The organism is Embleya sp. NPDC020886, from assembly GCF_044333915.1.
In the GTDB taxonomy this organism is placed as follows: Bacteria; Actinomycetota; Actinomycetes; order Streptomycetales; family Streptomycetaceae; genus Embleya.
In genome coordinates, this window is record NZ_JBIRRX010000010.1 from 57672 (window position 1) to 115342 (window position 57671).

A 57671-nucleotide genomic window follows, 5' to 3' on the forward strand; every position below is an offset into this window, starting at 1 on the left:
CTTCGAGCGGATCCGGGACGAGATCCGCGAGGGTCGCACGTTGCGACCCGCCGTGGAGAAGGCGTGGCCCCGGGCCCGGCGCACCATCCTGGTGTCCGACGCGGTGTCGTTCCTGGCCGCCGCGGTGCTCTACGTCGTCTCGGTCGGCAAGGTCCAGGGCTTCGCGTTCACCCTCGGCCTGACCACGCTGCTCGACGTCGTGGTGGTGTTCCTGTTCACCAAGCCGCTCATGACGATCCTCGCCAAGCGCAAGTTCTTCGCGGACGGCCACAAGTGGTCCGGCCTCGATCCCGAAGCGCTCGGTGCCAATCAGCGCCAGTCGTATCGCAGCCGTCGCCCGCGTGGGCGCGCTGCCGGCGTCAAGGAGGCGTGATGAGTCGCTTCGGTGACCTCAAGACCATCGGTGTCCGGCTGCACCACGGCGACGTCTCGTTCGACTTCGTCGGCCGCAAGAAGTTGTGGTACTCGATCTCCGCGCTGATCCTGCTGCTCGCGGTCGGCGGTCTGCTCGGCCGCGGGCTGCACCAGGGCATCGAGTTCAAGGGCGGCTCGGTCTACACGATCGAGCACACCTCGGCCTCGCAGAACGACGCCCGCGAGGCGGTGGCGCCGTTCACCGACGGCACCGACGCCATAGTGCAGAAGGTCGGCGGCGACGGCCTGCGGATCCAGATCGCCGAGTCGGACGCGGACAAGACCAAGCAGGTCGCGGCGGCCATCGCCAAGGACCTCAAGGTCGCGCCGGACAAGGTCAACACGCAGGTGGTCGGTCCGAGCTGGGGCAAGGAGATCTCCAAGAAGGCCCTGCAGGGCCTGGTGATCTTCATGATCCTGGTGGTGATCTACCTCACCTTCGCCTTCGAGTGGCGGATGGCCGTGGCGGCGCTGGTCGCGCTGATCCACGACATCGTGATCACCATCGGTGTGTACGCGCTGGTGGGCTTCGAGGTGACGCCGGGCACGGTGATCGGTCTGCTGACGATTCTCGGTTACTCCCTGTACGACACCGTCGTGGTGTTCGACACGGTCAAGGAGAACGCCAAGAACATCACCAAGCAGACCAAGCTCACCTACAGCGAGGCGGCCAACGCGGGTCTGAACCAGACCCTGGTGCGCTCCATCAACACCACGGTGGTCGCGCTGCTGCCGGTGGCGTCGCTGCTGTTCGTCGGTGGCGGTCTGCTCGGCGCGGGCATGCTCAAGGACATCGCGCTGTCGCTGTTCGTGGGTCTGGCCGCCGGTGCGTTCTCGTCGATCTTCATCGCCACGCCGATCCTGGCCGACCTCAAGGAGCGGTCGCCGGAGATGCGGCAACTCGCGAAGAAGGTGGCCCAGCGTCGGGCGTCCGAGGCGAAGGCGGCCAAGGCCGGCGAAGCCTCCGGGATTCCCGCGGACGAGGCCGAGGGCCACCCGGACGTGGACGAGACGGCCGAACCGGGCGAGGACGAGACCGTACCCGCGCAGGGCGGTGCGCCGCGGGCGGGCGCCTCGCGCGGTCGGGCGCGGACCCGTCCCGGCGGCAAGAGGAAGCGCTGATGGCCGACGAGGAACTGCGCAAGCTCCTGGAGAGCCGGATCCGGGACGTGCCGGACTGGCCGCAGCCGGGCGTGGTGTTCAAGGACATCTCGCTGCTGCTGGCCGATCCGGTCGCGTTCGCGGCCCTGGTCGACGCGCTGGCCGAGCGCTGCCGGGACCGGGTGGACAAGGTGGTCGGGATCGAGGCCCGAGGCTTCATCCTGGCCGCCCCGGTGGCCTACCGCGCCCAGGCGGGATTCGTTCCGGTCCGCAAGGCGGGCAAGCTGCCGTGCGCGACCCACGCGCAGTCCTACGACCTGGAGTACGGTTCGGCCACCCTGGAGGTGCACCAGGACGCGTTCGAGCCCGGTGACCGGGTGCTCGTGATCGACGACGTGCTCGCCACCGGCGGGACCGTCGAGGCCACGATCGACCTGATCGGGCGGTCCGGCGCGCAGGTGGTGGGGGTCGAGGTGCTCCTCGAACTCGGCTTCCTGGGCGGCCGGGCGCGGCTCGCGCCGGTGTTGCCGGAAGGCACGCTGGAGTCGTTCATCGTCGTTTGACACGCCGCCGAAGGCGTGTCGTCGAAGGCCGGAGGCACCCCGGGTGGGGAGCCTTCGGCCTTCGGCGTCGCGGTGGCTGCCGTTCCGGATGGCCGAGTCGTGAGGGCGTGGGTCAGTACGATGGAAGTTCCGTCATCTGTGGGAGGAGTTCCCTTGCCGGACGAGGTCGCGCCCGTCGCGTCGTCCTCGGGGGATGCCGTCGAACACGCGGCTCCCTCGGACGACGCCACACGTGCCACACCGGGCCCCTCGGGCCATCCTCCGGTGGGCGCCGGAGGAGCCGACGAGGCCGCCGGCCGGGCCCGGCCCGACGCGGCGCCCGCGACGCCTGCGCTGCCACCGGGTGAGGGCGGCGGGCAGGCGCCCGCCGAACGGTCGGCCGCGGCCGACGCGGGCCCGGCCGGATCGGGCTCGGCCGGATCGGGCTCGGGCGAACCACCGGACGCCGCGGCGGACCACCCCGAAGCGGGCGGATCGCGCGCGGACCGGGCACCGGCCGAGGACAGCGCCGACGGTCCCCGGGGCAGCGACGGCCACAGCGGACCCGCCGCTGGCGCGGCCGGGCCCGAGGCCAGGGGGCCCAGACCGGCGGCCAAGGCGGCACCGAGCCCCGCCGGCGCCTCGCGCGGCACCGGTACCGAGCGCTCGCGCTCGTTGCGGGTGGACGGCCCCAGCCGGGTCCGGGCCCGGCTGGCCAGGCTGGGCGTGCAGCGCAACAGCGTGTACAACCCGGTTCTGGAGCCGCTGCTGCGGGTGGTCCGGGTCAACGACCCCAAGGCCGACCTGCGCCAGATCGAGCGGGCGTACACCACCGCCGAGCGCTGGCACCGCGGCCAGCGGCGCAAGAGCGGCGACCCGTACATCACCCACCCGCTCGCGGTGGCCAGCATCCTGGCCGAACTGGGGATGGACCCGCCGACGCTGATGGCGGGGCTGCTGCACGACACCGTCGAGGACACCGACTACGGGCTGGACGCGCTGCGCCGCGATTTCGGCGACACCGTGGCGATGCTCGTGGACGGCGTGACCAAGCTGGACAAGGTCAAGTTCGGCGAGGCGGCACAGGCCGAGACCGTGCGCAAGATGGTCATCGCGATGGCCAAGGACCCCCGGGTCCTGGTGATCAAGCTCGCCGACCGGCTGCACAACATGCGCACGATGCGCTACCTCAAGCGGGAGAAGCAGGAGCGCAAGGCCCGCGAGACGCTGGAGATCTACGCCCCGCTGGCGCACCGGCTGGGGATGAACACGATCAAGTGGGAGCTGGAGGACCTGGCGTTCGCCATCCTCTACCCCAAGATGTACGACGAGATCGTGCGCCTGGTCGCCGAGCGGGCACCCAAGCGGGACGAATACCTGGCCCTGGTCACCGATCAGGTGCAGGGCGATCTGCGCTCGGCGCGGATCAAGGCCACGGTCACCGGGCGGCCCAAGCACTACTACTCGGTCTACCAGAAGATGATCGTGCGCGGTCGCGAGTTCACCGAGATCTACGACCTGGTGGGCATCCGGGTCCTGGTCGACTCGGTCCGGGACTGCTACGCGGCGCTGGGCACCATCCACGCGCGCTGGAACCCGGTGCCGGGGCGGTTCAAGGACTACATCGCGATGCCCAAGTTCAACATGTACCAGTCCCTGCACACGACGGTGATCGGCCCCGAGGGCAAGCCGGTCGAGTTGCAGATCCGCACCTTCGACATGCACCGCCGGGCCGAGTACGGCATCGCCGCGCACTGGAAGTACAAGGCCGAGGCGGTCGGCGCCAAGGGTGCGGCGAAGACGGACGCCAAGCCCGCGCGCAAGGGCGAGAACCCGGCCAACGACATGGCCTGGCTGCGCCAGCTCCTGGACTGGCAGCGGGAGACCGAGGATCCGGGCGAGTTCCTGGAATCGTTGCGCTTCGACCTCTCCAGCCAGGAGGTCTTCGTCTTCACGCCCAAGGGCGACGTGATAGCGCTGCCGGCCGGCTCGACCCCGGTCGACTTCGCCTACGCGGTGCACACCGAGGTCGGCCACCGCACGATCGGGGCCCGGGTCAACGGGCGGCTGGTCCCGCTGGAGAGCCGGCTGGACAACGGCGACCTGGTCGAGGTGTTCACCTCCAAGAGCGAGACCGCGGCGCCGAGCCACGACTGGCTCGGCTTCGTGAAATCGCCCAGGGCGCGCAACAAGATCCGCCAGTGGTTCTCCAAGGAGCGCCGCGAGGAGGCGATCGAACAGGGCAAGGAGGGCCTGACCCGGGCCATGCGCAAGCAGGGCCTGCCGTTGCAGCGGTTGATGTCCGGCGGCGGGGACACCCTGGTCACTCTCGCGCACGAGCTGCGCTACCCGGACATCTCGTCGTTGTACGCGGCGATCGGGGAGGGGCACGTCTCGGCGCAGACGATCGTGCAGCGCCTGGTCGAGTCGCTCGGCGGCGAGGAGGGCGCGTCGGAGGATCTGGCCGAGGCCACCCGGCCGACCACGACCCGCCGTCGGCCGCGTTCGACCGGGAACCCCGGGGTCGTGGTCAAGGGCGTCGACGACATCTGGGTCAAGCTGTCCCGCTGCTGCACGCCGGTGCCGGGTGATCCGATCATCGGCTTCGTCACCCGGGGCAACGGCGTCTCGGTGCACCGGCAGGACTGCGGCAACGTCGAGTCGTTGTCCCAGCAGTCCGAACGCATCGTCGACGTCGAGTGGGCGCCGACGGCGTCCTCGGTGTTCCTGGTCGCGATAGAGGTGCAGGCGCTGGATCGTTCGCGGCTGTTGTCGGACATCACCCGGGTGTTGTCCGACCAGCACGTGAACATCCTGTCCGCGTCGGTGGCCACCACCCGGGATCGGGTCGCGGTGAGCCGGTTCACCTTCGAGATGGGCGACCCCAAGCACCTGGGGCACGTGCTCAAGGCGGTGCGCGGGGTCGAGGGCGTGTTCGACGCGTATCGGGTGACCAGCGGGCGGCAGCAGTAGGGCCGGTTCGGCAGGGGTGGGGCTCGGCTCGTGCGAGCCCTTGCGTGGCCGCACACGCGCGCCTTCCCACACGCGCGCGAGGCGGCGTCGGGAGGGATCCCGGCGCCGCCTCGGGCGTGGTCGGCTCAGCCGCGCGGGCCGCGCCAGACGGTCATCGAGATCTTCCAGTACTGGCTGGGGCCCGAGGTGGACGGGATCTCGTTGATCCGGACGGTGCCCACCAGGCCGTTGGTGGTGTCCTTGGTGCAGATCACCGAGCCCACCTTGAGGTAGGTGAACGGCAGTTGGTTGTCGTTCGCGTATCGGGTCTCGCCCAGGCAGGTCCGGAAGTCGCTGGGCTGCCCCGGGTCGAGCAGCACCATCTCCTTGCCCTGGATGTAGTTGCCGTCGGCGTAGAAGTACAGGACGCCGTCGTTCAGCGTGCAACTGCCCTTCCACGTGGTGCTGAAGCCCAGGCCGATGCAGTAGCCGTTGGGTACGTCCAACTGCCGCTCGAACAACACGCCGCCCTCGGCCACGCCGCCGGCGGTGGCGATCGCGGTGGCGCTCTCGCCGGGGCGGGCCGCGATCGACGGCGCGCCGGTGCCGGTGGGGTCGGTGGTCGGGGCGCCGGTGCGTTTGGCGCTCGGGGTGGCCGTCGGGGCGGGTACGCCGCCGACAGGGGCGTTCGGGGACTGGGTCTGGGGCTGGGACTGGGTCTGTGAATCGGCCTTTGCCGCAGGGGACTTGTCGTCCTTGTCCTTGTCGCGCAGGCCGAGCGCCAGGCCGCCGCCGGCGGCGGCCAGGACCAGTACGGTGACCGCCGCGATCAGCGCGCGGCGCTTGCGCCGGCGGCCCACCGCCGGGTCCTTGGGCGCCCTGGGCGGTTGTTCGTTGACCCGGCGGGTGACCTCGGCGACCAGGGTCGGCGGCAACCAGCCCTCGCCGATCTGCAACCGGGTGCCCTCGGAGGCGACCCGGCACAGCTCGATCACCTCCTGCGGGGTCGGGCGGCGGTCCGGGTCCTTGTCCAGGCAGCGACGCACGACCGGCAACAACTGCGCGGGTACGGCCGACAATTCGGGTTCCTGGTGGACCACGCGGTAGAGCACCGAGCTGTCCGTGCCCTCGCCGAACGCGGACATTCCGGTGGCCGCGTAGGTGGCCAGCGAGCCGAGCGCGAACACGTCGGTGGCGGGCTTGGAGGGCAACCCCCGGGCCTGCTCGGGGGCCATGAACGCGGGGGTCCCGATGCTCATCCCGGTCCGGGTGAGCGGTGTGGCGTCGGCGGCGCGGGCGATGCCGAAGTCGATCACGCGCGGGCCGTCGGCGGCCAGGATCACGTTGGACGGCTTGAGGTCGCGGTGGATCACGCCGGCCTGGTGCACCGACTGGAGCGCCTCGGCGACGCCGGCCAGCAGGACCAGGACGGTCTCCGCGGGCAGCGGACCGTGCCGGTAGACGGCCTCGTACAGGGAGGGGCCCGGCACGTAGGCGGTGGCCAACCACGGCTGCGCGGCGTCCGCGTCGGTGTCGATCACGGGGGCGGTGTACAGGCCCTGGACGCGCTGGGCGGCGGCCACCTCCTGGCGGAAGCGGCGGCGGAACTCCGGGTCGTCGGCGAACTCGCCGCGGATCACCTTGATCGCGACGGGGCGACCGCCGGGCGTGTAGGAGAGGTACACCCGACCCATGCCGCCCGAGCCGAGCCGGGCCCGGAGCAGGTAGCCGCCGACGGAGCGCGGGTCGTCACCTTCCAGGGGTGCGAGCACGGCTCGGTCGGGGCCGTCCCAGGAGGGTGGGACGGGGGCGGGGGTGGGGGCGGCTTCGTGGGCTTCGCTCGCCTCGTGGGCGGCGGCCGGGGGGCGTTGGCCGGGGGGCCGCTCCACGACGGGCGGTTGCACGGCGGCGGCCTGTGCGTGGGCGGGCAGGTTGGGGTTGGGGCGGGTGGGCTCGGTGTGGGGATCGGGGTGGGCGGGTTGGTGGGTGGGGGCGCCGGCGGTCTCGTCGGGCGCCGACGCGGGTGGGGGTGTGGGTGCGGTCGCTGCGGCCGGGGTGGGGCGGGTGGGCTCGGCGGGGGGCTCGGGCTGGGCGGGCTGGTGGATGGGGGCGATGGTGGTTTCGTCCGAGGCGGGTGCGGGTGCGGGTGCGGACGGCGGTGGGGTGGGCTCAGTGGGGTCGGGGGAAGTGGGGGGCTCGGCGGGGGACTTGTTCGGGAGGGCGTCGGTGATCGGGGCGACGGTGGTTTCGTCGGAGGCGGAGGCGGACGCGGGGGTGTGCGTGGCCGGCGGTGTTGTGGTGGCCGCTCCGGCGGCCGGTGGTGCCGGTGGGGCGGTCGGCGTGGCCGGCGATGCGGGCGTCGGGTCGGCGGTCGTGTCGGGGGTGGGGGCTGCGGCCGGCTCGGTGGGCGCGGCGGCGGGCTTGGCCGGGGCCGCCGGGGCGGCCGGGATCGTCTCGGCCGGCGGCGTGCCGTGGGTCGGCGGGGCCTGGGTCGGCGGCGGCGGTGTGGCAGGCGGGGGCGGCGTCGCGGGTGCGGCCGGGTAGGCCGGGGGCGGCGGGGTGTTCGGGGCGGGCGGGCGGCCGATCGACGGGGCGGCGCTCGGCCGAGGCGGCGGCGGGGGAGTGGCGGGCGCGGCGGGGGCGACGGGGGCGGGCTCGGGAGCCGGGCCGGCCAGGTGGGCCGCGGCCACCTCGCGCCACTTGGCCTCCCAGCCGGCGGGGGTCGCGCCACAGGCCGCGACGATCGCCATGGTGACGCCGAGCGAGGGCAACATCGCCCCGGACAACGCCGCCGTCAGGACCGTCTCGTCGACGCCCGCGCGCCGGGCCAGTTCGGCCGCCGGCACCTCACCCGCCGTGTCCCGGATCGCTCTCAGTGCGGTGGCGAATTCGATCAGCGGATCTGGCTGAGACATGGGTGCTCCCCCGTACCTGTTTCCTGAACCCGTGGTGATTGCGGGTCACATGATGATGGATCACCTGGCTCGAAAGCACCTCGGCGACAAAACCGGAAGCAACCCGTAGCCATCGCCGGCCGGCCCCGACTGCCGGGGCACCGAACCCGGTTGCACCCGAGCAGGCTCGCGAACACCGACGCCGAAACCACGCCGCCCGGCGTCCGCCTCGGCGCCTCGGGCCGAACGTGCCGGAACTGTACGCCCCGGCGGGCTCGTTCCGAATGCCGACGAACCGGGAGCCCGCCGGCCGGGGCGGTGCAGCGACCCACGACGCCGGGCGGCCACACCGGTGCCTCCGTCTGCGTCGCCCGTCGGGCCGGCATCACAATCCGGCCCACCGGCACCCGCTCCCCGGCGAGCCGGAATCGTTGACCGTAGTTTCCTTACGTCATATAGTTACTGCATGTTGAGTGTCGTGGGACTGCGCAAGCGATACGGCGAGGTCGTCGCGTTGGACGGGTTCGAACTCGACGTGGGAGTGGGCGAGATCGTCGGGCTGGTGGGGCACAACGGGGCCGGGAAGACGACGTTCGCGCGCGCCGTGGCGGCGCTTTTCCGGCCGGATGCGGGGGAGATCCGCATCGACGGTCGGCAGGTCACCCATCGACGGCGTCTGCCACACGAACTCGGTCTCGCCCCACAGGAGTTGGCGCTGTTCCCGACCACCGCGCGGGAGAATCTGCGCTATGCGGGCCGGCTGTACGGCCTCGGCCGGCGGCTGCTCGCCGAGCGGATCGAGGAGGTCGCCGAGGCGCTCGGGCTGACCGAGCTGCTGCCCCGGCCGGTCGAGGAACTCTCCGGCGGTCAGCAGCGGCGACTGCACGCCGCCGCCGCGATGTTGCACCGGCCCCGGGTGTTGCTCCTGGACGAACCGACCGTGGGTGCCGATCCGGTCACCCGCGAACTGCTCCTGCGCGCCGTGCGGGCGATGGCCGAACAGGGCGCCGCGGTCGTCTACACCACCCACTACCTGCCCGAACTCGACGTTCTCGACGCGACGTTGGCGGTCGCCGACCACGGTCGGGTGATCGCCCGGGGTGCGCGGGCCGAGTTGCTGGCCGCGCTGCCCGGCCGGGTCACCCTGACCTTTGCCGACGGTGCCGGACTGCGCTTCCCGGGCGACCTGCGCGAGCAGGACACCAGGGCCGACGGCGACGACGTGGTGATCACCGCGATCGACCCGGCCGCCGCCGCCGCGCGGCTGCTCGCGGCCAATCCGGAGCACGCGGCGCGGTTGCGCTCGATCGCGCTGGACGCGCCGTCCCTCGACGACCTCTATCGGGAGTTGTTGACCCGCAATGGCGCTTGAACTCGCCGGTGTCCGCCGGTTCGCGGCGGTCGCCCGCCACCAGTGCGTCCTGATGGCCGGCGACCCCGGCCCGCTGATCGCGTTCACCGTCATCCCGATGGTCCTGGTCAGCGTGATCCGGCCGATGATGGTTCTGCTGGCCGCGGTGCGGCCCGACGACGGGACCGACGGCACCGCCCAGGCCACCGCCGGGATGGCGGTGATGTTCTCGCTGTTCGTGCTCAAGTTGGTCGGCGCCGGCTTGCTCGACGAACGCACCACGTGGCACACCTGGGACCGGGTCCGGGCCAGTCCGGCCCGGCTGGGCGAGATCCTGCTCGGCAAGGCCGCACCGATGTTCGCCTTCCTGCTGGTCCAGCAACTGCTCCTGTTCGGCTTCTCGGCCGGCGTATTCGGGCTGCGACCGGCCCGGGGGTGGTGGCCGGTCCTGCTGGTGAGCGTGGCGTGGCCGCTGTGTGTGCTGGCGCTGGGGACCGGCGCGTCCACCCTGGTCCGTACCTCCGCCCAGTTGAGCGCCGTCGGGGACATCTCCGCCGTGGTCACCACCATCATGGCCGGCGCGCTGGTGCCGTCGGCGATGTTGCCCGGGTGGATGCGGCACCTGGGTCCGTGCACCCCCGGCTACTGGGCGATGAGCGCCTATCGTTCGGCGCTCACCGGGCGGGCCCCGCACGGTCTCGTCGTCTCGCTCGCGGTGCTGGCCGGGTTCGCCCTGGCCGGACTGGCGGCCGGGGCCCGGGCCGGTCGGCGGGCGTCGCGCTGATCCCACACCACAAGCGCCGCGGCGGCGATGTCCTCGTGCGTGATGGTCACCGCGATCGCCGCCCCCTCGTCCCCGCCGGCCGCCGCCCGCGCCGCGCCGCCCAGCAGCACGGTGGGCCGATGTCGGCGCCGACACACCCCTTCCGGCGCGGGACAACCGGCCTCGTCCGGCAGGATCTCCACCTGCGACCACACCGGCTCGCGCACCCCCAGCACCGCGAACACCGCGAGCTTCGCGGCGTACTTCCCGGCCCAGGACAAACTCGCCGACCCCCGCGCCAGGTCCAAGCGCTCGCGGGCGGAGAAGACCTGCTCGGGGGCGGCCGGCAGCACGTCGTCCGGACACCGGCTCGGCAGCGGCAGCACCACCAGCACGGCGCTGCCCCGGTGGTCGCGAAAACGCGAGACGGCGAGCCCGGGGGGATACCCCGGACCCGCCGTCCGCGCCGCCGGGCGGTCCGCCTCGACCGCCCGCCCGTCGGCATCGCTCATCGGGGCACGACCCCCGCACCGCCGTCCGGCGCACCCAGCACGGTCGCGATCACCGCACCGCAACCGACCGTGCCGATCAGTACCCGGCCCACCGGCGTCGAGTCGACCCCCGCCGAGAAGCGGGCGCCGTCCGCGGGCAGCCGCAGGTCGCCGCGCATCGCCGCGATCGCGGCGACCGCGTCCACCAGGCCGCCCGCGGCCATCGTCTCGCCGACCCGCCGCCGGGTGTGCCCGATCGGCGTCGAGTCCGGGAACAGCCCGGCCAGCGCGTGCAGTTCGGCCTGCGCCTCGGCCCGATCCCGGTCCGCCCCGGCGGCCAGCACCCAGTCGATCTCGCGCGGACCGCGACCGGCGGCGGCCAGTGCCCGAGTCGCCGCCGCCGTGAACGCCGCCGGATCCGCGACCCGCCCGGCCCGAAAGTCCGCGCCGCCCGCCTGCCCGGTGCCCTCGACCACGGCCAGCGCCCGCCGGCCGCGGGCCCGGGCTCGCGCGGCGGACTCCACCACGACCGCGACCGCGCCGTCGGCCCACCGGCCGGAACCCCACCACCGGGTCTGGGCGTCCAGGACCGCGTCGGTGATCTCGTCGCAAGCCACCACCACCGCGTATGGCACGTCGCCGCGCGAGACCAGCGCGCACGCGTGGTCCAGCGCCTGGAGACCGGCCGTGCCGCCGGAGAGAAACGTGATGGTCGGCCCGCGCAGACCCAGGCAGATGCCCAACGTCCCGGGTGCGGAGGTCATCGTGGTGCGGGCAAACGACGATCGTCGTTCCGGTACCAGCAGTTCGGACAACGAGCGGCCGAACTCCTCGACGCTGCGCATCGGTCCGCCCGCCGTGGCGAACATCAGCGCCGCCTCCTCGGCCGGTCCGTCGTCGGTACGCGGATCGATGCCCGCCTCGCGCAACGCCTCCCACGCGGCCAACGCCGCACGGCGGGTGTAGTCGTCCATCCGGCGCCACAGCGCGGGCAACACCTGTTCCGGCCGGACCGGTTCCGGGTTCGCCGCCTCGGCCGCCTCGGCCGACGCAGTCGAGCGTGCCGGCGCCGGTGCGCCGCCGGCCAGCGCGGCCAGCAGCGCGGCGTGTCCGGTGCCGGTCGGGCCGACCGCCCCGACGCCGGTGAGCACCGCCCGTTCGCGGGCCGACCGGAGCCGGGGTCGGGTACGCACCCCGGTGGGCGAGGCGAGCAGGATCGAGGCGTTGTTGCCGCCGAACGCGTAGCTGTTGGACAACACCACCTCCACCCGGGCCGACCGGGCCAGGTCGGGGACGATGTCGATGCGGTCGTCGAGCGCGCCGCCCGCGCCCGCCGTCGGCGGCAGCACCCCGTCGCGCAGCGCGAGCACCGACGCGACCGCCTCGATCGCCCCGGCGGCGCCGAGCGTGTGCCCCACCGCGGACTTGACGCTGCTGATCGGGACCGAGCCCACCCGGTCGCCGAACAGCAGGATCATCGCCTCCTTCTCCATCGCGTCGTTGTTGGCCGTACCCGTGCCGTGCCCGCTGACGTAGTCGACCCGCTCCGGGCCCAGACCCCCGGCCGCCAACGCGCGTCGTGCGGCGGCCAGGGCACCTCGCGCGGTGGGGTCCGGCGCGACCGGATGGTAGGCGTCCGCGGACATCCCGCTGCCCAGGAACTCCGCCAGGATCGTGGCGCCGCGCCGGACCGCGTGCTCCCACTCCTCCAGGATCAGCACCGCCGCGCCCTCGCCGATGCTCATCCCGTCCGAAACCGTGTACGGGGCACAGCGGTTGGGGCTGGTCGCGCGCAGGCCGTGGAAGCCGGCGAGGGCGAACAGGCACAGGGATTCCGCGCCGCCGGAGACCATCACCTCGGCCCGGCCGTCCCGGATCTGCGCGGCCGACCAGGCCAGCGCGGTGGTACTCGACGCGCATGCCGTCGAGATCACCGCCTGCGGCCCGCGCAGCCCGAAGCGGCGGGCCACCTCGTCGGCCGGCCGGGTGTACATGTCCACCACGTGCCGGTCCGCGCGCAGCGGCAACTCGGCGCCGTCGGCGTGGAACATGCCCTGGCAGGTACCGATCCCCAACCCGTGCCGGGCGCCGTCCGCGATCGGCGTGGCCAACCCGCTGTCGGCCAGCGCCTCGGCGACCGCCACACCGAGCATCGCCGTGGTGCGCTCGACCGGTTCGCCGGCGGTCGCGGCGGCGAGCGCGTCGTCGTCCACGCGCGTGACGAACAACTCGCCGACCGAACCGGGCACCGTGCCCAGCGGACGCAGCGCGCTGCGACCGGCCGACAACGATTCCCAGAACGGCTTGACCCCGATGCCGAATCCGGACACCAGACCCAGTCCGGTGACGGCCACCCTGCGGTCACCGCCGACCCCGTACGGGAGTTCGGCGGCCGATTGCGGGTCCGTGTCCATTTGGCCGCCCCTCACGCGATCGAGGTGGACCAGCTCAGCGGGACCAGGTACGGCGACGACACCGAGCGCGCCGGGATCGGGCCGTTCGCCCCCGCCACCTCCCAGTCGAAGCCGGAGGCCGCCCACTCGGGCGCGATCCGGGCCAGCGCCAGGGTGCACGCCAGGCCGGGGCTGTCCGCGTGGTGGATCAGCCGCCCGATGGTCAGGCCCGCGACGGACACCTCGGCATGCTCGGGCAGTTCGACCCCACGCGGCATGGTCAGGCCGACGGTGCGTACGGCGGGCCCGGTCTTGAACTCCGCCAACACCGCGTCACGGCCGATGAAATCGGGCTGGTCCAGGTCGACCAGCCAGTTGTAGCCGCAGCCCAGGACCGTGTCGCCGGGCCCGACCTCACGATGCGGCAGCGGCTGGCGCACCTCCAGCATGGCGGCCTCCAGGGTGCGATACCCGGCCGGCACCGCGGACTTCGCCACCGCCGCGTCGAACAGGTCGTCGGCCAGAGCCGGGGGCACGAACACCTTGTAGCCGTATTCGCCGGTGTAACCGCTGCGCGCGACCAGCACCGGAGCATCCCGCCAGGTGCGATGCACGATGCCGCCCAACGGCACCGAGGTCACCCCGTCGCCCAGCAACTCCCGCAACACCCGCCAGGCGAACGGCCCTTCCAGGCCCAGGGTGCTGAACTCAGTTCGCACGTCGACCGGTTCGACTGCACCACCACCCCCGCCGTCGAGCGCGGCGCCGGCCGAGATCAGGTGGGCGAGGGTGTCCGGGCCGCGACCGAAGGCGGTCTCGATCAGCCAGCGGTCGCGCAGTCGGTACACCGTGACCGTGTCGAGCGGATGCCCCTCGGGATCCAGCAGCAACGACGTCGCCGACTGGCCGGGGAACACCGAGCCCAGGTCGCCGGGCACCACGGCGCGCAACAACGCCTGCGCGCCCGCGGTCGGCAGCGCGATCAGTCCGGTGGAGTTCAGGTCGAACAGCGCGGCCTCGTGCCGGAGCGCGTGGTACTCGCGTTCGTCGTCGGTGTAGGTCCAGGGCACTACCGCGTGCCCGATCGTGACGGTCCGAATCGGTGTAGCCGGCACAGTGATATCCCTTCGTCTCATGGGAGTTCGGCGCAGGACCCGCCGGGGCGCGGTACGCGTGCGGCGGGCTCACCCGGCCTTGGCGGCGGCGGCCCGGACCGCCTCGGCGAGCCGACCGAGCACGCCGGCGTCGATCGGGTGCGGCCCGTCGAGCACGGCGAGGCAGGTCGCGGTGACCGCGTCGCCCGCCGCCGGCGCGCCCGGCCGGGACAGCGCCCGGATCGACCAGTCGTCGCCGTCCCGGAAGCCGAGCACCTCGGCACCCGGCGGGGCGGCGAGGAGCAGGCCGGGCCCGGCCGGATCGGCGGGCTCGGCGGCGACCAGCGCGCCGATGCCGGGGGATCCGGCGATCGGCCGGTTGGAGCCGTGCGGTGCGGGGTGATACTCGAATTCCATGCCCTCGCGCAGGCCGCGGAAGGACCACGGCTCGCGCTGCGCGGCGTGCACCGCGACACACACGTCCGGCGGGTGGCCGAGCACGCCCGCGTCGTCGTGCAGATGGGTGAGCACCATCAGCAGCGGCGTGCCCGCCGCCATCAGGTAGTCGACGTCCAGGCCGACGGTCGACCCGGCCAGGTCGAGCTCACCGGTGAGCCGGACGCCGGACCAGTCCAGGCCCGCCGCGCTCAGGCCGGTCGGCGCGGTGCGCACCGGCGTCCAGGCGAACTCCTCGCGCGCGACGCTGATGCCGGGGTCGGCGCGATGGGCGACGGTGGACACGTTGACTCCGCCCCGGGCGCCGGGCACGATGCCCATCGGCCGGGTGCGCGGGTAGGTGGAGCGCAACAGTTCGCTGCCGCCGCGCCGGCGCAGGCCGACCACGCCGGCGCCGAAGTCGGGGGCGATCCGGGCGGTCAACTCGCCGTTGCCCAGGACCCACACGTCGCCCGCGTCCGCCGCCGCCGACACCGGCCCGGCCGCGGCCGGCACCGGCAGCACGTCGCACGTCGCGCTCTGCCGGGCGAGCTCCTCGGTCCAGGCCAGGTGCACGCGGACCGGCCCTTGTACGCCGGCCGGCACCTCCACCCGCCCGGCGAAGGAGTGGTCGGCCGCGCCGGCCGCGGTGCCCTCGAACAGGGTGTGCACCGGTCCGTCGCCGACCGACGCGGTCAGGCGGCCGTGTCGGGGCCGGACGGACAACACGGTGAGCCGACCGCGCACCTGCACGGCACCCGGCTCGTGACCGGCCGCCGCGTCGGTCGAGGCCGGCCCGGACGGCTCGGCCCGCGCCGTCGGATCCAGCGCGATCCGTACCGGCACGGGCGCCGAGAGCGGCGGCCGAGCGATCACCGGCGCGGCCGTCCCGGGCTCGCTCACCGCCGACCACGCCGCACGCACCGTGCGTTCGTCGCCCGGACCGCAGAAGAAGGCGTAGCCGGGGAAGGCGAGCACGCCGTCCTCGCCCGCGTGCCCCGGCTCGGCGGCGAGCAACAGCGAGGGCATCCACTGCAACCCGAACCGCAGTTGCGCGGCCCGATCCCAGAGCAGCCCCACGCTGTGCCCGCCGTCGTCGGTGAACGCGGTCCAGCGCTCCGCCAAGCGTTGCGGGTCGCGCGGCAGGTCGGCCGAGCCGGCCATCTCCAACGAGTGCATGCCGAAGGGGAATCGTTCGTACACCAGCGGCGCGCGCAACAACCCCTCGGTCAGCGGCACGCTCATCGTCAACGCCCGACCGCGCGCCCACGGATGGATCCGCAGCAGCGCCTCGCCGGCCGTGACGGCCCGGGACAATTCGGGTTCGGCGCCGACGAGTTCGGTGCGTACTTCGAGCACCTGGTCACCGCCCAGCAACAGCGTTCGGCGCACCCGCGCACGGGCCAGCCCCAGGTCGGGACGGCCGGCGCCGTAGGCCGCGCCGTGGCGCTGCCACCAGACGTTCGCCGGTGCCTCCAGGGTGAGTTCGGCGCGGCCCTCGTGCACGGTCGCCCGTACGCAACGCAGGTCGCGGCGTGGCGGGGTCTTGAGCGCGGGCGGAAAGGGCGGGCCCAGGTCCGGCCACAGTTCGCGAATCGCGGGCCCGGGTCCGCACGCCGGTTCGATCTCGCAGGTCCCGGTGGCCCGATCGACGGCGAGCCGCAGCCAGCGGTTGCTCAACGACCAGTGCCCGTCCCGCTCGTGCAGTTGCGGCAGGTTCCGGCGCGACGGTCGGGGAACATCGGTCGGGGCGGGTCGTGCGGCGACCGCGTGCAGCCAACTGTGCAGGGTCAGTCGAGCCGGCCGCCGGCCGCCGGCGTGCGAGACGTCGGTCACGACGGTGAGTTCGGCCTCGTGCTCGCCGGCCCGCCGGGGGGTGAACGCGGCCACGCCCTCGATGGTCTCGCCGGGGATCAGGGTGAACTCGCGGACCCGCGCCGGTTCGCCGGCACCGCCGTGGCGCACCTCCAGGGTGCCGGCGATCACCCGGGTGCCGAGGTTGGCGACCCGGTATCCGAACTCGGCGGGGGCGTCGACCGGGACCCGGCGTGCGGGGGACGTCGGGTGGAAGTCGAGGTGCAGGCCGTCCCAGTCGAGTGCGCAGACCCGGTCGTGCGCCAGGTCGACGACGAAGGCGCTCTCCGCGCCCGAACCGATCATCGAGTATCGGAAGGTGGGCGCGCCGTGGTAGTCGCCGACGTCGTCCGCCGCGTTCCGCGGGGCCCGGCCCGGCACCCACGGGCTGGAGCCGAAGTCGGTCCAGGCGCGCGCGAGTTCCGCCTGGCGCTCGCCCAGGCCCAGGGCCTCGATGATGAAGCGGTAGAGGTACGGCAGATGCGAACGGAATTCCAGCCGGTCGTCGCCGCACGGGTCGGTCGAGGCCTGCCGGAAGCCGCCCGGCCGCACGATCGCGACCATCGACGGGTTCGCCGGCGAGGCGTTGCAGTCGACCCGGTCGTAGCCGTGCGCCACGCAGTACGCGAACGCCTCGACGAACAGCCGGATGGGCACCGCGCCGAGGCGGAACTTCGGGTCGATCGCGAAGGTGTCCATCCACACCACCGCCCCCTGACCGGCCTTGAGCGCGGAGACCGGATACAGCGCCAGGGAGCCCACCACGCGGTCCTCGGCCAGCGCCACGAAGGTTTCCACGGAGCCGCGTTCGGCGGCGAAGCCGGCGTAGTCGTCGGCCGACAGCGGCGCGCCGCCCAGCGGCCCGGGGTTCCAGTGGAAGGCGTTGATCCAGGCGGCCATGGCCGCCGCGTCCACCGAGGCGACGGGGGCGACCACGACCTCGGCGACACGTTCGCCGGGGCCGGGCATCAGGCGTCCTCGCGCCGGGACTCGATGAAGTCGGCCAGCATGTTCACCGAGCCGAACCGGTCGAGCTCGTCGTCGGTGATGTTCACCTTGAACTGCCACTCGATGCCGACCACGACCTCGATCACGTGGATGCTGTCGAGTTCCAGGCCGCGGCCCAGAATCGCCTGGTCGTCGGTGAGCCAGTCCGGGTCGAGGTCGAGGTCGAGTCGTTCGACGATCACCTCCTTGATCTCGTGGCACCGGAGTTGCCGCTCCCGTACCCGCTCCAGGATCCGTGCCTGCGCCGCTGTCAACACGCCGCGCTCCCTTCGATGTCGATGTCCTCCGGTCGTGCCGGATCACGGCCGATCACCACCGCGACCACGAGTCCGTCGCCGCAGCCCCACGCCGCGGCCGCGCCGAGCCCGGCCGGGCAACACGCGGACACGCCCGGCGCGCGTACCGACGCGGCGCGGGCGCGGTCGACGTACAGGCCCCGGATCAGCGCCTCGGCCCGCTCGCCGCAGGGGCAACGGCCGGGCCGGACCGGGGCGATCCGGATGTCGTGCCAGGCGAAACCGGGACGGCGTCCGCCCGCGCACTTGATCGCCGCCTCCTTGAGGGCGATGCCCGCCGCGAGCCGTACCGGCGAGGTCGGTCGGGCCAGTGCCCAGCGCAGTTCGCCCGGGCCCAGCACGGCGCGCGCCACCCGTTCGTCCGCGCGGCCGGTCCGGGCCAGGCGGGCCACCCGGACCGCGTCGATGCCGATCCGGGTGGCGGTGCGGGCGCCGGACATCAGCGCGCCCCGGCGAACAGCCGGGAGCCGAAGCGGGCCAGTGGGCGCGGGGCGATGGTGGACAGCGCCGCGAGCACCCGGTAGGGGGCGCCGGGCACGCACACCGGTCGACCGCGCCGGACCGCCCGCAGCCCGGCCTGTGCCACCCGCTCGGCGGGCAGCCAGGCACGCGAGGGCACCCGGCTGACGTCGATGCCCGCCCGCCGGTGGAACTCGGTCGCGGTGAAACTCGGGCACAGCGCGCTCACCCGCACGCCGGAGCCGCGTACCTCGTCGTACAGCGCCTCGCTCAGACTCAGGCTGAACGCCTTCGCCGCGCCGTAGGTCGCGGTCAGCGGATCGGGCTGGAATCCGGCCAGCGAGGAGACGTTGACGATCCAGCCCGAGCCGCGCTCGACCATCGGCGCCAGCGCCGCGCGGCACAGCCGCAGCACCGCGACCGCGCTGAGCGCGACCACGTCCAACTCGGCCTGCACCGGCAGCGTGTGGAAGGCGCCCCTGGTGCCCGTCCCGGCGTTGTTCACCAGCAGGTCGATCGGGGTGTCGGTGGCCCGCAGGCGGGCCTCGACCAGGGTCAGGCCGGCGTCGGTGCGCAGGTCCGCGGCGATCGTGTCGACCGCCACGGCGTGCTCCGCGCACAGCCGCTCGGCGACCTCGGCCAGCCGGTCGCCGTCGCGGGCGACCAGCACCAGGCGCACCCCGTCCCGGGCGAGCAGGTCGGCGAAGGCGAGACCGATGCCGGCGGTGGCGCCGGTGATCAGGGCGGTTCGCCACGGTGCGTGCGGCGGCCGGGTGGTGGCCGGCGCGGGGGCCGGGGCGTTCACCCGTGCGACCCGTCGGCGGGAGTGAACTCCTCGGCGATGCGCAGCAGTTCGTTGAACTTGGCGATCCGGTCCATCCGCGCCGGGCCACCCGCCTTGAGCCAGGTCGCCCCGCCGGCGACCGCGAGGTGGGTGATGAACGCGCTCGCGGTCTCGCCGCTGCGCTGGGAGACGACGGTGGTGATGCCGTGCCGGGCCCCGGCGTCCAGTGCGTCCAGAGCCTGGGTGACGGTGCCGACCTGATTGGGCTTGATCAGCGCGCCGTCGGCGAGGCCGGCCCGCACACCGCGATCGATGCGCTCGGCGTCGGAGGCGAACAGGTCGTCGCCGACCACCGCGGCGCGATTGACCAGGCGGGCGCGAAGTCCGTGCCAGGCGGCCTCGTCGGCCGGTTCGAAGGCGTCCTCCAGGAAGGTCAACGGGTAGCGGTCCACCCAGTCGAGGTAGCGCCGGGTCAAGTCCGCCGCGGACAACGGCTCTTCCAGCCACGGGAAGGCGTAGCCCGCCGGAGTGGCGAACTCCGCGCCGGACAGGTCCAGGCCCAGGTGGAAGTCCTGCCCGCCGACCAGACCGCAGTCCTCCGCGGCGGCGACGATCAGCTCCATGGTCGCCTCGCAGCCGCCCAGGTCCACCGACCAGCCGCCCTGGGTGCTGTCCGAGCAGCGATGGCCCTTGCCGGTCAGCCGGGCGGCCAGGGCCGCGCGGACCCGCACGCCCTGGTCGAGCGCGACCGCGGGCTCGGTGGCGGTGGGCAGCAGCAGGAACTCGGTGTAGACCGTGTTCGAGCCGACCGCGCCGTCCGCGATGTTGAACATCGGCACCGGAAGTCGAACCGGCCCCGGCCCCGATCCCGACTCGGCGAGGTGCCGGTACAGGGCCCGTCCGGAGGCCAGCGCACCCGCCTGCGCTACCGCCATCGAGGTGGCCACCGCGACGTTGCCGCCGATCCGACGGAAGTACGCGCCGCCGTCCACCTCGCGCAGCGCCGTGTCCACCGCCCGCTGGTCGCACACGTCGCGGCCGATCAGCGCGGGCCGCACCAGGTCCAGGACCGAGGTCAGCGCCGGGGCCACCGCCGCGAGCGTGGGCAGCGCCGTCGCGTCCTCCAGGACGTACGCCTCGAACTCGCCGGTGGTCGAACCGCGGGGAGCCGACTCGGCGACCCGGATGCCGCCGTCGGCGACGATCTCCACCTCGATCGCGGGAATGCCGTTGGAGTCGAAGACCGCTCGGGCCCCGACCTCGCGTATCAGCCGCACAGTGCGCTCCTTCACCATGTGTTGGTCACCGTCAGCAGTTCGGTGTGCCCGCTCGGCGCCCCGCCCGCGTCCGGGTCGAGCCGGGCGGCCCGGGTCGCCGCGGCGATCGCCTCGGCCTCGATCCCGTATCTGTCCAGCAGTTGCCGATAGGGCCCGGTCTCGGTGAACGTGTCCGCGATGCCCAGGCGCAGCACCCGGGGGCCGCCGCGCGCCGCGATCAGTTCGGCCACCGCGCCGCCCAGGCCGCCGATCGTGGTGTGCTCCTCGACGGTCACCACGAGCGAGCACGAGCGGACCAGGTCGTAGACCTCGGCGTCGGGGAACGGCTTGATCCGCAACGCCCCGAGCACACGTGCGGAAACCCCGTGCCGGCCCAACAGCTCGGCGGCGGCCACACATTCGGGTACGGCCACCCCGCAGGCCACGAACGCCACCTCGGGCGCCGGGCGATCCCATACCCGCAGGTCGCCCGGTCCGCGTGGGCCACCGGCCACCGGCGGCACCGGATTGCGGCACAGCCGGAGGTAGTTCGGGCCGGGCAGCGGCGGCGCGCCGGACACGCCGGTGCCGGCCAACACCTCGCCGCCCAGCCGCTCGGCGTCCGCGTCGTCGGCGGGCACCCAGACGTTCATCCCGGGCACCGAGCGCATGAAGGCCAGGTCGGTGATCGCGTGGTGCGGGGCGCCCTCCAGCGAGCCGGACATGCCCGCGTAGTGGCCGGCGATGGTCACCGGCAGTCCCGGCCAGCCGATCGAGAGCAGGATCTGTTCGGCCGCGCGCCCGACCAGGATCGAGGCGAACCCGGAGACCACCGGGCGTAATCCGGCGAGGGCGAGGCCCGCGGCCATGCCCATCATGTTCTGCTCGGCGATGCCGGTGTTCAGGAACGAACCGGGCAGTCGGTCGGCGACCCGGCCGCTGCGGGTCGAATGGGAGCAGTCCCCGTCCAGGACGAACAGCCGCTCGTCGGCTTCGCAGGCCCGCAACAGGGCGGCGCCGAACGCGTCACGCATGGCTCAGTTCCTCCACTGCCTCGGCCAATCGGCCCGGGTCGGCGACCGAGTGCCAGTTCGGGTCGTCCTCCATGAACGAGACCCCGCGTCCCTTGACGGTGTGCGCGATCACCGCGCGAGGGCGCGGGTGGGGGCCGGGGCTCGGGGCGAGTGCGGCGATCAGCTCGGCGCAGTCGTGGCCGTCCGCCTCGACCACCTCCCAGCCGAACGCGCGCCACTTGGCGGCGAGGGGGGCGGCGCCCATGATGTCCGCGGTGCGGCCGTCGTGTTGGATGCCGTTGGCGTCCACGATCACGGTCAGGTCGGCCAGACCCAGTTGGGCCGCGCACATCGCCGCCTCCCACACCTGGCCCTCCTGGCACTCGCCGTCGCCGAGCAGCGCGAACACCCGGGCGCCGAGCCCGCGTCGGCCCAGCCCCAGGGCCATGCCCACGGCGACCGAGAACGCCTGGCCCAGCGAGCCGGAGCCGACCTCGATGCCGCGGGTGCGCGGGTCGGGGTGGCCCTGGAGCGGCGAGCCGAGCGCGCGCAGCGAGCCGGCCAGCTCGCGGGGGAGTACGCCCAGGTCGATCAGCACCGCGTAGAGCGCGGGCGCCGCGTGTCCCTTGGAGAGCACGAACCGGTCCCGCTCGGCCCAGGTGGGATCGGCCGGACGGTGGCGCATGGTGTGGTAATGGAGCACGGTCAGGATCTCGATCGCGGACAGCGAACTGCCGGGGTGACCGGCACCCGCCGCCGCGATCATCCGCATCGTGTCCAGGCGCAACCGGGCCGCCGTGGCGTCCAGTTCGGGGTGGCCGCTCATCGTGGTGCCGGATTCGTCAGGCGTACCGCGGTGACCACGTCGTCCAGGTGCGGGCTCTGTCCTCGGGCGGCCCGGTCGAAGGCGGTGACCAGTGCGGTCGCCGCCTCGTGCGGCAGCAGGTGCTCGTCGATCGCGCCGACCACGGCGGCGCCCAGCGAGGAACTGCACAACACCACGCCGTCCGCGCCGGTCACCTCGGCCGGCTCCAGCGGGCGGTGCTCGGGGGTCAGGCCCAGCGCGCCCTTGGCCACGATGCCGAGCAACTCCCTTGTGATGCCCGGGAGTACGCCCTCCTCGACGGGCGGCGAGATCAGCCGGTCGCCGGCCAGGACGAGCAGGCTGGCCCGCGAGGTCTCGGTGATCCGGCCCGCCTCGTTGCGAAAGAGCACGTCGTCCCGGCCGTCCCGGCGGGCCCGCAGCAGCCCGCGCCGGGCGCCGGCGTAGTGCGCCGTGGCCTTGACCCAGCGCGGCAGATCGGTGTGCGCCGGTCGGGGTTCGTCCACGGTGGCCAGGGTGAGCGGCCGGTCCGGCGCGTAGCCGTCGAGGGGGCGCAGGAAGACGCAGACCCCGGGCGGTCGTTCGTCGAGGAAGCCTTCCCCCTCGGCATAGGCGAACAGCCGGATGCCCACCGCGCCGCGCCCGGAGTGTCGGCGGGTCACCTCGACCACCGCGTCGGCCAATTCGTCCGCCGACCAGGACAGCGCGAATCCCAGACCCTCGCAGGAACGGCGAAAACGGGAGAGATGTGCGCCCAGATCGAGAATGCGCAATTGGGTTCCGGTGGCATCGGCCACCGCGGCGCATCCGTCGAATACCACCTGGGCATAACGCATGGCGGCGGAGTCGATCGACAACCGCACCTCGTCGAGAGCGGTCAGGCGGCCGTCGCGCCAACATTCCTGATGCACAATCCAGCACCCCCAATATCCTTATGCAAAGGATAGCTATATGACGTATAGAATAGCTGTGTGCATAGGTGTGTCAACGCTGTGTCCGCGCCGGTCGGAATATCTGTCAGATATCCGGTCGATATTCGAGCCGCGCGGAAATCTGCATGCGAGCAGGCGGAACGAGCGGAACGAGCGGAACAAGCGGAACGGGCCGAGCAAGCGGAACGGGCCGAACAGGCGCCGTGCAGAAAACGAAAGCTCGTCCGGTCCGGCCGGCTCGAAATCAGCCGGTGGTGTCCCCGGCCTCGGGTACCACGCCGGGCGCGGAGGTCGAGGTGATCAGCTTGCGGAGGGTTTCCTCCAGGTAGGCGTAGTCCGCCTCGATGTCCGCCGCCGACTGGCCGAACCGACCGCTGACCTCACTCGTGGCGAACCCGACCACCATCGTGCTGAGCAGCCGCTCGGCCCGATTGACCTCGGTGATCGACAGGCCGGCATCCAACAACGCGGCGAACACCGCCTGCCGGACCCGATGCGCGCCCGGGGTCGCCGCCGACCGGGTCAGCAGCAGCGGGAACACGTCGGGGTGGCGCCGAGCCGAATCCCGAGCCGCCCGCCCGATCCGGGCCAGCCGCTCGTCCCACGGCAACTCCGCGTCCGGCAGCGGAAACTCGGAGAGCAACTCCTCGACGATGCCGTCGAGCAGGGCCGCCTTGTTCGCGATGTGCCCGTAGAGCGACATCGCCGTCACGCCGAGCCGACGGGCCACCGCCTGAAGGGTCACGGCCTGCAGCCCCTGCTCGTCGGCCAGTTCGAGACTCACCCGAAGAATGGCGGAGCGGTCGATGATGCGCGGGCGACCCATGGGCCTCAAGGTATCACCGCCGATCGGCGTGATCCGCCCACGGCGGCCCGGCGCCCAACGCGGTGGTGAGCCGGTGGTGGATGTCCCGCGCGCCGATCGACGCGGTCGCCCGGCGGGGTGCCGGCCCCGTCATCGAAGCGATCGGCACCACCAGCAGATGTGGCCCCGGAGCGGCCCGCGCCGCGCCCATCGCGGCGTCGAGCCGGACCGCGTCGGAGCACACCACCGCCGACGCGTAGCCGGTCGCGCGCGCGATCGCCGCGAAGTCGGTGCTGCCCGACGTGGTGGCCTGGGCGCCCGTCGATTCGTACGCGCCGTTGTCGAGCACCACGTGGATCAACCCCGGCGGGGCGGTCGCGCCGATCGTGGACATCGTGCCCAGGTGCATCAGCGCGGCGCCGTCGCCGTCCAGGAGCACCACCTCGGTGCCCGGCGGACGCAGCGCCAGACCCAGTGCGAACGCCGACGCGTGACCCATCGAGCCCTGCATGTAGAAGTTGGTCGGCGCGTCGCCGCCGGCGAACAACTCGCGCGAGGTGTACCCGGTGGTGGCGACCACCGCGATCCCCTCGGCCCGCGCGGTGATCGTGCGCAGCGCCTCGGCCCGGGTGAGCGTCCCCCGACCGGCGGTGGGGTCGGCGGCCGGACCCTCGGGGACCTCCACCGCACCCTTCTCGACCAGGACGAACACACAGTGTCCGGCCGCCAGTTCCTTGCCGGTCTCGGCCAACAGGGCGCGCAGGCCCGCCGCGTCGGTGCCGCGTCGCAGGGTCCAGTGCGCGACCCCGATCGCGTCCAGCAGCTCGTGCGTGGCGGCACCCATCACCGCGTGTTGCGGTTCGTCGCCGCCCGGATCGGGCCAGCCGCGCAGGCTGGTGAACACCAGGGCCGGGACGTCGTAGGTCATCAGCAGCGAGGTCAGCGGATTGATCAGGTTGCCCAGACCGGAGTTCTGCGCGACCACCGCGACCCGGGTGCCGGCCACCGCGGCTCCGGCGGCGATGGCCAGCGCCGCGCCCTCGTTGGCGGCCGGCACGTACCGGCCCTCGCGGGTGAACCGGGCGATCGGCGCGGAGAAGTACGAGCACGGCACGCCCGTGACCAGCTCCACCCCGAAGTCGGCCAGTGCGGCGCAGAAGTCGTCCGAGCCGATCACCAGTCCAACGCCTTCCACGCGTCCAGCCGTTGCAGCCGGAACACCTCCTGCACGCTCGCGATCCGGTCCTCGACCTCGACCGAACTGCCCTCGCGGAAGATCGCCCCGTAGGTGTCGCGCAGTGAGCTGACCGTGGCCCGCAGGCCCTGATTGGCGTAGATGACCACCGAGACGCCGGCCGCGGCTGCGGCCCGCGCGTCCCAGTCGGGGTAGGTGGTGGGCACCACCACGACCGGCACCGCACCGTCCCAGCCGTCCAGGAACCGGGTGATCTGCTCGCTGGTGCGGATCTTGGAGTGCACGAGCACCGCGTCCGCGCCCGCGTCGGCATAGGCCGAACAGCGCTTCAGCGCCTCGTCGACGCCCAGTCCGCTGATCAGCGCCTCGGTCCGGGCGATCAGGAAGAAGTCCGGGGTCTGCTGGGCGCTTTTGGCCACCTCGATCTTGCGGGCGAAGGTGCTGATGTCGAGCAGCGTGTGGTCCACGGCGGCGAAGCTGTTGATCTTCGGGAACAGCTTGTCCTCGATGCACACCGCGGTGATGCCGGCGGCCTCGTACTCGTGCACCATGTGCGCGGCGTTCAGGTTGTTGCCGTAGCCGGTGTCGCAATCGGCGATCACCGGGATGGACAGCGCCTTTTGCATGTTGGCGGCGGCTTCCAGGTATTCGCTCATGCCGAGCAGGCTCGCGTCGGGCAGGCATCGGGCCGCCGACACCTCCAGGCTCGACGACCACACGGCCTGGAAGCCGGCCTCCTGGGCCAACACCGCACCCAGGGCGTCGTGCGCGCCGGCGACGCGCACCAGGTCGTGTTCGGCGAGAACCGCCCGGAACGGCGCTGCGAGAGCAGTCCTGAGCACTGACGATCTCCTATCGGTTCCGGAGGATGGGCGGGAAGGGAGCACGGCTCATCGCATGACGAGTTTGTAGAAGTCGGTGGGGTGCGCCTCGTCGCCGAGTTCGCCGAACATCAGCCGCTGGCGCTCGCTCATCGCGGCCACCACGTCGGCGGGCATGCGGTGGAAGTCGAGCGGCCGGCACCACAGGTGCCCGTACCGGATGATCACCGAACGGCGGGTCAGCCCCCGGGTGTTCGGGGCCACCGCGTGCCACAGGTTGTACGGGAAGACCACCGCGTCGCCGGGCTCGGCCAGGACCTGCACCGCGTTCGGCGGCATCTCGCCGCGCCGCCAGTAGCTGTTCGGCTCGGGCAGATGACAGTCGTCGTCCAGCCGTTCGGGGCGCAGCCGGTGACTGCCGGGAATGACGGTGAAGTTGCCCGAGTCGGGGCGGCCGACGTCGGTGAGGAAGTACTGCACCTTCAGTTGCAGCGCCCGGCTCGCCGGATCCAGCACGATGCCCATCAGGGACGCGCCGCCGTCGGTGTGCCACTCCTCCAGGGGCGCCGCGCCGCCCTCGCGGACGAACGCCTCGCTGCCCAGCACGTGCAGGTCCGGGCCGAGCAGATCGACCAGGGTCGGCAGCACGCCCGGATGGTCGACCAGATCCAACAGCGCCGGGCTCGCCGCGGCGGCGTTGCGCACCCGGACCGAATGATCCTGGTCGTTGCGATAGCTGATGTGCGCCGTGCGCACCAGCTCCTGTTGGCGGACCGCGAAGTCCACGCCCGCCAGGGCGCGTTCGACGTCGGCGGCGGAAAGCGCCTTTCTGATGTGAATGTAGCCGTTTTGATTCCACTGCTCGCGCCGACTCCCGAGTATTTGCTCGGGTGATTCCCCCACCGGTGGACCTCCGTTCGGTCGTGTTCGCGCTTTGGCCTCAGCTTCACAGCCGTTTAGGACCGCGGCCAGTGTCGGTCCACCACGGCGGGGGTGTGTTTCGGACAGCGGATCCATGCGAAACACATGATCGGCATCCTCTTTCCGCATCTTTTTGTATCCCGCCGCATGGGGCCGCCGGCGGATTCCCGCGTTGTAGCATCGGCGGATGGGCCCGGAATCGGGTCCCGGAACTTCTTCCAGCAGTCGCCACCACCATGCAGCAGTCGCGATCGAAGAGGGCCGTCTCTTGCCTCACGCCGCTCAGGTTCCGGTGAACTCCGTGGACTCCCGGGCTCTTCGCATTCCCACCGTGATCACGGTGGTGGTTCTGCTGAGTTGTCTCGCGGCTTCGGTGCTGTCGGTGCTCACATTTCCGGTCGCCACGTGGCGCATGGCCCTGGCGCTGGCGGCGGTCACCGCGGTCGCGGTGATCCAGTGCGCCCATTCGTTGCCGGGCCGGCTGCGCCGGTTGCCCCGGCCCGGTACCCGACTCCTGTGTTGCCAGGCGGTGTTGGCGCTGATTCCCGCGTTCGTCTGCCCGGGGACCTGGACCGCCGCACCGGGATTCCTGGCGGGTTCCCTGCTGCTGTATCTGCCGCAGAAGCGGGCGTGGTGGGCGTTCGGCGTGCTGATGTTCGCGACCGGCGTGGTCACCTTCGTGCTGGCGGACGACTTCGACGACGTGCCGTACGCGCTGGTGGCGAGCACCTCGACCGGGCTCGTGCTCTACGCGCTGATGCGGATCACCGAACTGCTCGCCGAGATGCACCAGTCCCGACTGGAACTGGCCCGGCAGGCGATCGTGCGCGAGCAACACCGGTTCGCCCGGGACCTGCACGACCTGCTCGGCTACAGCCTCGCCACCATCGGGGTGAAAAGTTCGCTGGCCGCGCGGCTGTTGCCGGACGACGTCGAACAGGCGCGCACCGAACTGGCGGAGATCCTGATCATCACCCGGCAGGCCGCCACCGACATGCGCGAGGTGGTGCATCGATACCGGGGGATGTCCCTGGTCGCCGAGGTCGCGGCGGCCGAGTCGTTGCTTGCCTCGATCGGGGTGCGGGCCGATACCCGGATCGAGATCGACGGGCTGGACGCGACCATCGAGACGGTGCTGGCCACCGTGTTGCGCGAGGGGCTGGCCAACATGATGCGACACAGCTCCGCGACCGAGTGCGTGATCACCGCGGAACGCGACGGCGACTTCGTCCGGTTCGGGGTGTGCAACGACCGGGCCGGCGCCGCCGGATCGCGCGGGGCGGGTCCCGGTCGCCTGGGCGGTACCGGGCTGGCCAGTCTCGCGGTGCGCGTCGAGGGCATCGGCGGACGGCTACAGGTGGGCATCGACGGCGGCGGTTGGTTCCGCCTGATCGCGCTGGTCCCCGACCCCGCCGCGGTCTCCGACCCGGCCACGCGCCCCGACCCCGCGGCGGTCCGCGACGCCACGGCGGTCCCCGACCCGGTGGCGGTCCCCGGTCCGACCACGCCCCCCGACCCGACCACGCCCCCCGAGCCCGCCGCGGCCCCCGACCCCACCGGGGAACCCTGCGACGCCGCCCGCGAGCCGGTCGCGGGCTGAGCCCCGACGCGTCACTCGCCCGAACGGGTCACAACCAGCCCTCGTCCCGGGCGATCCGAATCGCATCCACCCGGTTGCGGGCATTGAGCTTGGCCACCACCGAGTTCAGGTGATTGCGCACGGTGCCCGCACACACCCACATCTGATCCGCGATGTCCGCGACCCGATGCCCGTCGGCCGCCGCGCGCAACACCTGGAGTTCGCGCACGGTCAGCCGCGACGGGCCGCCGTCGATCGCGGCCAGGGCGACCGATGCGTCGATCACCCGGCCACCGGCCGCGATTTCCCGGATCGCGCCGCTGAATCGGTCCGGGTCGGAATTCTTGAGCAGGAATCCGGACACCTTCGCCGCCGCCGCGCGGTGCAGATGACCCGGCGCGTTCATTCCGGTCAGGATCAGCGTTCGACATTCCGGGAGCGCGGCTCGCAGCGCCATGGCCGCCTCGATCCCGTCGATACCCGGCAGGCCGATGTCCAGCACCGCCACGTCCGGACGCACCGCCCGGGCCCGCGGCACCACGTCGATCCCCGAGTCGACCTCGGCGACCACGACGATGTCCGGTTCCAAACTCAACAATGACACCAGCGCCCTGCGCAGTAACTTCATGTCCTCGGCAATCAGGACCTTGATCAAGGACTCCCCCTCATCCCGAATCCGGCATCGATCCCCCCGATGCCGGGTTCGTCGGCGATCCCCCGTAACAAGATGCCGATTATGCAGGACGAGTTCGGCGGCTCAATAGAGCAAATAGCACGCGGATCGAACGAACGCGAAAGCACCCGGCCCGCGATGCGCACCAAAAAGGGCGGACCCGGGCCGGCATGTCGCCGATCCGGGTCCGCCCGTACCTCGTGTCCGCCGCCGCAGGGCGCGCGTCCCTACCGCTCAGCCGGAGAACTCGGCCAGTGCCTTGTTCGCCTCGGCCAGCCACTCCGCGCGCGCCGCGATCGACTCCTCGGCCTCCCGCAGCTTGCGCTCGTTCCCGGCCGCCCGGGCCTTCTCCGCCTGCTGGGTCAGCTTGTCGATCGACGCCTGGATCTGATCCACTGCGGCCTGCGCCCGGGCCCGAGCCTCCGGGTTGGTGCGCTTCCACAGCTCTTCCTCGGCCTCACGGATCGCCCGCTCGACGCTCTGCAGGCGGGCCTCCATCTTCGGCCGGGCATCGCGCGGGACGTGGCCGATGGCCTCCCAGCGATCGTTGATCGAACGCAGCGCCGCCCGCGCCGCCTTGACGTCGGTCACCGGGACGATCGTCTCGGCCTCGACGAGCAGCAGCTCCTTCGCGGCCTGGTTCTCCCGCTGCTCGGAGTCGCGCTCGGCGAACACCTCGCTGCGTGCCGCGAAGAAGACGTCCTGGGCGGCCCGGAAGCGCTGCCACAGCTCTTCCTCGACGTCGCGCTGCGCCCGACCGGCGGCCTTCCAGTCGTTCATCAGGTCGCGGTAGCGCGCCGCGGTGTCGGTCCACTCGGTGGACGTCGACAACGCCTCGGCCGCCTCGACCAGCTTCTCCTTGACGCGCTTGGCACTGTCCCGCTGGCCGTCCAGCTCCGCGAAATGCGCCTTGCGGCGCTTGGCGAAGTTGGACCGGGCCTGCGAGAACCGGTGCCACAGCTCGTCGTCGGCCTTGCGGTCCAGCCGCGGTACGGCCTTCCACGCGTCCACCAGCGCACGCAGCCGCTCGCCGGCCGGGCGCCAGTCCGTGCTCTGGCCCAGTTGCTCGGCCTCGGCGACGATGCGCTCCTTGGCGCCCTGCGCCTCCTCCTGCGCCTTGGCACGGGTGGCCTTGCGCTCCTCGCGCTTGGAATCCACCACGGTCACCAGCGCGTCCAAACGCTTGACGAGCGAGTCGAGATCGCCGACCGCGTTCGCGTCGACGATGCTCGCGCGCAGGCGCTCGATCGCGTGATGGGCGTCCTTGGGAGCCAGGTCGGTGGTCCGTACCCGCCGCGCGAGCAACTCCACCTCGACGGCGAGCCCCTCGTACTTGCGCCGGAAGTAGGCCAGGGCCTCGTCCGGGGAACCCGCCTGCCACGAACCGACGGAGCGCTCACCGTCCGCCGTCTTGACAAAGACGTTTCCCTGCTCGTCCACGCGGCCCCACGGGTCGCTGCTCACAGCGGCCTCCTTCGATGCTGAATGCGGCGCACTTTACACAGGACCCCGGGGCACGGGCCGGGCCGTGCCCCGGGAGTCGCCGTGGAACATGCGTGCGGTCGGTTGCTACTTGGCCACGGTCACGCTGTCGAGGACCACGTTCTCGCGCGGCGCACCGTCGCTGCCACCGTCCGCGGTGCCCGCGGCGGCGATCTTCGTCAGCACGTCCATCCCGCCGGTGACCTTGCCGAACGGGGTGTAGTTCGGCGGCAGCTTGCTGTCCGCGGTCACCAGGAAGAACTGGCTTCCGTTGGTGCCCGGTCCCGAGTTCGCCATCGCGACGGTGCCGGCCGGGTAGGACGCCGAACCGTCCGCGCCCGCCGTACCCAGATTCTCGTCGACGAACTTGTAGCCGGGACCGCCGGTGCCCGTTCCGGTCGGGTCGCCGCACTGGAGCACGGCGAGACCGCCCGTGGTCAACCGGTGGCACTTGGTGTGGTCGAAGAACTTCTTGTCCGCCAGGAACGCGAACGAGTTCACCGTGTGCGGCGCCTTCGCCGCGTCCAGCGCCACCTTCACCTCGCCACACGTGGTCTTGAGGGTCATCGTGTACGCCGCCTTGGTGTCGATCGACATCGCGGGCTCGGCGCCGAACTGCTCCTTCGTCGGATCACCCGGAGCCGGCGCCGCACACGTCTTGGGCTTGGTGTCCGGGGCCGGTGACTGCGGCGCCGAGGGCGGCGCGGTCGGCTGCTGCGACGCGCCCGCGTTCGTCGTCTTCTTGTCGTCGTCGTCACTCGCGGCCACCGCGAGCCACGCACCGGCACCGGCCACCACGACCACCGCCGCCACCGCGGCGATGACCTGGTTGCGCCGGCGCCGACGTGCCTGCGCGGACCCGCGTCGCTCCTGCTGGCGCTCGAACTTCTCGCGCGCGAGCTGCCGCTGGCGCTGCTGTTTGGTGACCACCGCGTGCTCTCCTGGATTCGAACGGACTCGATGTGGATGGACTCGACCTGGACGCCCGACGGCCGGACGAGGGCCGGGGGAGGGCTCCCGGTGCCGTGACGGGATCCGTGCACCGGTCCCGACCTGCGGTGATCCCACAGGCCCGGAACCGGCCGCAGCTCGCGCACAGTCTAGGCACGCACCCCCTGAACCGGTTCGCGATCCGCCCCCGCGCGCCGGTAGTCTCGTACCTGATTCCCACGTCCGCCGCATACTTCCGTGCTTGCCCCGCCGCCGGAAGACCCCGAGACCGAGAGGACGAACGTGATCGTCGCCGGGTTCCCCGCAGGGTCCTTCCAGACCAACTGTTATGTGGTCGCCCCTGCCGCCGGTGAGGAATGCGTCATCGTCGACCCCGGGCAGGACGCGTTCGACGGCGTACAGGACATCATCCGCGAACACCGGCTGCGCCCGGTGGCCGTCGTGCTGACCCACGGACACATCGACCACATGTTCTCCGTGGTGCCGGTCTGCGCCGAGCACAAGGTGCCCGCGTGGATCCACCCCGACGACCGCGACATGCTCTCCGACCCGGCCAAGGGCCTGTCGCTGGGCGTGGGGCAACAACTCTTCGGCGGGATGACCTTCACCGAACCCGAGGACGTGCGGCTGCTCACCGACGGCGCCGTGCTCGACCTCGCCGGCCTCGAACTGACGGTCCATCATGCGCCCGGCCATACACAGGGGTCGGTGGCCTTCGGCACCCAGGGAAGCGCGGACATCCCGCCCATCCTGTATTCGGGTGACCTGCTGTTCGCCGGCTCCATCGGACGCACCGACCTGCCCGGCGGCGATCACGCGCAGATGTTGCGCTCGTTGTCCCGGGTGTGTCTGCCCCTGCCGGACGAGACCGTCGTCCTGTCCGGCCACGGCCCCCAGACGACGATCGGCCGCGAGCGCGCGAGCAACCCTTATCTGCAAGAGCTGACGCCGCCCGCGGGACCGCACCGAGGAATGTGACGGATTTTCATACCGTGAGTACCTTCAACGCCCCCAAGGGCACCTTCGACATGCTCCCGCCGTACTCGGAGACGTTCAACCGGATCCGGATCCAGTTCGGCCTGGAGCTGCGCGACGCGGGTTTCCAGTACATCGAGACCCCCACCTTCGAGGAGACCGGCCTCTTCCTGCGCGGCGTCGGCGAGTCCACCGACATCGTGACCAAGGAGATGTACACCTTCGAGGACCGCGGCGGCCGTTCGCTCACGCTGCGCCCCGAGGGCACCGCGGCCGTGATGCGCTCGGTGCTCCAGCACAACCTGTACGCCGGCCGACTGCCGGTCAAGCTGTGGTACTTCGGCTCGTACTACCGCTACGAGCGCCCGCAGGCCGGTCGCACCCGCCAGTTCACCCAGGTCGGTGCCGAGGCGATCGGCAGCGACGACCCGCTGGTCGACGTCGAGATGATCGCGCTCGCCGCCGAGGGCTTCATGAAGCTCGGTCTGCGCGACTTCCGGCTGCTGCTCAACTCGCTGGGCTGCCGCGAGTGCCGGCCGGTCTACCGGGCCAAGCTCCAGGAATTCCTGCGCGCGCTCGACCTGGACGCGGAGACGCACGCCCGGATCGAGATCAACCCGCTGCGCGTGCTCGACGACAAGCGTCCCGAGGTGCAGGCGCTGATCGCGGACGCGCCGCTGATCACCGACCACCTGTGCGAGGCGTGCGCCGCACACCACACGTTCGTGCGCGGCATGCTCGACGAGCTGGAGATCTCCTACGAGGACACTCCCAGGCTGGTCCGGGGCCTGGACTACTACAACCGCACCACGTTCGAGTTCGTGCACGACGGCCTCGGCGCGCAGTCGGCGATCGGCGGCGGCGGGCGCTACGACGGGCTCTCCGAGGATCTCGGCGGCCCCGACCTGCCGTCGGTGGGCTGGGCGCTGGGCATCGGCCGCACGATGCTCGCGATGGAAGCCGAGGGCCAGGCCGTGGAGACCCCGGCGGACTGCGACGTCTACGGCGTCGCGATCGGCGACGCGGCCCGGCGGGCGGTCTTCGGCATGATCACCCAGCTCCGGATCGAGGACATCCCCGCCGACATGGCGTTCGGCGGGAAGAAGCTCAAGGGCGCCATGAAGGCCGCGTCGCAATCCGGCGCCCGCTACGCCATCGTCGTCGGCGATCGCGACCTCACCGAGGGCGTCGCCCAGATCAAGGACCTGTCGAACGGGGACCAGACCCCGGTCCCGCTCGACCAGGTCGTCACCGTCTTGAAGGAGAAGCTTCAGTGATCCGCACCCATGACGCCGGTACGCTCCGCGCCGAGCACGCCGGCCACACCGTGACGCTCGCCGGCTGGGTGGCCCGGCGGCGCGACCACGGCGGCGTGGCGTTCGTGGACCTGCGGGACGCGTCGGGCACCGTACAGGTGGTCTTCCGCGACCTGGAGACCGTGCACAACCTGCGCTCCGAGTTCTGCGTGAAGATCACCGGCGACGTGCGGGTGCGCCCGGACGGCAACGAGAACACCGAGATCCCCACCGGTGCGGTCGAGGTCGTCGTGGACGACTTCGAGATCCTCTCGGAGGCGGCCCCGCTGCCGTTCCCGATCGAGGAGTACACGCCGGGCACGGTCAACGAGGAGGTGCGGCTCAAGCACCGCTACCTCGACCTGCGCCGCGCGCCGATGGCGCGCAACCTGCGGCTGCGGTCCAAGGTGACCCGGGTGATCCGCGAGGTGATGGAGGACCACGACTTCCTCGACATCGAGACGCCGTACCTGACCCGGTCCACCCCCGAGGGCGCCCGCGACTTCCTGGTGCCGGTGCGGCTCCAGCCCGGCTCCTGGTACGCCCTGCCGCAGTCGCCGCAGCTGTTCAAGCAGCTGCTCATGGTGGCCGGCATGGAGCGCTACTACCAGATCGCGCGCTGCTTCCGGGACGAGGACTTCCGGGCCGACCGGCAGCCCGAGTTCACCCAGTTGGACGTCGAGATGTCCTTCTGTGACGCCGAGGACATCCTCGCGCTGACCGAGAAGCTGCTCGCCCGGGTGTGGCGCGAGGTGCACGGCGTGGAGATCGCGCTGCCGCTGCCCCGACTGCCCTACGCGGAGGCGATGGCGCGCTACGGCTCGGACAAGCCGGACACCCGGTTCGACTGCGAACTGGTGGACCTGACGGCCTACTTCGAGGGCACCTCGTTCCGGGTGTTCCAGGCCGAGTTCACCGGCGCGGTGGTGATGCCCGGCGGTGCCGCGCAGACCCGCAAGGAGCTGGACGGCTGGCAGGACTGGGCCAAGGCGCGCGGCGCCCGCGGCCTGGCGTACGTGCTGGTCGACGCGGAGACCGGCGAACTGCGCGGCCCGGTGGCCAAGAACCTGTCCGCGGAGCACCTGGCCGGACTGGTCGAGGCGACCGGCGCGGCCAAGGGCGACTGCATCTTCTTCGCGGCGGGTCGGCGCACGGCCTCGCTCGAACTGCTCGGCGCGGCCCGGCTGGAGATCGCCCGCCGCGGTTCGCTGATCGACGAGTCGAAGTGGAACTTCCTCTGGGTCGTCGACTTCCCGATGTTCGAGCCGATCGAGGACGCGGCCGGCAACCACCAGGGCTGGCACGCGATCCACCACCCCTTCACCGCGCCGACGGCGGAGTGGGTCGACGGGTTCGACAAGAACCCGGGCGAGGCGTTGTCGAACGCGTACGACATCGTGCTCAACGGGACCGAGATCGGCGGCGGTTCGATCCGTATCCACCGTCGGGACGTGCAGGAGCGCGCGTTCGCGGCGATCGGGATGTCGGAGGAGGAGGCCCAGTCGCAGTTCGGCTTCCTGCTGGACGCGTTCGCGTACGGGCCGCCGCCGCACGGCGGGATCGCGCTGGGGTTGGACCGGTTGGTGGCGCTGCTGGGCGGGGCCGAGTCGATCAGGGATGTCATCGCCTTCCCGAAGACCGCTTCCGGTGGCGACCCGTTGACCGGGGCGCCGTCGCCGATCACGGTGCAGCAGCGGCGTGAGGCGGGGATCGACGCGAAGCCCAAGTCGGGGGCCGGGTCGGGCTCCGGTTCGGGCTCGGCCGCGGCCTCGGGTCCGGCCGCAGGATCGGGCGAGGGCGCCAAGGGTGAGGGTGCCGACAAGGCGTAGTGGGTGATCCCGCCGGATGTGCGGGGAGCGGGGCGGTCGGGCCGGATGGCTCGGCCGCCCTTCGGCGTTGTGCGCCTTTGTCGACTCGGGGGAGTAGCCGAAACGCTTCTGCACAGCGGGCGAGCAGCGCCGTCCGAGTCTGCCTACCTTGGAAGTCGAGCCGGCGCAGGGCCGGTTCGCACGACCTCGGGGAGGCCGACATGGCGGTGGAACTGACGAAGCGGCGGCTGCCGGCGGAATACGTGACGCGGTCCGTCGTGCTGGGTCGCGGCTGGACCCAGGGCGCCATCGCGAGATTCCTGGCCGCGCCGGACGGGACGATGGCCAATCAGCGCTATCGCGGGTCGCCACCGACCCGGTTGTACGCGCTGGCGCGGGTGCAGGCGGTCGAGGGCACGCGCGAGTGGCAGGAGTGGTTCTTCACGGTGCGGCGACGCGGGGCGGCCGCACCGGTCGTCGACGGTGCGGGGGCGGGTGGAACGCGTAAGGGGGGCGCGGGGGTTGCGGTCGGTCCGCATGTCGGAGCCGAGCGAGATGCTGGGGTGGGTCGAGATCGGGCCTCGGAGGGTTCGCAGGACTCGATGAGCGCGATGAGTGCGAAGAGCGTGAAGGATTCGACGCTCTCGACAGACTCGAAAGGCTCGAAAGGGGAGGTCGCATGAGCCACACCGTGCATGTCAATCCACTGCGCTGGTTCACCGATGGCGAGGGTGGCCTGGAGTTCGTCGAGTCGTTCGGCACGCCGGTGCCGGCCGATCTGCTGGAGGAGGCGCGGGCCGCCGGCTATCCGGGAGTCGGCGACGTGCTGGCGGTGTTGCGTGGCGAAGGACTGTCCGCGCGTTGTTGGTTCACCCTGTGGGCGGATGACGCGGAGGTGCCGGATCCGTTGCCGGCGCGGCCGGGGGCGGCCGACGGCGACCACCTGGGCGGGTTCGCGATCGCGGTCGCGGGGGAGCGTAAGCGGATCGGCGCGGACGAGCCGGTGTCCGGGCTGACCTTCCGGGCCCCGGGGGCGGGCGCGGCGGAGCGGGCGGTGGCGGCGCTGGCCGAGGCGTTCGGCCCGCAGGTGATGTGGGCCGGGGATGTCGGCGACGTGGTGGTGGTGCCGCGCGGGCTGACCGCGGCCCGGGTGCGGGGGCTGCGGGTGGGGTGCGACATGGCCGATTCGTGAGGGATCTGCCCCTGTTCGTGGGGGTGGCCGATCTGGGACCGTAGGCCGGTGAAGCCCCCGTGAGGGGGCGGCCACCCGACTCGCTCGACTGCTGGGAGCCCTTGCCATGCCCTTCTCGCTGTTCGGTCGCAAGAAGTCGAAGCCGGACTCGTCGGCGGCTGCCGCGCCGCCCGCCACCGCACCCGCTGCCACCGTGCGCAGCGGCACCGGCTCGGCGGTCTCCCTCGACAAGATCGAACGCTCCGCACCCGGGTTGGTCAGCCTGTACAAGGCGGCCGGGGTCAGCCTGGAGAAGAACCGGCTGGCGGGTGTGCGCGCCGCGGTCTACCTGGTGCTCGACCGCTCCGGCAGCATGGCGCCGTTCTACAAGAACGGCAGCGTACAGGCGCTCGCCGACCGGGTGTTGGCCGCGGCCGCGCACTTCGACGACGACGGCACGGTGCCGGTGATCTTCTTCGACACGAAGGCGTATCGGGCCGAGGAGATCTCGCTGGACAACTACGGTGGCCGGATCGCCGCGCTGCACAAGAAGCTCGGGCACATGGGCACCACGGACTACGTGTCCGCGATGGAAGCGGTGATCGCGCACTACCGCTCGTGTGGCGCGACCGACCCGGCCTTCGTGATCTTCCAGACGGACGGGGCGCCGAACAACGCCAAGGCCGCGGAGAAGGCCATCTGCAAGGCGGCCGAGTTGCCGATCTTCTGGCAGTTCATCGGCTTCGGCCGGGACGAGTTCCGGTTCCTGCACCGACTGGACGACCTGCCCGCGCCCAAGTACCGCGTGGTCGACAACGCGGGCTTCTTCGAGGCCGGTTCGGACCCGAGGCGGATGCCCGACGGCGAACTGTTCGACAGCCTGATGAACGAATTCCCCGAGTGGCTCCAGACCGCGCGGGCGGCGGGGGTGCTTCGCTGAGGTTGTGGCGCGGCGGTGGGGTGGGCCGCAGGGCGGTTGCGGGCGGGGGCGATGGCCGGGCGAGGGGTGCTTTCGGTGGCCGGGCGGCCGGTGTTCGGGCATGGGTGCGGTGTCCGGTGGGGCAGCGGTGCGGGGACCGGCCGGGGTGGGCCGTCGGGCGGCGCCTCGTGCCCGGGCGCGTCGGGGGTGGGGGTTAGGGTCGGAGGGTGGATTCCGATCTTTTCACCGCCGCCGCCGAGGCCCGGCAGGCCAAGGACCCCTCGCTCGCGCCGCTCGCCGTGCGGATGCGCCCGCGCGACCTGGACGAGGTGGTCGGCCAGCGGCATCTGTTGGGTGAGGGATCGCCGCTGCGCCGGTTGGTGTCCTCGGACAGTCGGGTCACCGCGCCGTCCTCGGTGATCCTGTGGGGGCCGCCCGGCACCGGCAAGACCACGCTCGCCTACGTGGTCAGTCATGTCACGAAGCAACGTTTCGTTGAGTTGTCCGCGATCACGGCGGGCGTCAAGGAAGTGCGCGCGGTGATCGAGGAGGCGCGTCGGCAGGCGGGGGCGCAGGGCCGCGACACGGTGCTGTTCCTGGACGAGATCCACCGCTTCTCCAAGGCCCAGCAGGACTCGCTGCTGCCCGCGGTGGAGAACCGATGGGTGACGCTGATCGCGGCGACCACGGAGAATCCGTACTTCTCGATCATCAGCCCGCTGCTCTCCCGCTCGTTGCTGCTGACCCTGGAGTCGTTGACCGACGACGACCTGCGCGAGGTGGTCCACCGCGCACTCGCCGACGAACGCGGACTCAAGGGCACGCTCACCCTCGACCCGGACGCCGAGGAGCACCTGCTGCGCATCGCGGGCGGTGACGCGCGACGGATCCTGACCGCGCTGGAGGCGGGCGCGGGCTCGGCGGCCGACAAGGGCGAGGACACGATCACGCTGACCACGCTGGAGAGCGCGGTGGACCGGGCGGCGGTGCGCTACGACCGGGACGGGGACCAGCACTACGACGTGGCGAGCGCGTTGATCAAGTCGATCCGGGGCTCGGACGTGGACGCGGCGCTGCACTACCTCGCGCGGATGGTCGACGCGGGGGAGGACCCGCGCTTCATCGCCCGGCGGCTGATGATCTCGGCGAGCGAGGACATCGGGATGGCCGATCCGACCGCGTTGCAGATCGCGGTGGCCGCCGCGCAGGCGGTCGCGCTGATCGGCTTCCCCGAGGCGCGGATCACGCTCTCCCAGGCGACCATCCACCTGGCCCTGGCACCGAAGTCGAACGCGGCCTATCTGGCCATCGACGCCGCGCTCGGCGACGTCCGCAAGGGCCTGGCCGGTCCGGTGCCGCCACATCTGCGCGACGGCCACTACAAGGGCGCCGCCAAACTCGGCCACGCCCAGGGCTACGTCTACCCCCACGACGTCCCCGGCGGCGTCGCGGCCCAGCAATACGCCCCCGACGCCATCCACGGCCGCACCTACTACGAACCCACCCGCCACGGCACCGAAGCCCGCTACGCCGACATCGCCACCTGGACCAGATCCCGCCTCACCAACGCCACCCCGGACGAGTAGGCCCGGCCCGGCAGACCCGAGTGTGGCCGTGCGGCCCGCCCTCGGCCGCAGCCGGCCAACCCACATCCGGCAACCCTCGGCGCATCCGCACCGGTAGCCGATCGTCCCGCGCCCCGACTGCCACCGGGCCGGCCCCTGCCCGGAAGCCTCCGCTGCCGCCCTGCGCCTGCCGCCCTGCGCCCATCGATCGTGCCCGCCTCGGTCACCGCCGGCCGACCCGTGTCCGGCAACTCTCGGCGCGGCCGCGCCGCCCGCCGATCGTCCTGGACCTCGGCTGCTACCGCCCGGGCCAACCCCCACCCGGAACCCCTTGCCGCCGCCGCGCCACCTGTCGATCGGCTCCCGTCGCCGACCGGTGCCCGGCAGCCCTCGGCGCATCCGTGCCGGTCACCGATCGTCCCGCGCGTCGGTTGCTTCCGCGCGGGCCAACCCCCGTCCGGAAGCCCTTGCCCCGGCCGCGCCGTCTGTCGATCGGCTGCTGCCGCCGACCGGTGCCCGGCAGCCCTCGGCGCATCCGTGCCGGTCACCGATCGTCTCGCGCGTCGGCTGCCGCCGGGTCGGCTCCTGCCCGGACGCCTTCGCTGCCGCGCTGCCGCCCTGCCGCCCGTCGATCGTCCCGCGCTTTGGCTGCCGCCGGTCGTCCCTGTCCAGAAGCCTGCCCCACCGGGCCACCGCCCGGCCGCGCCGCGCCGCCGTTCCGCCGCCCCGGCCTGCGGCCCCGCCTCGCCGCGTTGCCGCCCCGCGCGGTCGGTCCGTTCGCTCGCCGCCTGCCGTCCGCTGCCCGCGCCGGGCGACGGGCTTGGGTGGTGGGTTGTTGTTCGCTGGGAGTGGTGGGTGGGGGCGGGGGTCCGTCTTGCGGGGGAGGCGGGGGCCGTTCGGTGGGGGCCGGCGGGGGATGGGGAGGCCGTGGGGTGGATGGGGACGCCGTACCGGTGGGGGACGCGCCGGGGGGTGGGGGCGGCCGAGGATGGCGGCATCCCATCGCTCGGTTCGGTCTCTCGGGGGCTGCCCATGTTTCGTTTTGCTCTGCGCAATGTCGTCGCGTACAAGGCCAGATTGGCGATGACCGCCGTCGCCGTGCTGCTCGGGGTCGCATTCGTGGTCGGCACCCTGGTCCTGACGGACACGTTGAGCCGGGCCTTCAAGAACAGCGCCTCCAAGAGCTTCGCCGACGTTTCCGTCGCGGTGATCGACGACAACGTCGACCGCACCGGTCCCCGCGAGCACGGCCGCCCGGACCCCACGCTCACCGAGGACACCCTCGCCCGACTGCGCGCGCTGCCGGGGGTCGCGCGGGCGCGGGGCGTGCTGGAGGGCTTCACCGGCGTGGTGGACCGCGACGGCGACCTGCTCGGATCCGGGTGGAGCACCATCGGGACCAACTTCGTGCCGACCGCCGGCGGAGTCGACCCGCGCTTCCCGATGCGTGCCGGGCACGGGCCCACGAACGAGCGCGAGATCGCGTTGGACGCGCGGACCGCGGCCGGGGCCGGCTTCCGGGTCGGCGACACCGTGCGGATCGCGCTGCGCGGTCCGATGGTGGAGACCCGGCTGACCGGCGTGTTCGGGACCGACGACCCGAGGGTGTCGGCGGGCGGCTCACTGGTTCTGTTCGACACCGCGACCGCCCAGCGACTGCTGGTCGCGCCCGGCCGATACGGCGAGATCGACCTGACCGCGGCCCCCGGTACGAGCGAGACCGCGCTGCGCGACGCGGCCGCGCGGGTGGTGCCCCCCGCCGACAATCTGCGGGTGGATTCCGGACGGGCGCTCGCCCGCGAGCAGATCGACCAAATCGAGGCCGGTACGCGGCAGATGACCGTCGCACTGCTCGCCTTCGCCGGCATCGCGCTGTTCGTCGCCACCTTCATCATCGCCAACACCTTCACCATGCTGGTCGCCCAACGCACCCGCGAGCTCGCCCTGTTGCGCGCGGTCGGCGCCCGACGCGGACAGGTCACCCGAATCGTGCTCGCCGAGGCGGCGGCGGTCGCCGCGGCGGCGTCGCTGCTCGGCCTGGGCGCCGGAATCGCGCTCGCGGGGGTGCTCCGGTCGCTGCTGGAGCGGTTCGGCGCGCCGCTGCCCGCCGGCCCGATGATCGTCGAGGGCCGCACGATCGTGGTGGCGCTGCTCGTGGGCTCCGGCGCCACCCTGCTCGCCGCCTGGCTGCCCGCCAGGCGCGCGTCCCGAATCCCGCCGGTCGCCGCACTGAACACCGTCGAACAACCCGCCGGCCCCGGCGGCCTGCGTGGGCGCAGCGCCACCGGCGCACTGATGACCGCCGTCGGCGCGGCGCTCACCGCGTACGGCCGCTCCACCGCCGCCGACAGCGGCCGCGTGCCGGTGGCCGTCGGGGTCTTCCTGGTCCTGGTCGGCATCCTCCTGCTCACCCCGCTGTTGTCCCGGCCGGTGATCGGGGCGGGCGCGCCGTTCCTGGACCGGCCGTTCGGCACGGCCGGTCGACTGGCCCGCCGCAACGCCGTGCGCAACCCCCGCCGCACCGCCGCCACCGCGTCGGCGCTGACCATCGGCCTCTCCCTGATCGCCGGTCTGACCATGCTCGGCGCGTCGATCCGGCAGGCCGTCGAGGAACGCGCCATCGCCGAGGTCGCGGCCGACTACCGGATCAAAACCGTCAACGGCGCGCCCGTCGACCCGAGCGTGCTCGACGCCGTCGTCCGTGTGCCGGGGGTCACCGCGACGTCCCCGCTGATCCGGGACACGGTGACGCTGGACGGTCGCAACGCCGCGGTGATCGCGGTGGATCCCGCGGCGATCGAACGATTGCTCGCCCTCGGCGGCACGCCGGACGCCGCGGCGGCGCTGCGCCGAGGCGAGATCCTGGTCACGGCGGACACCGCGAAGCAGCGCGGTTGGCGAATCGGCTCGGTGGTCCCGATCGACTATCCCGACGGCACCCGGGGCCGCGTCACCATCGGCGGATTCCAGGGCGATCTCGAACAGTTGACCAAGGTCACCGTGCCGGCCGCGCTGATGCGGGCACATTCCACCCACCGCGACATCCGGTCGATCCTGGTGCGGACCGCCGCCGGCGACGGCGCGCGGACCACCCGCACGATCGAGCGGGCGATCGGCGACAACCCGTTGATCATGGTCGAGGACCGCACCGACATCCGGCAGTCCATCAGCCGCAGCGTCGACCTGTTGCTCCGGATCATGTACGGGTTGCTGGCCATGGCCGTGCTGATCGCGGTGCTCGGGGTGATCAACACGCTGGCCATGTCGGTTTTTGAACGCAGGCGTGAGATCGGGATGTTGCGCGCGATCGGCTTCGACCGCTCGCGGGTCCGCACCATGGTGCGACTCGAATCGCTGGTGATCTCCCTCTTCGGCGCGATCCTCGGGGTGACCGTGGGCACGTTCCTCGCCTGGGGCATCCTGGGCCCGCTGCGTGGCAAGGTGCCCGGTCTGGTGCTGGTCGTCCCCTGGGACTCGGTCGGCGTATTCCTCGCCCTCGGAGTGGCCGTGGGCGTCGTCGCGGCGGTCTGGCCCGCGCGTACCGCGGCCCGTGCCGCCGTGCTCGGCGCGATCGGCGCCGAGTGAGCCGGACCGGCCCACCCTGCGCGCCGAGCGAGCACGAGCGGCCCACCCGCCGTACGCCGCGGGTCAACCCACCATCGCGCGCAGCCCGTCCGGAGCCGGCATCGTCATCGCCCGGGCGATCTCCGGGTCCGCGGTGCCGGTGACGGCGCCCACCACGGTGCGGCGGATCAGGTCGGTCCAGGCCGGAGCCCGACGCACCATCGCGTGGCCGTCCGCGAGTTCGAAGCGGCAGACCCGCTCGGAGACCTCCCGGGCGGCCAGCGCGTAGCGGTGCGAGGCCTTCGGGCTGGTGGTGTGGTCGGCCGTACCGTGCACGATCACCACCTCCCGGCCGGCGAGGTGCTTGTACGGCTCGTCGTCCTCGATCCACGGCGCGAGGGCGCAGACCGTGCGCACACTCTCGTGCTCGGCCACCCGCAACGCGGTACGGCCGCCCATCGAGTGGCCGACCAGGGTGACCTCGGCCTGCGGATACCGGCTCCGGATGCCGTCGAGCGCCCACCACGCGTCCTGGACCGGATCGTGATCGGGCTCGTTCCACCCGCGCACCCGGTAGCGCAGCAGCCAGGTGGCGGCAGCCTCCGCGCGGGTGGCCCGATGGATGCCCCGGGCGATCGGCACCATCCGGCGGTAGGCCAGATTGCGGGTCGACGCCGGTTGCCGACTGCGCGCCCGACCGCCGGGCAGGACCAGGACGACCGCGCGAACGTCCGTCCCGCTCGGCGGCGACCAGGTACGCAGCGCCGCGAGCGGCCCGGTGGATGCGTGCGCGTCCGGCATGCGGAGCCTCCATACTTCCTGCCCGGTCCGGTCGTCCGGACCCCGTCGTCGAGCCGAGGCGGCAATCCCCGCCCGCCGGCCCCAATCCCCGAACGCCCCCGCCGCCCACGTCGTTCCCGCCCCCACCCACGAACCCCCACGTCCGGCAGGCGCGGGGCCGGGTCCGGCGGTCAGAAGCCTCGGGTGCGCTTGGAGGCCGGGCGCATCTCGCGGCCGGTGCGCGGGGGCGGGGACGGGAGCACGAAGCGGGCGGCCTCGGAGCCGACGTTGACGCCCGCCGCCAGTGCCAGGGCCAGCGACGCCGCGTTGACCAGGCTGCGCCAGCCCGTGTCGGTATGGCCGAGGGCCAGGCCGAGCATGCCCTGATACATCGCGCTGCCCGGCAACATCGGGCCGATCGCCGGGATCACGTACGGCAGCGCCGACGTCCCGTGCCAGCGCGCGAGCAACTGCCCGAGCAGCCCGAGCAGTCCCGTGGCGACGGCGGTCGCGAGCACCGGCGCGGCGCCCGCCTCGCGCAGCACCTGGAACACCGCCCAGCCGATCGCGCCGCCCGCCGCGGCGAGCGGCAACAACACCCGCCGTACCTGGACCAGCACCGCGAAGGTCATCGACACCCCGCCCGCCGCCAGGAGTTGCACCAGGCGGGGGTTGGCGTTGAGGTTGAACGTGCCTTCGACGTTGAACTTCACGCCCACCTGGTCGCCGATGTAGATCACGATCGAGATGCCGACGATGATGCCGACGATCAGGTAGAAGACCTCCAGCAACCGGGCCGCGGCGGTGATGTAGAAGCCGGTCAACCCGTCCTGGACGGCGGCGACCAGGGCCCGCCCGGGCAACAGCGCGAACAGCCCGCCGGTGACCACGGCATACGGATTGATCCCGACGCCGACCTTGATCATCGTCACCGTGATCGCGGCGGCCGGCATCGAGGCGAGCACGAACTGGTAGAACTCCGGGACGCCGCGGTCGGAGAGCAACTGCGCCAGTCGCTCGCCGATCAGCGCCGCGACGCAGGCCGCGATGGCCACGATCACCCCGCCGCCGACCATGACGCTGGCGAAGGCCGCGATCAGCCCGGCGGACAGCAGCAACAGGTTGCGCGGATAGGGGTGTCGGTTGCGGCGGATGTCGGCGAGCCGGTGGTACGCCTCCTCCAGGGTCAATTCGGCGCCGGTGATGTCCGAGACCAACTGGTGCGCCTCGTCGAGCCGGGTGTAGTCCACCGCGCGCCGCCGGACCACCCGTTCGCCGGTGACCGGCGGTTCGACCAGGGACGGCTGGTAGGACAGGGTGATCGCGACGAAGGTCACATTGGGTTGGCAGCGTTCCAGGCCGTACGCGTCGGTGATGCCCAGCATCGCCGCCTCGACGTCCTCCCCGCCCTCGCCGCTGGCCAGCAACAATTCGCCGGTACGCAGCGCCAGGTCGAGCACGCGCGGCACCGAGGGGCCGGCCTCCGGCTTCTCCGGCGCGGGCACGATCGGGATGCTCGCGGTGTGCCCGCTGAACCGCAACTGGGTGCGCAGCCGGTCCTGCCACGGGCTGGCCCCGGAGCGAGGCGTCGGCCGGGGTTCCGGCTCCCAGGGGGCGCGGGGGTTCGGATGGTCGCGGCCGTCCCCGTCCGCCGGTTCCTCCGGCCTGTGCCGCGAATGTTGCTCCGACACCCCGTGTGGTCCCTTCCGCCGTTCGCGTCGCGGTCGTCCCGCGTCGGCGGTCTCGCGCCCGGTCCGCCGGGGCGAGCCGCCCGAGTGGATCGCCACCCGGTGCCGCGACCGGAAACGTTAGCCGGTCCCCGGCACCCGATACGGCGCACCACGACGCGGCCGGGTGCGCGGCACGACGCCGCCGCGCCCGGGCGCACCGGATCGCGCACCACCGTGCCCGACCCCGTACGACCGATCCCGGACCGGGAGACTGCCCGCGCCCGGGCGCATCATGCGACCCGGAAACGCCGCCCCGTCCCGACCGGCACGGCAGCGGCCCGAAATCACGCCTGCCCGTGCACCCCCTGCAGCAACCGGCGCAGCGCCTCACCCAGTTGCATCGGACCCGAGACCGGCGTCTCGAACTCGAACCGCACATCGCACGTACGCTCGGGCCCGCCGGTGCGCAGCCGGATGCCGTGCCGGTCCAGCGACACCGGCGCGACCCGCTCGTCGCAGGCCGGCGCGCCCGCCAGGCTCGCCAGCCGGCACAGGTCGTTGCCGTGGGCGGCGGCGAGGTGCTGGAGCAGTTCGGCCTCGTGGACCGCCAGCGGGTCGGGCTCGGCGTCCGCGTACTCCTCCGGCTCGACGTGCCCGGTGCCCCACAGGTCGTCGACCAGCACTTCGCCGACCTCCAGACGCACGATGGTGCCCGCCCGCGGGGACGCGGTGGGGTCCTGGGCCGACTCGGCGAGCAGGGTGGCGGCCCGGTCGGCGTCGGCGCCGGTGGGGATGCTCAGCCAGCCCGCGATCCAGCAGTGCGCCCGGACCCGGTGCGGCACGGCGACCGGCGCGACGTCCACCAGGTGCAGCACGGCGGCCACGTCCTCGCGCGAGGTCAGCACGACCGCGGCGGTCTCGCCCGGGACGAGCAGCAGCAGCGACCCGTCCGGCTCGACGACTCGGGCGGCCGGGACCACCGGTTCCTCCCGGTCGCCGGGCAGCTCCAGGGTGGCCGACCCGGCGAACGCGGCCAGCGTGCGGGCCCGCTCGGCGGTCAGCGGTCGTCGGGAAGAGAGATCGGTACGCCCGGCGTTGGCCTCGGTGGGAACAGACATGGCGTCCTCCAGGTGCGGCGCTCGTTTGCGACCCCTGTGTGGGCTACCGAACGCATCGTCGTTAAGGTTAGGCTTACCTAAGTGCACCGATCTTGGCAAGGCGACCCGCGTCACGGCGGCCCGAGCGAAGGCGCCCCCCGAGGGACCGCCGACGCGACCGGGCCGACCGCGGCGGCGACCCACACCCAGGCGGCCCACCAGGACGACCCACACCGAAACACCCCCGCACGGAGGACCCGACTGTGAATCAGACCCGACCGAAGATCCGGCGCAGCCGTGCGCTCGGTGTGGCGCTCACGCCCAAGGCCGCGAAGTACCTGGAGAACCGGCCCTACCCGCCGGGCGAGCACGGTCGCGGTCGCAAGCAGTCCTCGGACTACAAGACCCGGCTGATGGAGAAGCAGCGCCTGCGCTTCCAGTACGACATCTCCGAGGTCCAGATGCGGGCCGCGTTCGACCGGGCCAACAAGCACGCGGGCAAGACCGGCGACGAACTGGTGGTCGACCTGGAGCGCCGGCTCGACGCGTTCGTGCTGCGCGCGGGCTTCGCGCGCACCGTCTACCAGGCGCGCCAGATGGTCACCCACGGCCACATCGAGGTCAACGGCGGCAAGGTGGACAAGCCGTCCTACCGGCTCAAGCCCGAGGACATCGTCGGGGTGCGCGAGCGCAGCCGGACCAAGCCGCTGTTCCAGGTGGTCCAGGCCGGCGGGTTCGCCGCCGCCGAGACCCCGCGTTACATCGAGGCCCGGCTGGACAAGCTGATGGCCCGGCTGGACCGGCTCCCGCAGCGCCGTGAGGTCCCGGTGATCTGCGACGAGCAGTTGGTCGTCGAGTACTACTCGCGCTGATCCGCGAGCGCGCTCCGCGCGAAACGCGAGCCACATCAAGTCGACACACGCGCCACACCGACCGCGCGGGTTTCCTCGGACGAGGAGACCCGCGCGGTCGCGGTAGGGTCGGGTTTTCCGAGGCGGCCACGCATGTCTGCCGCCTCGACTGATCCCACTCATCAAGGAGCGCATGACGGTGTCGGGTGGCGAAGTCGCGCTGATGATCATCGCGGTTTTCTGGGCGATCCTGGTCGCCTTTCTCGCGGTGGCTCTGGTCAAGCTGGCGAAGGTGCTCAAGGAGGCCACGACCCTGGTCGCAGGGGTGGCGGACCGAGCCGTTCCGCTGCTCGACGAGGTGACCGAGACGGTCCGGGCGACGAATGCCCAGATGGGCCGGGTCGACCAGATCGCGGGCAACGTGCAGACCATGACCACGAACGCCACCGCGCTCTCCTCCACGGTCGCCGCCACCCTGGGCGGCCCGCTCGTGAAGACCGCCGCGTTCAGCTACGGCGTCCGCCGCGCGCTCTCCGCGCAGCAGCGAGCCGAACTCGGCCGCCGGGTGCGGATCGCGGCCAAGGCGCAGAAGGTCGCACGGCAGCGCAGCATGCGCGGGAGGGGCTGACCGATGGCGAGGCTGTTCTGGATCGCGGTCGGCGCCGGTGCCGGCGTCTGGGCCGCGCGCAAGGTCAAGGACAAGGCGTACAAGTACACGCCCGAGGGCGTCGCCGACAATGTCACCGGCATCGGCGAGGCGATCAAGTACTTCGCGGACGAGATCCGCGCGGGCATGGCCGAACGCGAGCAGGAGCTCTACCGCGCGATCGGCGCGGACGTGGCCGCCGCGTCGTTGCCGCCCGCTCCGGTGCGGCGCGTGTTGCCCGGCAGCCGCGAACCGCACGACGACTGGCACGACGGGCGTGATCTGTACGACCCGCGTGAGCTGTACGAAGGCAAAGCAAGGTACGACCGAAGGGACGGCAGCTGATGGAATCGGCAGAGATCCGCAAGCGCTGGCTGCGCTTTTTCGCAGAGCGCGGACACACCGTCGTCCCCTCGGCCTCGCTGGTCGCGGACGATCCCACGCTGCTTCTGGTGAACGCCGGCATGGTGCCGTTCAAGCCGTACTTCCTCGGGGAGGTCAAGCCGAGCTTCAAGCGCGCCACCAGCGTGCAGAAGTGCGTGCGCACCCTCGACATCGAGGAGGTCGGCAAGACCACCCGACACGGGTCGTTCTTCCAGATGTGCGGCAACTTCTCGTTCGGCGACTACTTCAAGGAAGGCGCGATCGGCTTCGCCTGGGAGTTGCTCACCAACTCGATCGAGGAGGGTGGCTACGGGCTGGACCCGGAGAAGTTGTGGATCACCGTCTACCTCGACGACGACGAGGCCGAGCGCATCTGGCGGGACGTGATCGGCGTGCCCGCCGAACGCATCCAGCGGCTGGGCAAGTCGGAGAACTTCTGGTCGATGGGCGTGCCCGGTCCGTGCGGTCCGTGCTCGGAGATCAACTACGACCGCGGCCCCGCCTACGGCGAGGAGGGCGGCCCGGCGGTCAACGGTGAGCGCTACCTGGAGATCTGGAACCTGGTCTTCATGCAGTACGAGCGCGGTTCGGGCACCGGCAAGGACGACTACCCGATCCTGGGCGAGCTGCCCGCGAAGAACATCGACACCGGGCTCGGCCTGGAACGCCTCGCGTGCATCCTGCAGGGTGTCGACAACCTGTACGAGATCGACACGTCGCGGATGATCCTGGACCGCGCCGCCGACCTCGCGGGCAAGACCTACGGCCAAGACCACAAGGACGACGTCTCGCTGCGCGTGGTGGCCGACCACGTGCGCACCGCCGTGATGCTGATCGGCGACGGCGTGGTGCCCGGCAACGAGGGCCGCGGCTACGTGCTGCGCCGGATGATGCGCCGGGCGATCCGCAACATGCGCCTGCTCGGCGCCTCCGGCGAGACGCTGCACGACCTGGTCGAGACCACGATCAAGGCGATGGGTCCGCAGTACCCGAACCTGATCGAGGAGGCCGAGCGCATCGACGCGGTCTCGGTGGCCGAGGAGAAGCGCTTCCTGACCCGCCTTCAGGAGGGCACCGCACTGCTCGACGAGTCGATCGTCAAGGCGAAGAGCTCCGGCTCCGCGGTGCTCCCGGGCGAGGTGGCGTTCCTGCTGCACGACACCGAGGGCTTCCCGATCGACCTGACCCTGGAGATCGCCGCCGAACAGGGCCTGGCGGTCGACGAGGACGGCTTCCGCCGGCTGATGAACGAGCAGCGGCAGCGGGCCAAGAAGGACGCCCAGGCGCGCAAGCAGGGGCTCGCCGACCTCTCCGTCTACCGCGAGGTGGCGGACTCGGCCGGTGGCACCGAGTTCACCGGCTACCACGACACCTCGGGCGAGGCGACCGTGGTCGGCCTGCTCGTCGACGGTGTGCCCGCGCCCGCCGCGCACGAGGGCGACGAGGTCGAGGTGATCCTGGACCGCACCCCCTTCTACGCCGAGGGCGGCGGCCAGCTCGCCGACACCGGCCGGATCCGGCTGGACACCGGCGCCGTGGTCGAGATCCGCGACGTGCAGACCCCGGTGGCCGGCGTCACGGTGCACCGCGGCCGCGTGCAGGTCGGCGAAGTCCTGGTCGGCGCTCAGGCGTCGGCCCGGATCGACAACAACCGGCGGAACGCCATCGCGCGCGCCCACAGCGCGACGCACCTGACCCACCAGGCGCTGCGCGACGCGCTCGGCCCGACCGCGGCGCAGGCCGGCTCGGAGAACGCGCCGGGCCGCTTCCGGTTCGACTTCGGCGCACCGGGCGCGGTGCCCGGCAGCGTGCTCACCGACGTCGAGCAGAAGATCAACGAGGTGCTCGCGCGCGACCTGGACGTCACCGCCGAGGTGATGTCGATGGACGAGGCGAAGAAGCAGGGCGCCGTGATGATGTTCGGCGAGAAGTACGGCGACCGGGTCCGCGTGGTCACCATGGGGGACTACTCCAAGGAACTGTGCGGCGGCACGCACGTGCACAACACCGCCCAACTGGGCCTGGTCAAGCTGCTCGGCGAGTCCTCGATCGGCGCCGGCGTGCGTCGGGTCGAGGCGCTGGTGGGCGCCGACGCGTACAACTTCCTGGCGCGCGAGCACACCATCGTCAACCAGCTCACCGAAGTGGTGAAGGGCCGCCCGGAGGACCTGCCCGAGCGGGTCGCCTCGATCATGGCCAAGCTGCGCGACGCGGAGAAGGAGATCGCGGCGCTGCGCGGTGCCCAGGTGCTCCAGGCCGCCGCGGGTCTGGTGGACGGTGCCCAGGACGTGCACGGCGTCGCACTGGCGACCGCGCAACTGCCGGACGGCACCACGCCGGACGACCTGCGCAAGCTCGCGCTGGACGTGCGCGGCCGGCTGGCGGCGCGCCCGGCGGCGGTCGCGGTGGTGTCCGTGGTGAACGGCAAGCCGATGGTCGTGGTGGCCGCCAACGAGGCCGCGCGCGAGCGTGGCGTCAAGGCCGGCGAGCTGGTGCGGGTGGCCGCGCAGACCCTCGGCGGTGGCGGCGGCGGCAAGGACGACGTGGCCCAGGGCGGCGGTTCGGACCCGACCAAGGTGGCCGACGCGCTGGCCGCAGTCACCCGGACAGTCTCCGAACGCGCCTCCTGAGTCGTCCCCTACCCTCGTTCCCCCGGTGTGTGTGGAAGTCTGGAACCGGACTCCCGTACCACCGGGGGACTTGTATGACCGGGCGGCATGCCCGAATAGTTCAATGACGCAGAGTTCTGTGACGGAGAGCCGACCTTGAGACGCGGAGTACGAATTGCGGTCGACGTGGGAGACGTTCGGATCGGCGTCGCGGCCAGTGATCCGCACGGCTTGATCGCCACCCCGGTGGAGACCGTGCCCGCAGGCAAGCGCGACATCGCCCGGGTCCTGGAGATCGTCGCCGAGTACGAGGCGATCGAGGTGGTGGTCGGACTGCCGCGTTCGCTCTCCGGCAAGGAGGGCGCCGCAGCGGCCAAGGCCCGGCTGTTCGCCGGCCGCCTGGTCGCCGCGCTCGACCCGGCGATCGGAGTACGCCTGGTGGACGAGCGGTTGACCACCGTCACCGCCACCCGCGGTCTCCAGGCGTCCGGCGTCAAGGCGAAGAAGGCCCGCGGCGTCGTCGACCAGGCGGCCGCGATCGTGATCCTGCAAAACGCGCTCGACACCGAGCGCGGTTCCGGACGTCCTCCGGGCCTGGCCGTGTCACCTGCCCCGGCCGGGTCCGTCTCCGACTCTGAAAGGCCCACGGCATGAGCGATCTCGGACTGCGCATGGAGTCGGAGCCGCGCAGCCGGCGACGCGGTAAGGACGACAACTCACGGGGCGGCCGGCGCGGCCGGGGCCGGAAGAAGAAGAACCGCAGCGGTTGTGCGGTCTCCCTCGCGCTCGTGATCGTCCTGGCCGTCGTCGGCGGCGGTGGCTACTGGGCCTACGGCTTCCTGAAGGACCGTTTCGGCCCGCCGCCGGACTACAGCGGCAGCGGCTCGGGCACGCTCGTCGTCGAGATCAAGCAGGGTTGGGCCACCCCCCAGATGGCCAACGAGCTGAAGCGGGCCGGCGTCACCAAGAGTGTCGAGGCGTTCACCAAGGTCGCCCGCGAGGACAAGGACCAGCGCGCGTCCAAGATCCAGCCCGGCGCGTACACGATGGCCAAGCACATGTCCGCCAAGGCCGCCTTCGAGATCCTGGTCAACCCGAAGAACAAGCAGGACTTCATCCTCAAGCCCGGCGCGCGCTCGGCCCAGGTCTTCGAGTCGCTGGCCAAGACGCTCAAGGTGCCGAAGGAGAAGGTCGAGGCCGCCGCGAAGGACCCCTCGCTCGGACTGCCGGACTACGCCAAGGGCAACATCGAGGGCTTCCTGTTCCCGGCGTCCTACGTCGCGGCCCCCGGCATGGACCCGCTCGTGGTGCTCAAGGACATGGTCGCCAAGGCGGTCAAGGAGTACGACAAGGACGGCCTCCCGGCGAAGGCCCAACAACTGAACAAGTCGCCCTACGACCTGATCATCATCGCCAGCCTGGTCGAGGCCGAGGGCAAGACCACCGACGACAAGGGCAAGGTCGCCCAGGTCATCTACAACCGGCTCGGCAAGAACATGTCGCTGGGGCTGGACTCGACGGTCAACTACTACCTCGGCAAGAGCAACATCCAGCTCACCAACAAGGAACTCAACGACGCGAGCAACCCGTACAACACGCGCGTCAAGAAGGGCCTGCCGCCCGGTCCGATCGGCAGCCCGAGCAAGGCCGCGATCGACGCGGCGGTGTCGCCGCCGGCGGGCAAGTACCTGTACTTCGTCACCGTCGACCCGATCGCGGGCACCACGAAGTTCACCGACAACGACAGCGAATTCCAGGAGTTCAAGGGCGAGTTGAACAAGTGGATCAAGGAACACCCGAGCCCGTGACGACCCCGACACCGACCCCGATCCCGCGCCGGGCCGCCGTGCTCGGCTCGCCCATCCGGCACTCGTTGTCGCCGGTCCTGCACCGGGCCGCGTACGCCGAACTGGGCCTGACCCACTGGTCCTACGACGCGTTCGAGGTCGACGAGGCGGCCCTGCCGGGCTTCGTCGCCGAACTCGACGCGTCCTGGGCCGGGTTGTCCTTGACCATGCCGCTCAAACGGGCGATCCGTCAGCTGCTGGACGAGATCGAGCCGGTCGCGCGCGACGTGGACGCGGTGAACACCGTGGTGTGCGCCGCCGACGGCCGGCGACTCGGTGCGAACACCGACGTGCCGGGCCTGGTCGCGGCGCTGCGCGAACGCGGCGTGCACCGGGTCGAGTCGGCGGCCGTGCTCGGCGCGGGCGCCACCGCGACCTCGGCGCTGGCCGCGTTGCGCGAGATCACCGACGGGCCGGTGCGGGTGTACGTGCGCGGCGAGGAGCGGGCCCGCGAGATGCGGGTGGCGGGCGAGCGGCTGGGCGTCGCGGTGCGGGTGTGCCCGTGGACCGAGGCGGCCGAGGCGCTGCGCGCGCCGCTGGTGGTGGCCACCACGCCCAAGGGCGCGGTGGACCACCTCGCGATCGAGGTGCCCACCGGGCCCGGCGTGCTCTTCGACGTCGTGTACGACCCGTGGCCCACCGCGCTCGCGGGTGCGTGGGGCCACGCGGGCGGCACCGTGGTGGGCGGGCTCGACCTGCTCGTGCACCAGGCGGTGCTCCAGGTCGAGCTGATGACCGGACGGCCGGGGCCGTTGGCCGCGATGCGCGCGGCGGGCGAGGCGGCGTTGGCGGGGCGGGGTTGAGCACACGGGGTTGAGCACATGGGGTTGATCGGTCGGGGTTGATCGGCGCGAGCCGATGGCCGCCGGGGTCCGCGTGACCCGGGCGGGTCGAGGCGGGCGGGTCGAGGCACGGCCGGTCGAGGCCGGGCGGATTTCGGCCCGACCGATCGGCGTGCCCTCGGTCGAATCCGTCGTCCCCAGGCAGCGGGATCCTTGCGATCATCGGATCGGCCCTGGGTACGACGGAACGTGACCGGCATTGGATTCTGCGTATCGTCACAGGCGTGTTCCTCGGCCTCACTCTCGTTTGCGCGCTGCTCGGCTTCGTCGCCGGGCTCGGTCTGCCCCGTCCCATCCATCTCCTGCTCGGTCAGGGCGCCGGCCCGGGGCCGCGCTCGCCGGTCGTCGCCGAACCGGTGACGGCGGCCACCGGGCGGTTCGGTCCGCTGCCGGTCGCCGCGCTGACCGCCCTGGTCTGCGCCCTGCTGGCCTGGCGGCTCGGGCCGGGCCTGGACCTGCTCGCGTTCCTGGTGCTCGCGGTCGCCGGCATCACGCTGGCCATCGTGGACGTGCGCACGTTGCGATTGCCCGACCCGGTGCTGCTGGTGACGCTGGCCACCGGGTTGACCCTGCTGGGCATGGAGTCGCTCGCCCTGGGCGACTTCACCGCCTACCGACGGGCCCTTCTCGGCGGCGTCACGCTGGCCGGATACCACGTGTGCCTGGCCGCGCTGTCCCGCGGCAGCCTGGGCATGGGCGACGTCAAACTCGCCGGCGTGCTCGGCCTGCATCTGACCTGGCTGGGCTGGGGCGTGCTGGTCACCGGCGCGTTCCTGGCGTTCCTGCTCGCCGGGCTCACCGCGACGGTGCTGATCTCGGCCGGGCGGGTGCGTCGGGACAGTCGGCTGCCGTTCGGGCCCTGGCTGCTGCTCGGGGCGCTGGGCGGGGTGTTGTGCGGCACCGAGTTGTCCCGATTGCATCTCGCCTGGTGAGACGACTCCGGCTCGCGCGGCGGCTGTCCGACACCTGGACGCGGCGATGAGGGCCCGCCGCCGGCATGAAAGGATTCGGGTGGACATCCGCCGGGCGCAACCGGGACGGCCCCCGTGGCATCCCCCGGACGCGGTATGCGGCAAGCGCAAAAAGGAGCATTCGTGGGCAACCTACGCTGGCTGACCGCCGGGGAGTCGCACGGCCCCGCACTCGTGGCCACCCTCGAAGGGCTGCCCGCCGGCGTGCCCATCACGACCGACCTGGTCGCGGACGCGCTCGCGCGCCGCCGGCTGGGCTACGGGCGCGGCGCGCGGATGAAGTTCGAGCGCGACGAGGTCACCTTCCTCGGTGGCGTCCGGCACGGCCGCACCCAGGGCGGCCCGGTGGCGATCATGGTCGGCAACACCGAGTGGCCCAAGTGGGAGACGGTCATGTCGGCCGACCCGGTGGACCCCGAGGTGCTCGCCGCGCAGGCCCGCAACGCCGCGCTGACCCGGCCCCGCCCCGGCCACGCCGACCTGGCCGGCATGCAGAAGTACGGCTTCGAGGACGCCCGGCCGATCCTGGAGCGGGCCAGCGCCCGGGAGACCGCCGCCCGGGTCGCGCTCGGCGCGGTCGCCAAGGCGTTCCTGGAGCAGGTGGCCGGCATCCGGATCGTCAGCCACGTGGTCGAGTTCGGTGCGGCCAAGGCACCCGCGGGCGTGCTGCCCGGCCCCGACGACACCGAGCGCCTGGACGCCGACCCGGTGCGCTGCTACGACCCGGACGCCTCGGCCGCGATGGTCGCCGAGGTGGACGACGCGCAGAAGGCCGGGGACACCCTCGGCGGCGTGGTCGAGGTGCTCGCCTACGGGCTGCCGCCGGGCCTGGGCAGCCACGTGCACTGGGACCGTCGGCTCGACTCGCGGCTCGCGGGTGCGCTGATGGGCATCCAGGCGATCAAGGGCGTCGAACTCGGCGACGGCTTCGAACTGGCCCGGGTGCGCGGCTCGAAGGCGCACGACGAGATCGTCAACACCCCCGAGGGCGCCAAGCGCACCTCGCACCGCTCCGGCGGCGTCGAGGGCGGCATGTCCACCGGCGAGGTGTTGCGGGTGCGTGCGGCGATGAAGCCGATCGCCACCGTGCCCCGCGCACTGGCCACCTTCGACGTGCGCACCGGCGAGCCCGCGCAGGCACACCACCAGCGCTCCGACGTCGCGGCCGTCCCGGCCTCCGGCATCGTGGCCGAGGCGATGGTCGCGCTCGTGCTGGCCGACCTGGTCACCGAGAAGTTCGGCGGCGACTCGGTCGCCGAAACGACCCGCAACGTGCGCGGCTACCTGGACGCGCTGGAGATTCGGTAGCGCGATGGCGGACACCGGGGACGCAGGGGACATCGAGACGGTGCACAGCGAAGACGAGGGCGCCCGCCCGCTGGTGGTCCTGGTCGGGCCGCCCGGCGCGGGCAAGACGACGGTGGGCCTGCTGCTCGCCGAGGCGCACGGGGTCGGCTTCCGCGACACCGACGCCGACGTCGAGGCGCGGGCCGGCAAGTCCATCCCGGACATCTTCGTCGACGAGGGCGAACCGCACTTCCGGGCGCTCGAACACGAGGCGGTCGCCGCGGCCCTGGTCGAACACACCGGTGTGCTCGCGCTCGGCGGCGGCGCGATCCTGGACGACGCCACCCGGGTGCTGCTGAAGGGGCATCGGGTGGTCTTCCTGGAGGTCGACATCGCGGACGCGGTCAAGCGGGTGGGGCTGGACGCGCCGCGCCCGCTCCTGGTGGGCAACCCCAGGGCCCGCTGGCGCGAGTTGATGGAGCAGCGCCGACCGCTGTACACCGAGGTCGCCGCCGTCACGGTGAACACCGCCGGGCGCACCCCGCAGGACGTGGCAGCCGAGATCCGGGTCGGCCTCGGCCTCGCCGGACGGACCGCCACCGACCCGACCCCATCCGGGCGGACCGTGCCCGAGAAAGACGTGAATCGATGAGCGGCAACCCCTCCGAGCCCGTCCGGATCCGCGTCGGCGGCGGCGCGGAGCCCTACGACGTGCTCGTCGGCGCCGGCCTGCTCGGCGAACTCGCGGGCCTGATCGGCACCGCCGCCCGCCGGGTGGCGATCCTGCACCCCGAGGCGCTGACCGCAACCGGCGAGGCGGTCCGCGAGGACCTCGCGGCGCAGGGCTACGAGGCGATCGCGATCCAGGTGCCCAACGCCGAGGAGGCCAAGGACGTCGCGGTCGCGGCGTACTGCTGGTCGGTGCTGGGGCAGACCGGCTTCACCCGCTCCGACGTGATCGTCGGCATCGGCGGCGGCGCCACCACCGACCTCGCCGGCTTCGTCGCGGCCACCTGGCTGCGCGGTGTGCGCTGGATCGCGATGCCCACCACACTGCTGGGCATGGTCGACGCGGCCGTCGGCGGCAAGACCGGCATCAACACCGCCGAGGGCAAGAACCTGGTCGGCGCGTTCCACCCGCCCGCCGGCGTGCTCGCCGATCTGGCCACGCTGGAATCGTTGCCGCGCAACGACTACGTCAGCGGACTCGCCGAGGTGATCAAGGCCGGCTTCATCGCCGACCCGGTGATCCTGGACCTGATCGAGGCCGACCCCGAGGCGGCCCGCGCTCCGCAGGGCAAGGACACCGCCGAGCTGATCACCCGCGCCATCCGGGTCAAGGCCGACGTGGTCTCCGGCGACCTCAAGGAAGCCGGCCGACGGGAGATCCTCAACTACGGCCACACCCTCGCGCACGCGATCGAGAAGGCCGAGCGCTACAAGTGGCGGCACGGCGCGGCGGTCAGCGTCGGCATGGTCTACGCGGCCGAACTGGGCCGAATCGCGGGCCGCCTGGACGACGCGACCGCCGACCGGCACCGCACCGTGCTCGCCTCGGTCGGCCTGCCGCTGACCTACCGCGGCGACGCGTGGCCCAAGCTGCTGGAGACCATGCGCGTGGACAAGAAGTCGCGCGGCGACATGTTGCGCTTCATCGTCCTGGACGGCCTGGCCAAGCCGGTCGTCCTGGAGGCTCCCGACCCGACCTTCCTGGTCGCCGCCTACGCCGAGGTGTCGGCGTGAGCGCGCGCCGGGTGCTCGTGCTCAACGGCCCCAACCTGGGCCGACTGGGCAGCCGCGAGCCCGACGTCTACGGCGCCACGTCGTACCAGGCCCTGGTCGCCGAGTGCGCGCGGCTCGGCGCCGAACTCGGCTTCGCCGTCGAGGTCCGCGAGACCAACGACGAGGGCGAGATCATCCGCTGGATGCACGAGGCCGCCGACGGCCGCGTCCCGGTGGTGATGAACCCCGGCGCCTTCACGCACTACTCGTACGGTCTGCGCGACGCGGTGGCCCAGCGCACCGCGCCGTTCATCGAGGTACACATCTCCAACCCGTACGCGCGCGAGAGCTTTCGCCACACCAGCGTGGTGGCCGCGGTCGCCAGC

Annotated in this window: 48 protein-coding genes (2 of these 48 cut by a window edge); 27 read left to right on the forward strand and 21 right to left on the reverse strand. The window is 72.4% G+C overall.

Annotated features, from left to right (window positions below):
• From secD to ACH4U8_RS30475, 4 genes are all read left to right on the forward strand, one after another.
• Nucleotides 1-373, forward strand: the 3' portion of a protein-coding gene (gene secD, locus ACH4U8_RS30460) for a protein translocase subunit SecD (RefSeq protein WP_360313769.1). 1409 nt of this gene lie to the left of the window's left edge; the window shows 373 of its 1782 coding nt (coding positions 1410-1782); its start codon lies off the left edge, out of view; its stop codon occupies nucleotides 371-373.
• Nucleotides 373-1536 (forward strand): protein translocase subunit SecF, encoded by a 1164-nt coding sequence (gene secF / locus ACH4U8_RS30465; RefSeq protein WP_395781553.1) that lies wholly within the window; start codon nucleotides 373-375, stop codon nucleotides 1534-1536. The genes secD and secF overlap by 1 nt, the downstream gene beginning before the upstream one ends.
• Complete coding sequence (locus ACH4U8_RS30470) at nucleotides 1536-2078, forward strand: adenine phosphoribosyltransferase (protein ID WP_360313765.1); 543 nt, start codon at nucleotides 1536-1538, stop codon at nucleotides 2076-2078. Before secF ends, ACH4U8_RS30470 begins: the two co-directional genes overlap by 1 nt.
• A 153-nt stretch (nucleotides 2079-2231) precedes the next feature.
• On the forward strand, nucleotides 2232-5030 hold the full coding sequence (locus tag ACH4U8_RS30475; RefSeq protein WP_395781555.1) for a RelA/SpoT family protein: 2799 nt from the start codon (nucleotides 2232-2234) through the stop codon (nucleotides 5028-5030).
• 125 nt (nucleotides 5031-5155) lie between these two features.
• Here the strand turns inward: ACH4U8_RS30475 and ACH4U8_RS30480 are convergent, their stop codons facing one another.
• The gene (locus ACH4U8_RS30480) at nucleotides 5156-7924 is read right to left on the reverse strand and encodes a protein kinase (protein WP_395781557.1); all 2769 of its coding nucleotides are present in this window, start codon (nucleotides 7922-7924) and stop codon (nucleotides 5156-5158) included.
• A 445-nt stretch (nucleotides 7925-8369) separates the two neighbouring features.
• Between ACH4U8_RS30480 and ACH4U8_RS30485 the strand changes: the two genes are divergently transcribed.
• Nucleotides 8370-9275 carry an ABC transporter ATP-binding protein gene (locus ACH4U8_RS30485; protein WP_395781559.1) on the forward strand — a complete coding sequence of 302 codons (906 nt, stop codon included), beginning with the start codon at nucleotides 8370-8372 and terminating at the stop codon, nucleotides 9273-9275.
• The gene (locus ACH4U8_RS30490; RefSeq protein WP_395781561.1) at nucleotides 9265-10038 is read left to right on the forward strand and encodes an ABC transporter permease; all 774 of its coding nucleotides are present in this window, start codon (nucleotides 9265-9267) and stop codon (nucleotides 10036-10038) included. The genes ACH4U8_RS30485 and ACH4U8_RS30490 overlap by 11 nt, the downstream gene beginning before the upstream one ends.
• A 487-nt stretch (nucleotides 10039-10525) precedes the next feature.
• Here ACH4U8_RS30490 and ACH4U8_RS30495 read toward each other — a convergent pair whose 3' ends face one another.
• The 14 genes from ACH4U8_RS30495 to ACH4U8_RS30560 form a co-directional block, all read right to left on the reverse strand.
• Entirely contained in the window at nucleotides 10526-12922 is a 2397-nt protein-coding gene (locus ACH4U8_RS30495; protein WP_395781563.1) for a beta-ketoacyl synthase N-terminal-like domain-containing protein, read from the reverse strand.
• Between the two features lie 11 nt (nucleotides 12923-12933).
• Nucleotides 12934-13971 carry a glycine cleavage T C-terminal barrel domain-containing protein gene (locus tag ACH4U8_RS30500; protein WP_379989646.1) on the reverse strand — a complete coding sequence of 346 codons (1038 nt, stop codon included), beginning with the start codon at nucleotides 13969-13971 and terminating at the stop codon, nucleotides 12934-12936.
• 114 nt (nucleotides 13972-14085) lie between these two features.
• The gene (locus ACH4U8_RS30505) at nucleotides 14086-17253 is read right to left on the reverse strand and encodes a hypothetical protein (RefSeq protein WP_395781565.1); all 3168 of its coding nucleotides are present in this window, start codon (nucleotides 17251-17253) and stop codon (nucleotides 14086-14088) included.
• On the reverse strand, nucleotides 17253-17549 hold the full coding sequence (locus ACH4U8_RS30510; protein WP_360313751.1) for an acyl carrier protein: 297 nt from the start codon (nucleotides 17547-17549) through the stop codon (nucleotides 17253-17255). Before ACH4U8_RS30510 ends, ACH4U8_RS30505 begins: the two co-directional genes overlap by 1 nt.
• Nucleotides 17543-18028, reverse strand: coding sequence for a 4'-phosphopantetheinyl transferase superfamily protein (locus ACH4U8_RS30515; protein WP_395781567.1), 486 nt, complete (start codon nucleotides 18026-18028; stop codon nucleotides 17543-17545). The genes ACH4U8_RS30510 and ACH4U8_RS30515 overlap by 7 nt, the downstream gene beginning before the upstream one ends.
• A complete protein-coding gene (locus ACH4U8_RS30520) occupies nucleotides 18028-18852 on the reverse strand; it encodes an SDR family NAD(P)-dependent oxidoreductase (RefSeq protein ID WP_395781569.1) in 825 nt (274 codons plus the stop codon). Before ACH4U8_RS30520 ends, ACH4U8_RS30515 begins: the two co-directional genes overlap by 1 nt.
• Nucleotides 18849-20108 (reverse strand): hypothetical protein, encoded by a 1260-nt coding sequence (locus ACH4U8_RS30525; protein ID WP_395781571.1) that lies wholly within the window; start codon nucleotides 20106-20108, stop codon nucleotides 18849-18851. The genes ACH4U8_RS30520 and ACH4U8_RS30525 overlap by 4 nt, the downstream gene beginning before the upstream one ends.
• 11 nt (nucleotides 20109-20119) lie before the next feature.
• A complete protein-coding gene (locus ACH4U8_RS30530; protein ID WP_360313743.1) occupies nucleotides 20120-21121 on the reverse strand; it encodes a transketolase C-terminal domain-containing protein in 1002 nt (333 codons plus the stop codon).
• The gene (locus tag ACH4U8_RS30535) at nucleotides 21114-21926 is read right to left on the reverse strand and encodes a transketolase (RefSeq protein WP_395781573.1); all 813 of its coding nucleotides are present in this window, start codon (nucleotides 21924-21926) and stop codon (nucleotides 21114-21116) included. Before ACH4U8_RS30535 ends, ACH4U8_RS30530 begins: the two co-directional genes overlap by 8 nt.
• Entirely contained in the window at nucleotides 21923-22834 is a 912-nt protein-coding gene (locus ACH4U8_RS30540; RefSeq protein ID WP_360313739.1) for an aminotransferase class IV, read from the reverse strand. Before ACH4U8_RS30540 ends, ACH4U8_RS30535 begins: the two co-directional genes overlap by 4 nt.
• Before the next feature lie 265 nt (nucleotides 22835-23099).
• Nucleotides 23100-23681: a TetR family transcriptional regulator gene (locus tag ACH4U8_RS30545; RefSeq protein ID WP_360313737.1), complete on the reverse strand. Its 582-nt coding sequence runs from the start codon at nucleotides 23679-23681 to the stop codon at nucleotides 23100-23102.
• A gap of 13 nt (nucleotides 23682-23694) precedes the next feature.
• Entirely contained in the window at nucleotides 23695-24855 is a 1161-nt protein-coding gene (aepY, locus tag ACH4U8_RS30550) for a phosphonopyruvate decarboxylase (protein WP_379989652.1), read from the reverse strand.
• Nucleotides 24834-25697 carry an isocitrate lyase/phosphoenolpyruvate mutase family protein gene (locus ACH4U8_RS30555; RefSeq protein ID WP_360313733.1) on the reverse strand — a complete coding sequence of 288 codons (864 nt, stop codon included), beginning with the start codon at nucleotides 25695-25697 and terminating at the stop codon, nucleotides 24834-24836. The genes aepY and ACH4U8_RS30555 overlap by 22 nt, the downstream gene beginning before the upstream one ends.
• Before the next feature lie 48 nt (nucleotides 25698-25745).
• Nucleotides 25746-26579, reverse strand: coding sequence for a phytanoyl-CoA dioxygenase family protein (locus ACH4U8_RS30560; protein ID WP_395781575.1), 834 nt, complete (start codon nucleotides 26577-26579; stop codon nucleotides 25746-25748).
• A gap of 349 nt (nucleotides 26580-26928) precedes the next feature.
• On the opposite strand from ACH4U8_RS30560, the gene ACH4U8_RS30565 reads away from it, so the two are divergent.
• Nucleotides 26929-28197: a sensor histidine kinase gene (locus tag ACH4U8_RS30565; RefSeq protein WP_395781577.1), complete on the forward strand. Its 1269-nt coding sequence runs from the start codon at nucleotides 26929-26931 to the stop codon at nucleotides 28195-28197.
• A 28-nt stretch (nucleotides 28198-28225) separates the two neighbouring features.
• Here ACH4U8_RS30565 and ACH4U8_RS30570 read toward each other — a convergent pair whose 3' ends face one another.
• From ACH4U8_RS30570 to ACH4U8_RS30580, 3 genes are all read right to left on the reverse strand, one after another.
• Nucleotides 28226-28831: a response regulator transcription factor gene (locus tag ACH4U8_RS30570; RefSeq protein WP_360313727.1), complete on the reverse strand. Its 606-nt coding sequence runs from the start codon at nucleotides 28829-28831 to the stop codon at nucleotides 28226-28228.
• Nucleotides 28832-29083: 252 nt separating this feature from the next.
• Nucleotides 29084-30313, reverse strand: a complete 1230-nt coding sequence (locus ACH4U8_RS30575; protein WP_379990844.1) for a DUF349 domain-containing protein — start codon at nucleotides 30311-30313, stop codon at nucleotides 29084-29086.
• 105 nt (nucleotides 30314-30418) lie between these two features.
• Nucleotides 30419-31261, reverse strand: a complete 843-nt coding sequence (locus ACH4U8_RS30580; RefSeq protein WP_395781579.1) for a peptidylprolyl isomerase — start codon at nucleotides 31259-31261, stop codon at nucleotides 30419-30421.
• 303 nt (nucleotides 31262-31564) lie between these two features.
• Here ACH4U8_RS30580 and ACH4U8_RS30585 point away from each other — a divergent pair, with 303 nt between their 5' ends.
• The 8 genes from ACH4U8_RS30585 (at nucleotide 31565) to ACH4U8_RS30620 (ending at nucleotide 42600) form a co-directional block, all read left to right on the forward strand.
• Entirely contained in the window at nucleotides 31565-32260 is a 696-nt protein-coding gene (locus ACH4U8_RS30585; protein ID WP_360313723.1) for an MBL fold metallo-hydrolase, read from the forward strand.
• A gap of 14 nt (nucleotides 32261-32274) precedes the next feature.
• A complete protein-coding gene (gene hisS / locus ACH4U8_RS30590) occupies nucleotides 32275-33534 on the forward strand; it encodes a histidine--tRNA ligase (protein ID WP_360313721.1) in 1260 nt (419 codons plus the stop codon).
• Complete coding sequence (gene aspS, locus ACH4U8_RS30595; RefSeq protein ID WP_360313719.1) at nucleotides 33531-35381, forward strand: aspartate--tRNA ligase; 1851 nt, start codon at nucleotides 33531-33533, stop codon at nucleotides 35379-35381. The genes hisS and aspS overlap by 4 nt, the downstream gene beginning before the upstream one ends.
• A 200-nt stretch (nucleotides 35382-35581) precedes the next feature.
• Nucleotides 35582-36043 carry a hypothetical protein gene (locus ACH4U8_RS30600; RefSeq protein ID WP_395781581.1) on the forward strand — a complete coding sequence of 154 codons (462 nt, stop codon included), beginning with the start codon at nucleotides 35582-35584 and terminating at the stop codon, nucleotides 36041-36043.
• Nucleotides 36040-36552 carry a hypothetical protein gene (locus ACH4U8_RS30605; RefSeq protein ID WP_379990848.1) on the forward strand — a complete coding sequence of 171 codons (513 nt, stop codon included), beginning with the start codon at nucleotides 36040-36042 and terminating at the stop codon, nucleotides 36550-36552. The genes ACH4U8_RS30600 and ACH4U8_RS30605 overlap by 4 nt, the downstream gene beginning before the upstream one ends.
• A gap of 106 nt (nucleotides 36553-36658) precedes the next feature.
• The gene (locus ACH4U8_RS30610) at nucleotides 36659-37471 is read left to right on the forward strand and encodes a vWA domain-containing protein (RefSeq protein WP_379990849.1); all 813 of its coding nucleotides are present in this window, start codon (nucleotides 36659-36661) and stop codon (nucleotides 37469-37471) included.
• 206 nt (nucleotides 37472-37677) lie between these two features.
• Nucleotides 37678-39036 carry a replication-associated recombination protein A gene (locus ACH4U8_RS30615; protein WP_360313711.1) on the forward strand — a complete coding sequence of 453 codons (1359 nt, stop codon included), beginning with the start codon at nucleotides 37678-37680 and terminating at the stop codon, nucleotides 39034-39036.
• A 1011-nt stretch (nucleotides 39037-40047) separates the two neighbouring features.
• Nucleotides 40048-42600, forward strand: a complete 2553-nt coding sequence (locus ACH4U8_RS30620) for an ABC transporter permease (protein ID WP_395781583.1) — start codon at nucleotides 40048-40050, stop codon at nucleotides 42598-42600.
• 63 nt (nucleotides 42601-42663) lie between these two features.
• Here the strand turns inward: ACH4U8_RS30620 and ACH4U8_RS30625 are convergent, their stop codons facing one another.
• From ACH4U8_RS30625 to ACH4U8_RS30635, 3 genes are all read right to left on the reverse strand, one after another.
• Nucleotides 42664-43380, reverse strand: coding sequence for an alpha/beta fold hydrolase (locus ACH4U8_RS30625; protein WP_395781585.1), 717 nt, complete (start codon nucleotides 43378-43380; stop codon nucleotides 42664-42666).
• Nucleotides 43381-43550: 170 nt separating this feature from the next.
• The gene (locus ACH4U8_RS30630) at nucleotides 43551-45050 is read right to left on the reverse strand and encodes a threonine/serine exporter ThrE family protein (RefSeq protein ID WP_395781587.1); all 1500 of its coding nucleotides are present in this window, start codon (nucleotides 45048-45050) and stop codon (nucleotides 43551-43553) included.
• Between the two features lie 323 nt (nucleotides 45051-45373).
• Complete coding sequence (locus ACH4U8_RS30635; protein ID WP_360313703.1) at nucleotides 45374-46147, reverse strand: DUF2470 domain-containing protein; 774 nt, start codon at nucleotides 46145-46147, stop codon at nucleotides 45374-45376.
• 242 nt (nucleotides 46148-46389) lie between these two features.
• Here ACH4U8_RS30635 and rpsD point away from each other — a divergent pair, with 242 nt between their 5' ends.
• The 12 genes from rpsD to aroQ all read left to right on the forward strand — a co-directional run.
• The gene (gene rpsD, locus ACH4U8_RS30640; protein WP_360313701.1) at nucleotides 46390-46998 is read left to right on the forward strand and encodes a 30S ribosomal protein S4; all 609 of its coding nucleotides are present in this window, start codon (nucleotides 46390-46392) and stop codon (nucleotides 46996-46998) included.
• A 172-nt stretch (nucleotides 46999-47170) separates the two neighbouring features.
• Nucleotides 47171-47605: a DUF948 domain-containing protein gene (locus tag ACH4U8_RS30645; protein WP_360313699.1), complete on the forward strand. Its 435-nt coding sequence runs from the start codon at nucleotides 47171-47173 to the stop codon at nucleotides 47603-47605.
• A gap of 3 nt (nucleotides 47606-47608) precedes the next feature.
• On the forward strand, nucleotides 47609-47968 hold the full coding sequence (locus tag ACH4U8_RS30650; RefSeq protein WP_360313697.1) for a DUF6167 family protein: 360 nt from the start codon (nucleotides 47609-47611) through the stop codon (nucleotides 47966-47968).
• Nucleotides 47968-50637 (forward strand): alanine--tRNA ligase, encoded by a 2670-nt coding sequence (alaS, locus tag ACH4U8_RS30655; protein ID WP_395781589.1) that lies wholly within the window; start codon nucleotides 47968-47970, stop codon nucleotides 50635-50637. The genes ACH4U8_RS30650 and alaS overlap by 1 nt, the downstream gene beginning before the upstream one ends.
• Before the next feature lie 135 nt (nucleotides 50638-50772).
• Entirely contained in the window at nucleotides 50773-51270 is a 498-nt protein-coding gene (gene ruvX / locus ACH4U8_RS30660) for a Holliday junction resolvase RuvX (protein ID WP_360313693.1), read from the forward strand.
• On the forward strand, nucleotides 51267-52424 hold the full coding sequence (mltG, locus tag ACH4U8_RS30665) for an endolytic transglycosylase MltG (protein ID WP_360313691.1): 1158 nt from the start codon (nucleotides 51267-51269) through the stop codon (nucleotides 52422-52424). Before ruvX ends, mltG begins: the two co-directional genes overlap by 4 nt.
• Complete coding sequence (locus ACH4U8_RS30670; RefSeq protein ID WP_395781591.1) at nucleotides 52421-53266, forward strand: shikimate dehydrogenase; 846 nt, start codon at nucleotides 52421-52423, stop codon at nucleotides 53264-53266. The genes mltG and ACH4U8_RS30670 overlap by 4 nt, the downstream gene beginning before the upstream one ends.
• Before the next feature lie 263 nt (nucleotides 53267-53529).
• Nucleotides 53530-54237 (forward strand): A24 family peptidase, encoded by a 708-nt coding sequence (locus ACH4U8_RS30675; RefSeq protein ID WP_360313687.1) that lies wholly within the window; start codon nucleotides 53530-53532, stop codon nucleotides 54235-54237.
• 162 nt (nucleotides 54238-54399) lie between these two features.
• Nucleotides 54400-55584, forward strand: a complete 1185-nt coding sequence (gene aroC / locus ACH4U8_RS30680; RefSeq protein WP_360313685.1) for a chorismate synthase — start codon at nucleotides 54400-54402, stop codon at nucleotides 55582-55584.
• Between the two features lie 4 nt (nucleotides 55585-55588).
• Nucleotides 55589-56215, forward strand: coding sequence for a shikimate kinase (locus ACH4U8_RS30685; protein WP_395781593.1), 627 nt, complete (start codon nucleotides 55589-55591; stop codon nucleotides 56213-56215).
• Nucleotides 56212-57306: a 3-dehydroquinate synthase gene (aroB, locus tag ACH4U8_RS30690; RefSeq protein ID WP_395781595.1), complete on the forward strand. Its 1095-nt coding sequence runs from the start codon at nucleotides 56212-56214 to the stop codon at nucleotides 57304-57306. The genes ACH4U8_RS30685 and aroB overlap by 4 nt, the downstream gene beginning before the upstream one ends.
• On the forward strand, nucleotides 57303-57671 hold the 5' portion of the coding sequence (gene aroQ / locus ACH4U8_RS30695) for a type II 3-dehydroquinate dehydratase (protein WP_360313679.1). 75 nt of this gene lie beyond the right edge of the window; only the first 369 of its 444 coding nucleotides appear in the window; it begins with the start codon at nucleotides 57303-57305; the stop codon falls past the right edge of the window. The genes aroB and aroQ overlap by 4 nt, the downstream gene beginning before the upstream one ends.

What these genes read in the sequence shown, in the direction of transcription:
- secF (WP_395781553.1), top strand. Translation starts at nt 373, where the DNA reads ATGAGTCGCTTCGGTGACCTCAAGACCATCGGTGTCCGGCTGCACCAC.
- ACH4U8_RS30470 (WP_360313765.1), top strand. Translation starts at nt 1,536, where the DNA reads ATGGCCGACGAGGAACTGCGCAAGCTCCTGGAGAGCCGGATCCGGGAC.
- ACH4U8_RS30480 (WP_395781557.1), bottom strand. Translation starts at nt 7,924, where the DNA reads ATGTCTCAGCCAGATCCGCTGATCGAATTCGCCACCGCACTGAGAGCG.
- ACH4U8_RS30485 (WP_395781559.1), top strand. Translation starts at nt 8,370, where the DNA reads ATGTTGAGTGTCGTGGGACTGCGCAAGCGATACGGCGAGGTCGTCGCG.
- ACH4U8_RS30490 (WP_395781561.1), top strand. Translation starts at nt 9,265, where the DNA reads ATGGCGCTTGAACTCGCCGGTGTCCGCCGGTTCGCGGCGGTCGCCCGC.
- ACH4U8_RS30495 (WP_395781563.1), bottom strand. Translation starts at nt 12,922, where the DNA reads ATGGACACGGACCCGCAATCGGCCGCCGAACTCCCGTACGGGGTCGGC.
- ACH4U8_RS30505 (WP_395781565.1), bottom strand. Translation starts at nt 17,253, where the DNA reads ATGCCCGGCCCCGGCGAACGTGTCGCCGAGGTCGTGGTCGCCCCCGTC.
- ACH4U8_RS30515 (WP_395781567.1), bottom strand. Translation starts at nt 18,028, where the DNA reads ATGTCCGGCGCCCGCACCGCCACCCGGATCGGCATCGACGCGGTCCGG.
- ACH4U8_RS30530 (WP_360313743.1), bottom strand. Translation starts at nt 21,121, where the DNA reads ATGCGTGACGCGTTCGGCGCCGCCCTGTTGCGGGCCTGCGAAGCCGAC.
- ACH4U8_RS30535 (WP_395781573.1), bottom strand. Translation starts at nt 21,926, where the DNA reads ATGAGCGGCCACCCCGAACTGGACGCCACGGCGGCCCGGTTGCGCCTG.
- ACH4U8_RS30545 (WP_360313737.1), bottom strand. Translation starts at nt 23,681, where the DNA reads ATGGGTCGCCCGCGCATCATCGACCGCTCCGCCATTCTTCGGGTGAGT.
- ACH4U8_RS30600 (WP_395781581.1), top strand. Translation starts at nt 35,582, where the DNA reads ATGGCGGTGGAACTGACGAAGCGGCGGCTGCCGGCGGAATACGTGACG.
- ACH4U8_RS30605 (WP_379990848.1), top strand. Translation starts at nt 36,040, where the DNA reads ATGAGCCACACCGTGCATGTCAATCCACTGCGCTGGTTCACCGATGGC.
- ACH4U8_RS30610 (WP_379990849.1), top strand. Translation starts at nt 36,659, where the DNA reads ATGCCCTTCTCGCTGTTCGGTCGCAAGAAGTCGAAGCCGGACTCGTCG.
- ACH4U8_RS30620 (WP_395781583.1), top strand. Translation starts at nt 40,048, where the DNA reads ATGTTTCGTTTTGCTCTGCGCAATGTCGTCGCGTACAAGGCCAGATTG.
- ACH4U8_RS30625 (WP_395781585.1), bottom strand. Translation starts at nt 43,380, where the DNA reads ATGCCGGACGCGCACGCATCCACCGGGCCGCTCGCGGCGCTGCGTACC.
- ACH4U8_RS30635 (WP_360313703.1), bottom strand. Translation starts at nt 46,147, where the DNA reads ATGTCTGTTCCCACCGAGGCCAACGCCGGGCGTACCGATCTCTCTTCC.
- ACH4U8_RS30645 (WP_360313699.1), top strand. Translation starts at nt 47,171, where the DNA reads ATGACGGTGTCGGGTGGCGAAGTCGCGCTGATGATCATCGCGGTTTTC.
- ACH4U8_RS30650 (WP_360313697.1), top strand. Translation starts at nt 47,609, where the DNA reads ATGGCGAGGCTGTTCTGGATCGCGGTCGGCGCCGGTGCCGGCGTCTGG.
- alaS (WP_395781589.1), top strand. Translation starts at nt 47,968, where the DNA reads ATGGAATCGGCAGAGATCCGCAAGCGCTGGCTGCGCTTTTTCGCAGAG.
- mltG (WP_360313691.1), top strand. Translation starts at nt 51,267, where the DNA reads ATGAGCGATCTCGGACTGCGCATGGAGTCGGAGCCGCGCAGCCGGCGA.
- ACH4U8_RS30685 (WP_395781593.1), top strand. Translation starts at nt 55,589, where the DNA reads ATGGCGGACACCGGGGACGCAGGGGACATCGAGACGGTGCACAGCGAA.
- aroB (WP_395781595.1), top strand. Translation starts at nt 56,212, where the DNA reads ATGAGCGGCAACCCCTCCGAGCCCGTCCGGATCCGCGTCGGCGGCGGC.